Below are 56432 nucleotides of genomic sequence, written 5' to 3'. Positions count from 1 at the left end.
GGGCCGGGCGACCTGTACCTGGAAATCCAGTTCCGCCCCAACGCCCGCTACCGCATCGACGGCCGCGACGTCTACGAAACCGTGCCGGTGGCGCCGTGGGAGCTGGCGCTGGGCGGCGAGATCGACGTCGCCACGCCGTCCGGCAAGGTCACCGTGACGGTGCCGGCCGCCTCGCAGACCGGGCGCAAGCTGCGCCTGCGCGGACGCGGCATCCCCGGCAAGGACACCGGCGACCTGTACCTGCTGCTGGAGGTGGCGCTGCCGCCGGCCACCAGCGACAAGGCCCGCGAACTGTATCAAACCATGGCGCGCGAACTGGCTTTCAACCCGCGCGCGGGAGGATGAGCGATGGGACAGGCAATCTTGAACCCGGTGCTGGTCGATGAGGCCGCGCTGACCGTGGAGGAACTGGCGCAAGCCTGCGCCGTCGAGCCGGACTGGGTGGTGCAGCATGTGCGCACCGGCATCCTGCTCGACTGCGCCGACGGCGACTACGTGGCCTGGCGCTTCACCAGCGCCGACCTGGTGCGCGCGCGCCGGCTGTGCCAGGTCGAGCGCGACTTCGACGCCAACGACGACGTCGCCGCGCTGGTGGTCGATCTGTCGGAAGAAATCCGCCGCCTGCGCGGCAAGCTCAACGCCGCCGGAGTGAAATAGGCGAGGGCGCCGTCAAGCCCGGCGGCAGGTCGCCCAGCGGCGCCGCGGGTTTCGGCTCGCCGTTCGGCCCGCCCTTGGGCGGATCGCCGAGGCGGTGATACAAAGACATGGGGCTGACGCCCGGATCGCCCACCGCCGGCAGCGGCCGCATGTCGTGCTTGGGCAGCGGCGCGCCGGGCTGCGCCTGCTCGAGGAATTGCTGCATCAGCCAGCGCGTGGCCGGCCCCGGCTCCTCGTCGCCGCGCCGTATCACGTACAGCGGGAAGCTGAACGCGCTGCCCTCGCTGATGTGCAGCTGCACCAGCCGTCCCGCATCCAGGTCCCACTGCACGAACTCGACCGGCATATTGCCCCAGCCGATGCCGCTGCGCAGCAGCGCGTGCTTGGAGCTGAGGTCGCCCAGGCGCCAGTCGCGCAGCGCCAGCACGCCGAAATCCTGGCCCTTGGTCAGGGTGCTGCGGTCGGTCAGCACCAGCTGGGTGTGCTCGCGCAGCACCGTGCTGGGGATGATGCCCTCGATCTGCGCCAGCGGATGCTCGGGCGCGGCCACCGGCACCATGGTCACGTAGCCGCAGCTCTGGCGTTCGATGATGTCGGGCGTGCCCGGCATCCAGCCGCTGATGCCGATGTGGCACTGCTGCTCCAGCACCAGCTGGGTGACGGCGCCCAGCGCCTCGGTGCGCAGGCGCATCGCCACGGTCGGGAACTCTTGCTGGAAGGCGTGCAGGATGCGCACCAGCTTGCAGGTCGAGTACATCACGTCGACCACCACCGACACCTCGGCCTCCAGCCCGGCCGACAGCGCCTTGGCGCGGGCCCGCATGCCGTCCACCTTGAGCGACACCGCGCGGGCGTCGGCCAGCAGCGCCTTGCCGGCCTCGGTCAGCACCGGCTTGCGCTTGCTGCGGTCGAGCAGCGCGATGTTGAGCTGCTCCTCCAGGTTGGCGATGGTGTAGCTGATCACCGACTGCGTGCGGTGCAGCGCCCGCGCCGCGTGGGCGAAGCCGCCATGGTCGATGACGGCGATGAACACGCGCAGCTGGTCGAGGGAGGGGAGGCCGGGATCGCGCATGCTGCACCTTGTTGAGAGATTGATATCATACTATCGAATATATCGATAGGTAAGATTTAAATTTACCAGGTTTCATCGATATTAAACTCGTTCTATGATGAATGCAATCCCTCCCCACCCGAAAGGAAACAGCATCATGGCAACCGTACTCCACATCAACAGCAGTGTTCGTCAAACCGGCTCCCTGTCGCGCCAGCTGGGCGGCGAGTTCGTGGCAAAATGGCAAGCGGCCAACCCGTCCGGCACCGTCGTCACGCGCGACCTGGCCTCCAGCCCGGTGCCGCACCTGACCGAACAGATGATGGGCGCCTACTTCACCCCGGCCGAGCAGCGCAACGCCGACCAGGCCCACACCATCAAGACCTCGGACGCGCTGGTCGACGAACTGCTGGCCGCCGACACCATCGTCATCGGCGCGCCGATGTACAACTTCTCGGTGACCTCCGGCCTGAAGGCATGGATCGACCACGTGGCGCGCGCCGGCCGCACCTTCAAATACGGCGCCAACGGCCCTGAAGGCCTGGTGCACGGCAAGAAAGTGATCGTGTTCGTCGCCAGCGGCGGCGTCTACAGCGAAGGCCCCGCCGCCGCCTACGACCACGTCACCACCTACCTGCGCTCGGTGCTGGGCTTCCTCGGCATGACCGACGTCACCTTCGTGGTGGCCGAAGGCGTGGCCATGGGCGAGGAAGCGGTGGCCGCCGCCGTCGCCAAGGGCCGCTCGAAGATCGACGCGATCGCCGCTTAATTCCTGGTCCGGCAATCAAAAACTCCCTGCTGGCGGCTGCCGGCAGGGAGTTTTTTTGCGTCGGCAGTCGCCGCCGGCCGCTTTCTGTGCGGGGGTATTATGAAAATTCGTGTGGCTTGGCAGATAATCATCACCGTCGGCCCGCGCTATCGGGCAAAATCATATACAGTTAAGCAAGCCTCGGAGCCCATATGAAACGGAACCTGCATTTGCTGATCATCGATCCGCAAAACGACTTTTGCGATCTGCCGGCCAGCTACCTGCCGCTCAACCCGGCCACCCGCGCGCCGCGCGCGCCGGCGCTGCCGGTGCCCGGCGCCCACCAGGACATGTTGCGCCTGGCCGGCCTGATCAACCGCGGCCGCGCCGGCCTGACCGCCATCAGCATCACACTCGATTCGCACCACCGCTTCGACATCGCCCACCCCACCTTCTGGATCGCCCGCGACGGCGCGCCGGTGGCGCCGTTCACCCAGATCAGCGCGGCCGACGTGCGCGCCGAGAAATTCCAGCCGCGCCACCCGGCGGCCCTGCCGCTGGCGCTGAACTATCTCGACAAGCTGGAAGCGGCCGGCCGCTACCAGCTGATGGTGTGGCCGGTGCACTGCGAGATCGGCACCTGGGGCAACAACGTCCACGAAGACGTGCGCACCGCCTACGGCGCCTGGGAGGAAGCCGCGCTGGGCATCGTCGCCAAGCTGGCCAAGGGTTCCAACCCGTGGACCGAGCACTATTCCGCCGTCATGGCCGAGGTGCCGGACGCCGACGACCCGGACACTCAGCTCAACAGTAAATTCATCGCCACCCTGGCCGAGGCCGACCAGGTCTACATCGCCGGCGAGGCCGGCAGCCACTGCGTCAAGGCCACCGTCGAGCACATCGCCGAGCACCTGGGCCAGCCGCTGTCCAAGCTGGTGCTGCTGACCGATTGCATCAGCCCGGTCGCCGGCTTCGAGCCGCACTACCAGGCCTTCCTGCAGGCGATGCAGGCGCGCGGCGTGCAGCTGATGCAAACGGCCGACGTGCTGCCCGAACTGTTGGCCAACGCCAGCCGCGCACTGGGAGCGGATCCCGCATGAACCAGCCCATCGTCCGCAGCCTGCTGGAGACCGATTTATACAAGTTCACCATGTGGCAGGCGCTGTTGCACGGTCATCCGAACTCGCACACCGAGTACGAGTTCGTCTGCCGCAACGCCACCGCCTATCCGCTGACCGAGCTGCTGCCCGACATCGAACGCGAGCTCGACCACCTGTGCTCGATGAGCTTCCGCGACGAAGAGTTGCACTTCCTGCGTTCGCTGCGCTACATCAAGAGCGACTTCGTCGACTTCCTCACCGTGTTCCGCTTCCAGCGCAAGTTCATCGAGGTGCGCGCCGACGGCGCCACGCTGGTGATCCACGCCAGCGGCCCGCAGGTGCACGTGATGGGCTTTGAAATCTATGTGCTCTACATCGTCAACGAGCTGTACTTCCGCCGCTTCGACGCCGCCGCCGCGCTGGAGGAGGGGCGCGCGCGCCTGGCCGCCAAGATCGCCGCGCTGAAGGCCTTCGGCGCCGAACCGGCCAGGCGCCACCCCTTCGAATTCTCCGACTTCGGCACCCGCCGCCGCTACTCCAGCGCCTGGCACGACGAGGTGGTGCAGCGGCTGGCGCGCGAAGTGCCGCAATACTTCAAGGGCACCTCCAACGTCTACCAGGCGATGAAGTTCGGCCTGGTGCCGATCGGCACCATGGCGCACGAATACATGCAATCGTTCCAGGCCTTCGGCGTGCGCCTGCGCGATTTCCAGAAAGCCTCGCTGGAGGCGTGGGTGCAGGAATACCGGGGCGACCTCGGCGTCGCCCTGACCGACGTGGTCGGCATGGACGCCTTCCTCGACGACTTCGACCTGTACTTCGCCAAGCTGTTCGACGGCCTGCGCCACGACTCCGGCGACCCGGTGGTGTGGGGCGAAAAAGCGCTGGCCCACTACGCCGCGCTGCGGGTCGACGCCAACACCAAGCGCCTGGTGTTTTCGGACGGCCTGAAGCTCGACACCGCGTTCGCGCTGTACCGCCACTTCGCCGACCGCATCATGACCGGCTTCGGCATCGGCACCCACCTGACCAACGACGTCGGCCTGACGCCGCTGAACATCGTCATGAAGCTGGTGTGCTGCAACGGCCAGTCGGTGGCCAAGCTGTCCGACTCGCCCGGCAAGACGCTGTGCAAGGACGAGACCTTCCTGGCCTATCTGCGGCAAGTGTTCAACCACCCGGCGGCCTGACATGAACAGCATGAGCTACCTGTACCTGATCAACGCCGCCATGTACGCCGTCATCGGCGTGGCGCTGCTGCTGGTATGGCGGCGCCACCGCAGCCAGACCTTCGCCCATCATCTGGGGTGCTCGACGCTGTTCGCCGCGCTGGTCCCGCTGGCCTACCTGATCCACACCACGGCGCCGTCGCCGTTCGACCAGCTGGGCGTGCCGCTGGTGCTGGTCGGCGCCATCCCCAACCTGCTGTTCCTCGGCTCGGGCGTGATGCGGCTGGCCGGGCGCCGCCTGCCGCGCGGCGTCGCCATCGCCATCGGCGTGGCCGCCGCCGCCGCGCTGATGGCGCCGAAGGTCGCCGACAAGCTGTTCTTCTGGCCGCTGTGCAATATGCTGGTGCTGTGCGGCCTGGGCGCGCTGGCCAGCCGCTGGCTGTGGGCCACCCACGCGCTGGAGCGCCTGGTCGGTCCCCTGCTGATCCTGCTGGGGCTGAACCAGCTGCTGCTGATGCTGTACGGCGAGCAGGGCATCGCCGCCAACATCGTGTTCGGCACCGTGCTGCGGGCCGCGATCGGCACCGTCTTCATGCTCAGCGCGCTGGACGGCGCGCTGCGCGACGCCGGCAAGCTGGCGGCCCGCTTCCAGTTGCTGACCGAGCACTCGGTGCAGGGCGTGGTGGTCACCGACGGCCTGCGCATCCTGTACGCCAATCCGGCGGTGCGCGGCATCTACGGCATGCCGCTGGGGCAGGGCAATTACACGGTGTTTGCCGACCTGCCGCCGGAGAGCTTCAGCGACGAGCAATTGCAGCGCCAGCACCGCCTGCTGCAACAAGGCGAGCTCGACATCGCCAGCTGGGAAGGCCGGCGCGAAGTGGCCGGTGGCCGCGAACTGGAGCTGCGCTTCGAGGCCTGGCGGGTCGAATGGGACGGCGTCGGCGCCACCCAGATCCTGATCACCGACGACACCGAACGCAACGCCAGCGCCCGCGCGCTGGTGCACCAGGCCACGCACGACAAGCTCACCGGCCTGCCCAACCGCGCCGTGCTGATGCAGCGCCTGCGCGAATACTGCTACCTGGCCGACGGCTCGCTGCACTGCACGCTGGTGGTGCTCAATATCGACCGCTTCAAGCTGTTCAACCAGAGCCAGGGCCATGTGACGGGCGACCACGTGCTCAAGGCCTTCGCCGCCAAGCTCAAGGACGCGCTCGGCGCGCGCGCCGAACTGATACGGCTGGGCGGCGACGAATTCGCCATCGTCGACCCCGACGAAGGCAATGCGCGCGACATCGCCGAGCGTCTGAAAAACGCCTGCGTGCAGGCGCTCAAGGTGCCGGGCGGCGAATACTTCATCGACGCCTCGATGGGCATGGCGGTGTTCCCCGACAACGCCGGCAACGCCGAAGCGCTGCTGCGCGCCGCCAACGCCGCCATGTACCAGGCCAAGCGCACGCCGGGCACGGCGCTGGCCATGGCCGAGCAGCGCTTCGAGCAGATGTCGAGCCAGACCCTGGACAACGAGCAGGCGCTGCGCAAAGGCATCAAGAACCACGAGATTTACCTGGACTACCAGCCCAAGATCGACGCCGTGACCGGCAAGCTGCTGGGCTTTGAGGCGCTGGCGCGCTGGGTGCGGCCGGGCATCGGCTGGGTCAGTCCGGTGGAATTCATCGCCATCGCCGAGCGCACCGGGCTGATACCGGAACTGGGCGCCATGCTGCTGGAACAGGCTTGCCGCCAGATCGCCGTCTGGTGCGCCGAGCTGGGCGACTGCGTGCCGGTGGCGGTCAACGTCTCGCCGATGCAGCTGCTCAATCGCGGCTTCCTGCAGATCGTCGAGCAGACGCTGATCGACACCGCCATCCCGCCGCGTTGCCTGACCTTGGAGATCACCGAAAGCGCCGCGGTCGACAACCTCGACGACACCCGGCTGCAGCTGCAACACCTGAGCACCTTGGGCATCGACGTCGCGATGGACGATTTCGGCACCGGCTTCTCGTCGCTGAGCATGTTGCGTCAGCTGCCGTTGAGCACGGTGAAGATCGACCGCGGCCTGATCGACCCGCTGCCGGCGCCGGACGCGGTGGCGGTGGTCAAGGCGATCTGCCAGCTGGCCGCCGCGCTCGACCTGCAGGTGGTGGCCGAAGGCATCGAAACGCTGGAGCAAGCGGTGGCCGCGCGCGACGCCGGCTGTCACGCCTTGCAGGGCTTCTTCTACGCGCGGGCGCTGACCGTGGCCGACGCCGGCGAATGGATGCGGCGCCAGCAAGCCGAAGCGGCCGGCCTGCTGGCCACCTGACCAGTGGACCGCTAGGCGGCGCTGGGGCCGAAGCCACCCATGATGGCGTCCGCCTTGGCGCCCTCGTCCTCATCGTAGATATCGATGGTCAGCATGGCGCCGCTGCGCTGGCGCGCGTGCGCGGCGGCGGCTGGCCCGCCCGGCGTCAGCGAGTCGAGCAGGTTGCCGACCATGCTGGTCGAGACGCTGGGCGGCAGCGTCGTATGCTTGGTCAGCTTGACGCAGGACGGCGGGAAGCCGCTCGACAGCAGCGCGCTGCGGGCGCTTTCGGCGTCCGTCACCTGGTCGAAATTGCGATGGATGGTACGTGTCATGATGAGCCTCCGTCTTGAGACTGGACAGCGGTGGGCGGCTTAAAAGCCGGGGACCACGGTTTCGAAATGTTCCACTTTCGGCGGCAGGGCGAAATGGCTGCCCACCAGCCCGCGCCAGACCAGAAAGCCCTGGCTGGCGCGAAAATCGACCAGATGGTTGTCCAGCGTTTCCCAGCCCACCACCAGATGATACGTGTCCGGCACCTCGATGTCGCGGTCCAGGCGCATCGACAGGCAGCCGATGGCGGCGCGGAACACCGGCACCGCCTCGGCCACCGCGGCCTGGAAGGCGGCGTGGGACTCGGGTTTGATGTACAACTCGGCGATTTCATAGATCATGGGGCATTCCTTTTAAGATACGCCTCTATTGTGCCTCAAGCGCGGCCGGCGTGCGCAAGATGAACAGCATTGCCTGCTGGGCCAGTTGCTGGACGTCGACGCCGCTGCCGGGTTTGTACCATTGCACCGTCCAGTTCAGCGCGCCGAAGATCAGCAGGCGGTCGAATTGCGACGGCATGGCCCAGTCGCCGGAGCGGTGCAGCGCGGCGATGGCCTGGTCCCACACCGCCTCGTAGCGGTCCTTGAGGGCGACGATGCGGGCGCGCGAGGACGGGTCCAGCGAGCGCCACTCGTACAGCAGCACGGCGATGAAATGGTGGTCGGGCGCCAGCAACGTCTGCAGATGGGCCTCGACCAGCCGGCGCAGCAGCTCGCAGGGCGGCAGCGGCTGGCGCGCGATGGCTTCGATCTCGGCCAGCGAGCAGGCCAGGCCTTGCTCCATGATGGCGGTCAGGATGTCCTGTTTGCTCTTGAAATGGTAGAACCAGCTGCCGGCTTGGATGCCGGCGGCCGCCGCGATCTCGCGCACGGTGGTGTTGTCGTACCCCTTGGTGCGGAACAGCTGGGCCGATTTCTCCAGCAATTCGGCGCGCAGGCCGCCGCCTTCCCCTTTGTGGGGCCGCCCGCGTTTCTTGGGGCTGGGAGCGGCGAGGACGGCGGCATCGGGCATGGCGAGGGTCAGGCGCGGGAAGTGTGGCTTTCATTTTAATGCAGAGCGTGGCTTGCACCCGAAAAAGCATGCAGAAATCCTATTTTATGCTGCGTCGCAACAACGCTGCGCAAGGATGGGCTTGAGGCAGATCAGAGGAGTGGCGTGGAGCCGGGATTAAGCTGGCTGGATAGGGTAGGGGGCGTTCCATGCATGCGAAAAATAGCGCGTTAGCTCAGCTTGACAACGGCCCCGATGGTGCCGAGGATGGAGATATGAGCCCGGATATGGAAGTGCTAAGGCAGGAGATGGGTGCAGGCTTCAAGGAAGTCAACGCCCGGATCGATGCACTGCGTCAGGAGACCACGGCGCGGATAGATGAGACGCGTCGCGAGGTCACCGCGCGAATAGACGATTTGCGTAAGGAAACCGCAGACAATTTCAAGGCGGTCGATGCCAAGATAGAGCAGGTTCGGCAGGAGACTGCGGACAACTTCAAGGCGGTCGATGCCAAGATTGAGCAGGTGCGGCAGGAGACTTCCGTCAGGATAGAGCAGGTCCGGCAGGAGACTGCGGACAACTTCAAGGCGGTCGATGCCAAGATGGAGCAGGCTCGGCAGGAGACTGCGGACAACTTCAAGGCGGTTGATGCCAAGATAGAGCAGGTTCGGCAGGAGACAGCGGCCAACTTCAGGGTGGTCGATGCCAAGATAGAGCAGGTTCGGCAGGAGACTGCGGACAACTTCAAGGCGGTTGATGCCAAGATAGAGCAGGTGCGGCAGGAGACCGCGGCCAACTTCAGGGTGGTCGATGCCAAGATAGAGCAGGTTCGGCAGGAGACCGCGGCTCATTTCTTGGCGATGAACACGCAAAATTACGAATTGCAACGAGACACGTCAGGTCGCCTGGACGGTATGCACAGGGAAATCAGTAGTCATATTGATAACGCGCACCGTGAAACCACTATCCGCATTGACGCAGTGATACATGAAAGCCAGAAGCGCATGGATCGCAGCGACGTCCAGTTTCGATGGCTGGTCGCGTTGATGGTCTCGGGCTTTCTCGGGATTTTGGGCTTGCTGGCCAAGGCTGGACAGCTGCTGTAACGAGCGGAGAATGTTGGTGCCGGTATATTTCCCGACCGCCGGCGCCGGTAGTAGCCGCCTCTGGGAGGCGCTAAAAGGTCGTTCTGTGTGAGAACTGCACCCATCATAGCGGGCAAATATGACGGGCGTTTGACGTGCTCTGCAGGGGAGGGTGCGAAGGTGGGGAAAGTGCGGTAGAATGGAGTTCTGTGGGGTCGACCTGGTTTCGACGTGGGTTGCAAAGCAGCGCAGGGCATACCGAGGGCGGGCTACCTCGTAAATACAACCTGAAAAAACTTAACTGCAAACGATAACTCGTACGCACTGGCAGCTTAATTGCTGTTAGCTCCACAACACCTCGTCCCTGGGGTGGGCCGTTAAAAGCTGTGGAGTCATTTACAGGGACTCGCGCTGTGAGGGGTCACTTCAATCCGCGCTAAATCTAAGGTGAATCGCTTGTCCAGAACGTGCACATCCGTGCTGTACAGGTTAAATTAAATGATAGTGCTAAGTATGTAGAACTGTCTGTAGAGTGCTTGCGGACGCGGGTTCGATTCCCGCCGACTCCACCACTAATACGTTTCAAGCAGCTTCATGAAGCACAAAAAAACCCGCCTCCGAGCGGGTTTTTTACTATGAGAGGCCGTCCGCCGGCGTGCGTGGATGACCTTCGGCATCCAGCGGCGAAGAGCGGTAACTGCGTAGGGGCGCTGCAATAACGTTTTGATACTACCGCTATGGACGCCACTATCTTGCGCGGGCTCCCTTGCGCCTAAGCGCGGGCCCAGTTTTCAATAGTGCATATAACTTCTGGACTTGCACTTAACGCGACCTGTCGACACTTGCTGCTGCCTTCGAATCGTATTAGGTACACGGGCCATTTGGACAAAGCACAAAACGTAAGATCGCCGTGTGCCCCCCAAAACCAACCCGAGAAGTAACCAAAGGCCGCTATGCCATTTTTTCGCGTTGACAGACCAAGCTGATCTATGGAGCTCACTTTAAGTGTTTGTACCGAGCTAACGGCGTTTCGCTCAAGGACGAGAGTGTAGAGGCTATGTTTGATCACGATAGCCTCATCAGCAATCTCAACAGCGTGCCGGCGGACGACTATGACAAGCAAAGCTAATAAGACTATTGAAACAATGCCCAGCAGACTCCCAGCTATTGCGACGTCAGATGCGGTTTGTCCAGGCTTCGCGGGAACCCATATTACTAATGCAGCTGCCAAGAACAGCGGCATGAATATAGTGAAGGATAAGTAAAAAACCTGCCTGAATGATACTGGAATGTCGTCTGATTTCATCTTAACTCCTTACCGGTTACTGCTCAACTATGCCTGCGGACTCTAGACACAATTTTTGCAATTCGAACATTATGGCTTCGCGGTGTAACTTTTAAGCAGCATCTCGCTCTAGCAAGAGTTGCAGCAGGTAAGAATTTCTATTTGCAAGATAGTTGGCAGATGTGCAGAGGATAGCAGTTACTAAATTAGCAAACTTCACACTTTGTCACATGTTGTATTTTTAACACATTTATGCACTTACACTCTCCGTCGACTGGTGCAGTCGCAAGGTGCTGTCTTGGCGCATCAGCGACAGCATGGACGGGCGTGGGCGTGCGTTGGACGAATATCTTCGTCGAGCGGTTGTTGCTCAACGTGAAGTACGAGGAGGTGAATTTGAAGGGCTACGCCAACACGGCCGAATTGATGGGGGCGGTGCCTTGCGCGCCAGCGGCCATTAAACGCGTTGGAACCATATCGGCTGCCGTATGCCTACCTGCGCGGGCAGCCAATCCGACTAAGGATTCCTGCCATAAAAAAATCACCGCAACCCTTTGCGACCATATGCGAGATGACGCACAGTGCGCTCTTCCTGAGCGGGGGATGATGCATGAAGTCGATCCAGAAAGAATGGAACCTCCATGCCGAGCATTACTACTTTGAGTCCGAAAAAGAAGTCTTACGCGATGAATAGAATGATCATCGCGCTTGGCCGCGCTATTGCCACGCAATCGATACCTCGGAAAGATCGGGCGTCACGGTGGGCCGCCGCCTGGGGGCTTCTGGCCGGCATCGAAACGAAAGGCGTGCGCTTACGCCGCTCAACCTTGCCACCGAACGTGCCTTACGAACGGCGTAAATCGGCGCGTTAGCTGGCCTCAGTAATTGAGCAAGCCACTCGCCAACTCATCGCCGATATGGCGCTTGAAGATCGTCAACAGCGTGCCGTCATTGCGCATCGACTCGATCGCCTTGGCCATGCGCTCAGCGGTAGCTGCCGGAACCCGTTCGCGCGACACGATCAGCCCGTGGACCAGGTTCTCCCTGGGCGCCCAGTCCAGCACGCGGACCGACTCACTCAATCCCTCCCGTTTCAGGATGGGCACCCAACTGACGGGCAAGGCCAGGATCGCCTGCACGCGGCCTATCTTCAGCAAGCGCACCACCGCAGGGAAATCGGCCGCTTCATACACCCGTCCCTGCGCCCGCAATTGATCGAGCCAGAGATCGTACGCGGCGCCGTGCTTGTAACTCTTGACCACCGCGACCTTGTACTCCCGAGCCGCCAGGAAACCCTCCGCCGTGCTGGCCGACGCCGGCAAGCTCTGGTCCAGCAGCGCGTAGTTGCGGGTGGCGAAGTAGGGGATGAAGCGGGCGAATTTTTCCCGCTCCGGGGTCGCAATGCCGGACACCGACATGTCCAGTTTGCCGCCGGCCAGCATGGTCCAGATGCGCACCCGCGATTCTAGCGTGGCGCGAAAACGGCATCCCGTGCGCTTTCCCAGCTCATCGACGACATCCTTGTCGATGCCGGTCCAGCCGCCGTCCGGGGCGCGATAGTACAGGGCCCCGACCTGATGGAACGCCACGTTGATGTCCCGGCAGTCGCCAGGAGCGGCCAACGCTGCTCCACCCAGGCATAACAACAGTCCGCAAGCCAGCATCCGCATGAACATGGAACCTCCCGAAGTTCATGCCACAGTAGCCCAACGGCAAGGCCGGGTCAAGCCACCCGGCAGCTTGCCTCGTTCATGCCGACGTCAATCCGCTTTTTGCACGCGATTGCGGCCGGCGCGCTTGGCGGCATACAGCGCCGCGTCGGCGCGCGACAGCAGATCGGTCATCGATTCGCCGATCCGATGCTCGGCCACGCCGACGCTGATCGACAGCGTCAACCCGGCCAGCTCGCCGTCCAACCGCGTGGCGCCCACCGCCTCGCGGAAGCGCTCGCCAAACGCCATGCATTCCCTGTCGCCGACACCGGACTGGAACACGGCAAACTCGTCGCCGCCAAAACGCACGGCGACATCGGCCCGGCGCGAGTGCTGCTTGAGCAGCAGCGCGATATGGCGCAGCACCGTATCGCCGCCGAGATGCCCGTGCGCATCGTTGATGTCCTTGAAGCGATCAATGTCGAACACCAGCAAGGCCAGGCGCGTGGATGCGTCGCGCTCATGCAGTTCGATCAGCCGCGCTGCGGCGTCTTCCATGTAGTAGCGGGTGAACAAGCCGGTCAGTGGATCGCGCACCGCCAGTTGATAGTAGCGGCGCCGGTCCTCTTCCATCGCGGCGTAGCCGATCTGGGCCAGCCGCAGATCGTCATAGGCGACCTGAAGCTCCTTGTTGGCGGCCAGCAGATGCTGCGCATGCTGGTGCTCGCGCGTGACATCCTGATAGATGGTGACGAAGCCGATTGCCTGCCCGTCGTGGTCATGGATCACCCGGCCGGTGATGTCGAGGACGGTGCCGTCGGCGCGGGTGCGGGTGAACTGATGCGGTTGAAACATCATGCTCAGCCGAATGCGCTCCCTGGCCTGCTCGTCGGGATCGCCGGGACCATAGTCGCCGCGCCTTGCGTTAAACAGGAACAGCTCCTGCAAGGTCACGCCCGGCTGCATAATCTCTTGCGGGAAATCGAGCAAGCGGCAGAACGCGTCGTTCCAGAAGCGCATCTTCAAGCTGCTATCGATGATGGTCACGCCCACCGGCATGCACTGCATCGCTGCAACCAACTCGATAGTGCCGAGTTGCGAGATGTTGTGGTACGTGGGTTGATGTGTCATTTTTTGGGTCGCTACAAGTTGAGGACTGACGTCTGGTTTTGTGGCAGTTTTATGGTATCACTGGGCGCCGCCGCGCTGGTAGAATCATCCTCCCAGTTTCGTCGCCCAGGCCACAACCATGCTCAAATTCGCCCAACCCCAACTCGATGAAGACACTATCCAGGCGGTAGCCGCCGTGCTGCGTTCCAATTGGATAGCCACCGGCCCCAACGTCACGGAACTGGAGCGCGCACTGTCGGAGAGTTTCGACGCCCGTCCCACGCGCGTGCTGACGTCGGCGACGGGCGCGATGGAGATCGCGCTGCAAGTGTGCGGCATCGGTCCCGGCGACGAGGTGATCACCTCGGCCCAAACCTTCTTCTCCGCGATGAACATGATCGTCAAGGTCGGCGCCATGCCGGTGTTCGTCGATTGCGAGCTGCACAGCCGCGCCATCGACCTGGCGCAGGTGGAGGCGGCCATCACGCCGCGCACCAGGGCCATCATGCCGACCCACTTCCCCGGCGCGCTGGGCGACCTCGACGCCTTGTACGCGCTGGCCAAGCGCCACCAGCTGCGCGTGATCGAAGACGCCGCGCTGGTGCAAGGCTCGTACTGGAAAGACCAGCCTGTGGGCGGCATCGGCGACATCGCCGTGTTCAGCTTCCACCCGAATAAAAACATGACCACCATCGAAGGCGGCGCCATCGTCGTCGCCAGCGAGGACGAAGCAAAACTGGTGGACCTGCTGCGCTTCCACGGCATCAAGCGCCTGCCGGACGACACCCGCGATGTCGCCATCGCCGCCGGCAAATTCAATATGTCCGACGTGTCGGCGGTGATCGGTGTCCATCAACTGAAGCAGCTGCCGCGCTTCCTGGCGCGGCGCGCGGCATTGGTCGAGCGCTACTTCGAAAAATTCCCGCCGGTGCCGGGCGTGGTGCTGCCGCCGCAAGGCGTGCCGCGCCAGAGCTGGAATATGTTCAATGTGCTGATCCCGTACGAACAGTTCGGCCACACCCGGCAGAGCTTCCGCGCCGCCTTGCAGGCGCAGGGTGTCGGCACCGGCATGTCGTATGAAGCCTGCCACTTGACCACGGTCGGCCGCGGCTACGGCTACACCGACGGCCGGTTCCCCAACGCCGAACGCATCGCGCGCGAAACCGTCACCCTGCCGCTACACGCGGCGATGACGCTGGACGATGTCGACCACGTCTGCGCCGTGGTCGCACAAGTGCTCAAGCGCTGACCTTACATGCCGGGTGCCGGCACCTCCGGGATCTGGTTGCGCAGGCTGGCGTTGATGGTGTTCCAACCTTTGATGACGGCGATGGTGTAGCTGATCTCGGCGATTTCGCCATCGGTGAAATGCTGCTGGAGCAGGGCGAAATCGTCGTCGCTCGGATGCCGGTGCGGGATCGCGTTGACCGCCTCGGCCCAGTTCAGCGCCGCCCGTTCGCGGTCGCTGAAGAACGGCGCCTCGCGCCAGCCGGCGATGGCGTTCAGGTGGCGCGGATTGGCTTCCTGCTTGATCAGGTCACGCCAGTGCATGTCGATGCACACGCCGCAGCCGTTGATCTGCGACACGCGCAGATTGATCAGCTCCACCAGGCGCGCGCCCAGCGAACTTTTCTTGACGGTGCCGGACAGCGCGATCATCGCGTGCAGCTGGGGTTGGGCCAGTTGGAAGAATGGAATGCGAGCGGAGTGATTCATGATGACGCCTTTCGGTCAGTGAGGGCGCACCATTGCGCCCTTCATACCTGTGAGACGTCCCGGCTTCGCGTTCTGTGACCGCTTTTCAAAAAAAAGCTCAAATAAATTGCGGCACCCCGGTCAGCTTGTCCGGATTGCGCACGATGAAGATCGCCGCGATACGCCCGTCCTCCACCTGGAAGGACTGCGCCGATTCCAGCTTGCCGTCCACATAGCGCACCAGTCCCGGCACGCCGTTGACGCGCGCCTGCCGGTAGGCGACCCGGTTCGGATTCTGATGCTCCAGCGACCAGTACACGCCGGCCACGCGCCCCGCGCCGTGCAGAATGTGCAGGAAGGAGTTGACCTTGCCGCCGCCGTCGGCCACCAGCTGCACGTCGCCGGCCATCATCGCCTTCATGGCCGCGCGGTCGCCGACCTTGGCCGCCTCCATGAACTTGACCAGCAAGTCGCGATGCCGCTCCTTCGGCACGTCGAAGCGCGGCTTCTGCTGCTGCACGCGCTCCTGCGCGCGGTGCACCATCTGCCGGCAGGCCGATTCGCTCTTGCCCAGCATGCCCGCGATATCGGCGTAATCCTGGTCGAACACCTGCCGCATCAGGAACGCCGCGCGCTCCTCCGGCGACAGCCGCTCCAGCACCCACAGGAAGGCCATCGACACCTCGCTCGCCAGCTCCGCGCTGCTCTCCGGGGTGTGCTCGTCCAGTTCGACGATGGGTTCCGGCAGCCACCAGCCGACATAGGATGCGCGCTCCGCCATGCGCGCGCGCAGGCGGTCGATGGCGAGGCGGGTGGTGATGGTCACCAGCCAGGCCTCGGCCGATTGCACCGCCTGTTGTTCGCTGCCGTGCCAGCGCAGCCAGGCATCCTGCACCACGTCCTCGGCGTCGGCGCGGGTGCCGAGCATGCGGTAGGCGATGGCGAACAGCCGCGGGCGCAGCGCGGCGAAGGTGGCCGGTTCGGCGGGGGAGGTGGTCTCGGTCATCGCAAGTAAAAGTAGTGGTCGTCGAGCTTAGACGCGCCGGCCTCCGGTTTTGTGACAGATGTTGGCAAACATCGCCTATGCGCAGGGCGACCGGTCAAAATGGATCTTGACGGTATCGACATTGGTGGACGCATTGAAGTGGAACTTGATGGTGGGGTCGATCGTTCAGCCGACATACGGACCATGGCCCGGCGCTTCGGTGACGTATCAGTTGTCGCTGGCGACGATGCCGTCGGTCAGCTGGCCCAGGCCGCCGCTCAGGCCGGCGTTGTCGCAGGTGACGCAACCCGCGCCCGAATAAGTGTCATCCCAGTAATGATAACTGCCGGTATTGCCGTTGAGCATATCGTAGGAGTTCGCTACCGGAGTGGTCGCAGCGGCCAGGGTGGAGGCACAGCAAGCCGCAAGCGCGGCGCAAAGACGCACGTGTTTCATGTTTTGATCTCCGTCGTAAGGGCGCCGGCATGGCAGGATTTCTGAAGGCTCGACGCAGCAGAATTGTTCTTTTGACTGCATCTTCAGTGTAGAGCCGGCGCAGTCTATGTCAACCGGAAAGCCACTCGAACGCGCCGGAAATCAAGGGGCTGTGGTGTGGCTGAAACGTTTGCGCGCGGCCGCGCTGGCGCTGGCCGCGGCATGGAGGGTTAGGGCTTGACCTTTTCCTGCACGCGCGTGACGAGCACGTCGCCGTCGACGATGGTGCAGTCAATGATGTGGCTGTTCGATACCGGCGCGTGCTTGGAAAACAGGTCGTGGTACTTGCCCGGATCGTCCAGCCGCAGGTCGATGCGGAAGATATCGAGCTTGTTGGTTTCCTTGATCTGGCGCACGCGCTGCTTGCGGATATCGGCCTCCTTGTCGCTGCGGCCGTGCATCTCCGGGCCTTCGAAGTAGCGTATCAGCGCGCATTCGATGACGTCGATGCGGTCCTTCATCAGCATGTCGGCCGCCACCGGGTTATCGTTGGCGGGCAGCTCGGCCGGGTCGCCGTCGTCGGAGATCACTTCCACGTTCATGCGCTGGATCAGCAGCAGCATGTCGTTGTCTTCGTTGTTCTGCTGGTGGATGCGCTGCACCGCCGGCAGGCGCGCGCGCGCCAGGCGGCCGAGCGGGTCCTTGGTCTGGCCGACGTATTGCACCTTGCTCTGGAAGGTCAGCGCATTCTCGTATTTTTGCAGCACGTCGTGGATCGACAGCGCCTCGATCAGGCCGCCCCAGTTCAGGGTGATGAAGCGGTCGGTGAGCACCACGCTCGGCTTCTTCAGCGTGGCGGCGAACGGCACTTCCAGCTCCAGCGTGAGGCTGTCGCGCTTTTCCTCGGTGCCCACCAGGATGGGTACCGTCAGCTTGAGCGAGAAGAAGCCCCAGCTGGTGCTGCGGCTGGTGTCGAAGCGCACGCGCGGACGGTTGATGGCGAAGAAGATCAGCCGTTTCTCCATCGTCGCTTCCAGGTCGAACTGCATGCGGCGCAGGTGGCGGCCGACCGGGTCGCGGATGTCGGGAATCTCGGGGAAGCCGGCCACCAGGTCGTACCAGTGGAATTTGGCGTCGGCCACGGTCACCGCCCAGGTTTGCGGCGCGTTGGTGCGCTGCGGCATCAGCGGCAGCAAGTCGTCGATCTGCTCGACCGGCGCGGCCATCAAGTCATGGAACGGCTCCGGCGCTTCGGCGAACAAGGCCCCCACGCCCAATTCCTCCGGCGACGGATCGGGATAGTCGTCATCAGCGATTATGGCTTTGTAATCGCTCGTCATGGCGTGCGCTCCAGGGTCTCAAGTATTGGTTGCCCACAGTATAGTACGTCCCTGCCGATATTTCCATATTGCAAGTTAGCACAAACTGGATTCTCTCCACAATGTAACACTGCGGAGGCCGGCGCGCACGCGCGCCGGCAAGCGGACCTCAGGACTTGGCTTTTTTCGCCTCGGGCGGCAGCGGCATGGGCGCGGCCATGGCCTGGCCGTTGGCGATATGGCAGCTCAGCAGGTGACGCTTGGCGCTGGCCGCGTGCTCGGAGCACAGGTATTTGTAGCGGCCGGCATCCTCGTATTGCAGGTCGATGGTGAACTGGGCAAGGTTGTGCTCGGCCTGGATTTCGCTCAGGCGGGCGCTGCGCAGCAGGCGCTGCTCCTGGTTGCGGCTGCGGGCGTTGGCGCCCTCGAAGTAGCTCGACAGCGCCGCTTCGATCACGTACGTGCGCTCGGCCAGCAAGGTCTCGGCCGCCAGCGGGTGGGCGTTGTGCGGCGCGCCGGCCGGGTCGCCGTCGGCGCAGCTGACCTGCACCTCCAGCTGCTGCACCAGCAGCAGCATGTCGAAATGCTCGCTGTGCTGCGCATGCAGCTTTTGCAGCGCCGGCAGGCGCCCCTTGCCCAGGCGGGCCTCGTCGTCGCGGGTCTGGCCGACATACACCACCTTGCCCGGGATCTTCAGCGTGTGGGCGTAGGTTTGCAGGATGTCGTGGATCGACAGCGCTTCGATCAGGCCGCCCCAGTTCAGGGTGACGAAGTTCGGCGTCAGCGTCACGGTCGGCTTTTTCATGGTGGCCGCGAACGGCACCTTGAGCTCGATGGTGATGCTTTCCTTGGCTTCGTCCGCGCCCAGCAGCAGCGGCAAGGTCAGCTTGAGCGAGAAGAAGCCCCACTGGATTGTGCCCGTGATGTCGAAGCGCACGCGCGGGCGGACCACGGCGAAGAACAGGTGGGGCTGGGCCGCAGCCGCCTCCAGCTCGAACTGCATGCGGCGCTGGTAGCGGCCGATCGGGTCGCGGATGTCCGGGGCTTGCTGGAAGCCGGCCACCAGGTCATACCAGTGGAATTTGGCGTTGGCCACGCTGACCATCCAGCTTTGCGGCGCGCCCGTTGCGGTCGAGGGAGAGGCTAAGACAGCGAACTGCTCAGAGTGAGGCTGCGAGTTCGTGGCAGCCAGCTCAGGAAAAGTCATAAAACTCCTGATTGGAAAGTTGAGATAGTGGTGACTGTCTCCCTTCCCATTCAGCGAGTTTGTGGCTTGCAGGAAATAAGTAATACTACGCAGTCGGTGCCGATTATTGCGTAGTTAAACTGCTTGAACAACTGATTAGTGTGCCTGTTCAAATGGCAGCGGTTTCATTGACTCGTCTATACAACGGTTAGCGTTATCAAATGCAAAATCGCCAATCTTACGCCGCCAGTTCAGATCTTCCGGACAACGATTCTTGCAGGAGTACCAATAGTTGCGAAGGACTATCAAACAGATAGTCGGCCTGCCAGCCTTGCGGTTCGACCGGACCGCAGTAGCCCCAGCCGCAGGCGATGGTCGGCATGGCGGCGGCCTTGCCGGCCTGGATGTCGCGCAGGTCGTCGCCCACGTACCAGCATTGCTCCGGCGCCAGGCCGAGGCGGGCGGCCGCCTCGAACAGCGGCGCCGGGTGCGGCTTGGCGTGCGCCGTGGTGTCGCCCGAGACCACGCAGGCCGCGTGCGCCAGGCCGATCTGCGGCAGCAGCGGATCGGTGAAGCGGGCCGGCTTGTTGGTGACGATGCCCCATTGCAGCCCGGCCTGCTCGATGCCGGCCAGCAGCTCGACGATGCCGGGGAACAGCGCGCTGTGCACCGCCATCGCCGCCTGGTAGTTGGCGAAGAAGCCGTCGCGCAGCGGGATGAAGCCCTCGTCCTCCGGCTTCAGGCCGAAGGCCGCGCCTATCATGCCGCGCGCGCCGGCCGAGGCGGTCGGGCGCAGCAGTTCGTAGGCGGTCGGTTCCAGGCCGCGTTCGGTGCGCAGCAGATTGACGGCGGCCGCCAGGTCGGGGGCGGTGTCGGCCAGCGTGCCGTCGAGGTCGAACAGGATGGCGCGCGGAGGATTGATCTGGTTCATAAATGGGTCTTTGCAGCGGGTACTTTACAGCGGACGGGTGGTGGCCACCAGGTAGTTGACGCTGGTGTCTTCGTTCAGGGAATAGATCTTGGTCAGTGGATTGTAGCCCATGCCCTTGAAACCCTGCACCTCGAGACCGGCGCTGCGGATGTATTGCGACAGCTCGGACGGCGTGATGAACTTGTCGTAGTCGTGGGTGCCCTTGGGCAGCATGCGCAGCAGGTATTCGGCGCCCAGGATGGCGAACAGATAGGCCTTGGGGTTGCGGTTCAGCGTAGAGAAGAACACCTGGCCGCCCGGCTTGACCAGTGTGGCGGCGGCGCGCACGATGGCGCTCGGGTCCGGCACGTGCTCCAGCATTTCCATGCAGGTGACGACATCGTACTGGCCCGCTTCCTGGGCCGCCATCTCCTCGGCGGCGATCAGCTTGTAGCGCACCGCCACGCCCGATTCCAGGCTGTGCAGGTCGGCCACCTTGAGCGCCTTTTCCGACAGGTCGATGCCGGTCACCTTGGCGCCCTTGCGCGCCATCGATTCGCTCAGGATGCCGCCGCCGCAGCCGATGTCGATCACGTTCTTGCCGGCCAGCGGCGCGCGCGCGTTGATCCACTCCAGGCGCAGCGGGTTGATTTCGTGCAGTGGACGGAACTCGGAGGTCGGATCCCACCAGCGATGGGCGAGGTCGGAGAATTTCTGCAGTTCTAAGGGATCGGCGTTCATCGGTTCAGCTCAAAAGGACTAATGCCGCTATTCTAAAGCAGGAGGCGAAAAAAAACCCCGCCGAGGCGGGGTTTGAACTGCGGTACTGGCAATTACTTGCTGGTACCGACTACTTCGATTTCTACGCGACGGTTCTTGGCGCGGCCTTCGGCAGTTTTGTTGTCTGCAACTGGCTGCTTCTCGCCTTTACCTTCGGTGTACACGCGGTTAGCTTCAACGCCTTTGGAGATGATGTAGGCTTTGACGGCTTCAGCGCGGCGTACCGACAGCTTCTGGTTGTATTCATCGCTACCAACGGAGTCGGTGTGGCCGACGGCGATGATCACTTCCAGGTTGATCGAACCCAGTTTCGAGGTCACGTCGTCCAGTTTCGCCTTGCCTTCTGGTTTCAGAACGGCTTTGTCGAAGTCGAAGAACGCGTCGGCTGCGAAGCTGACTTTCTGTGCGGTAGGCACGGCGACGGCTGGCTTAGGTGCCGGCGCCGCAGCTGGTGCTACTGGTGCTGGAGCGATAGGAGCGGCTGGAGCGACGCATTTGCCGTCGACCAGTTTCTCTGGCTCGACGCACAGTGGCAGGTCGCAACCTGGAACGGCATCAGCCGGGGTCCAGTAGCCGGTGCGCCAGCACAGGCCGAACGGGTCACGGGCGATAACGCCGCGTGCATCCTGAACGTAAGCGCTCTTAGGGGCTGCTGCCTTGATGTCCTGGGTCACAGGAGCATATGGAGGAGCGGTTGGTGCGGTTTGTGCAATAGCAGAACCAGCGAATGCAGCCGATACGGCCAACATCGAAATCAGTTTTTTCATATTTTTCTTCCTTTCGGGGGTGATATCCGCAGAAAAACTGCGCGACGTAGTAATACGTGGGGCGAATTCTACCACGCAGGGGCGTCGCGCCTGTCTCCCGATTGCGAAACGAGCAATTAACTTCTAAACCATTTTGCCACAAGCTATCTTTGGGCGTGAAAAGGGACCAACACGAGTCCTTTTTGATTCCGACCAAAATGTTGTTTTGTTGCAACGCGATTATCGATAATAATTGAGTAATGTGTCACGAATATTACACGACGTTACAAGGTCCGCGCGCCCTGCAGCGGCGGGGGCGACGCCGGAATTGTGCTGGTTGCTGTGCGCGCATGCTAAAATCGCACGCTTGCCTGTCCGTAGTGAGGGGCAAGGCCAGAATGCAGTAAGTGCGGCATACATTGCTTAATAAACCACAGTCAAAGATCAGTCGACCCGCCAATGGATCAATTCGCAAAAGAAACAATCCCTATTTCCCTCGAAGAAGAGATGCGCAAGAGCTACCTCGATTACGCCATGAGCGTGATCGTCGGCCGCGCCTTGCCGGACGTCCGTGACGGCCTCAAGCCGGTGCACCGCCGGGTCCTCTTCGCGATGCACGAAATGAACAACGTGTGGAATCGCCCTTACGTCAAATGCGCCCGTGTGGTGGGCGAGACGATGGGTAAGTATCACCCGCACGGCGACGCGTCGATTTACGACACGCTGGTCCGTATGGCGCAGGACTTCTCGCTGCGCTACATGCTGGTCGACGGCCAGGGCAACTTCGGCTCGGTCGACGGCGACGGCGCCGCGGCGATGCGTTACACCGAGTGCCGCCTGGACAAGATCTCCGCCGAGCTGCTGGCCGATATCGACAAGGAAACCGTCGACTTCCAGCCCAACTACGACGGCAAGGAAAAAGAACCGACGGTGCTGCCGACCCGCATCCCGAACCTGCTGATTAACGGCTCGTCCGGTATCGCGGTCGGCATGGCGACCAACATCCCGCCGCACAACCTGCACGAAGTGATCGCCGGCGCGCTGCACGTGCTGCGCAATCCGGCCTGCACCATCGACGAGCTGATCGAACTGATCCCGGCGCCGGACTTCCCGACCGGCGGCACCATCTACGGCGTCTCCGGCGTGCGCGACGGTTATCGCACCGGCCGCGGCCGCGTGGTGATGCGCGCCAAGACCCACTACGAAGAGTACGGCAAGGACGGCGGCCGCACGGCCATCATCGTTGACGAGCTGCCGTACCAGGTCAACAAGAAATCGCTGCTCGAACGCATCGCCGAAAACGTGCGCGACAAGAAGCTCGAAGGCATTTCCGACATCCGCGACGAGTCCGACAAGTCGGGCATGCGCGTGGTCATCGAGCTGAAGCGCGGCGAAGTGCCGGAAGTGGTGCTCAACAACCTGTACAAGCAAACGCAACTGCAGGACACCTTCGGCATGAACATGGTGGCGCTGGTCGACGGCCAGCCGCGCCTGCTGAACCTGAAGGAAATGCTCAGCTGCTTCCTGTCGCACCGCCGCGAAGTGGTCACGCGCCGCACCGTGTTCGAGCTGCGCAAGGCGCGCGAACGCGGCCACGTGCTGGAAGGCCTGGCCGTGGCGCTGGCCAATATCGACGACTTCATCGCCATCATCAAGGCCGCGCCGACCCCGCCGGTCGCGAAAACCGGCCTGATGGACCGTTCCTGGGATTCGTCGCTGGTGCGCGAGATGCTGGCCCGCACTGCCGACGGCACCACCATCGGCGGCATCGACGCCTTCCGTCCGGAGCACCTGCCCAAGCACTACGGCATGCAGCAGGACGGCATGTACAAGCTGTCGGACGACCAGGCGCAAGAGATTCTGCAGATGCGTCTGCAGCGCCTGACCGGCCTGGAGCAGGACAAGATCGTCAACGAATACAAGGACGTGATGGCCGAAATCGCCGACCTGCTGGACATCCTGTCCAAGCCGGAACGCGTGACCACCATCATCACCGACGAGATGACCCACGTGGTCAACGAATTCGGCGACCCGCAGAAGGACCCGCGCCGCTCCAACATCGAGCACAACGCGACCGACCTCGGCACCGAAGACCTGATCACGCCGCAGGACATGGTGGTGACCCTGTCGCACACCGGCTATATGAAGGCGCAGCCGATCACCGAGTACCGCGCGCAAAAGCGCGGCGGACGCGGCAAGCAGGCCATGGCGACCAAAGAGGAAGACTGGATCGACCAGCTGTTCATCGCCAACACGCACGACTACATCCTGTGCTTCTCCAACCGCGGCCGCATGTACTGGCTCAAGGTGTGGGAAGTGCCGCAAGGTTCGCGCAACTCGCGCGGCAAGCCTATCGTCAACATGTTCCCGCTGGCGGACAATGAGAAGATCACCGTTATCCTGCCGCTGTCCGGCGATAACCGCGTCTTCCCTGAAGACCACTACGTGTTCATGTCGACCAGCCTGGGCACCGTGAAGAAGACGCCGCTGAAGGACTTCAGCAATCCACGCAAGGCCGGCATCATCGCGGTCGACCTGGACGAGGGCGATTTCCTGATCGGCGCCGCGCTGACCGACGGCCAGCACGACGTGATGCTGTTCTCCGACGCCGGCAAGGCGGTGCGCTTCGACGAGAACGACGTGCGTCCGATGGGCCGCAACGCCCGCGGCGTGCGCGGCATGAACCTGGACGAAAGCCAGCGCGTGATCGCGCTGCTGGTGGCGGAAAACGAGCAGCAATCGGTGCTGACGGCGACCGAGAACGGCTTCGGCAAGCGTACCCCGATCACCGAGTACACCCGCCACGGCCGCGGCACCAAGGGCATGATCGCGATCCAGACCTCGGAGCGTAACGGCCGGGTAGTGGCGGCGACGCTGGTCGATTCGACCGACGAAATCATGCTGATCACCACCGGCGGTGTGCTGATCCGCACCCGCGTGTCCGAGATCCGCGAAATGGGCCGCGCCACGCAAGGCGTGACCCTGATCGCGGTCGAAGACGGCACCAAGCTGTCCGGCCTGCAGCGCGTGGTGGAAACCGACATCGACGAAGTCGAGCTGGAGCCGGGTCCTGACGCCAAGCCGGACGAAGCTCAGCCAGACGAAGCTCAACCTGAGTAAGTCCTAGCACACACCGCCCCGGACCCAGGTCCGGGGAGAGCGGGGTCAGGTTTATTGCGCGGATAAATGCGACAATAAGACTGATCCCGCTTTTTCTTTTTGAACGACCTTTGAGACGACCATGAAAAAAATAGTAGCAAGCATCGTTACCGCATTCGCCCTGATCAGCGCCCCAGCCTTCGCGCAAGCAGACGCCGCCTCCACCGCCGCCGCCCAAGAGCTGTTCGACGCGATGAACCTGCGCTCGCTGATGACCGGCGTGATGCAGCAGATGGCGCAAACCATCGGCACTTCGATGCGCGCCGGCGCCGAGGCGTCGATCAAGAACAACCCGGCGACCACGCCGGAACAGAAGAAACAGGCGCTGGCCAAGATGGAAGCCGAACTGCCGCCCGCCATCAGCACCCTGCAGGGCGCCATCAACGATCCGGCCATGATCGACGAGATCCTCGCCGAATCGATTCCGCTGTACGCGCGCACCTATAGCGCCGATGAACTGAAGCAGATCGCCGCCTTCTACCGCACCCCGGTCGGCGCCAAGATGCTGGCCACCATGCCCAAGCTGACCGCCGAGAGCATGCAGATCGGCCAGGCGATCGCGATGCGACGCCTTGGCCCGCTGATGCAGAAGCAGCAGGAGCAGCGGCAAGCGGTGCTGGAGCAGGAGCAAAAGCAGAAGCCGAAACAACCCGCCAAAAAATAAGGATCGCAACGTGACTCATATCTATAACTTTTCGGCCGGCCCCGCCGTATTGCCGAAGGAAGTGCTGGCGCAAGCCGCTGCCGAAATGCTGGACTGGCATGGCAGCGGCATGTCCGTCATGGAGATGAGCCACCGCGGACCGGAGTTTATTTCGATTTACAAGGCAGCCGAGCGCGATCTGCGCGAGCTGCTGGCAGTACCGGACAACTACAAGATCTTGTTCATGCAGGGCGGCGGACTATCGCAGAACGCCCTGGTGCCGCTGAACCTCGTCGGCCACAAGCCGCAGCCAGCGACCATCGATTTCATCCACACCGGTTCGTGGTCGGGCAAATCCATCAAGGAAGCCGCCAAGTACGCCAACGTCAACGTCGCCGCCTCGTCGACGATGTCGGTGCCGCCGCAGTCGGAGTGGCGGCTCACTCCCGGCGCGGCCTATCTGCACCTGTGCACCAACGAGACCATCGACGGCATCGAATTCGACTTCGACGCCGGCGTGCCCGCGCCCCACGATGACGTGCTGCTGGTGGCCGACATGTCCTCGCACATCCTGTCGCGCCGCATCGACGTCTCGAAGTACGGCCTGATTTTCGCCGGCGCCCAGAAGAACATCGGCCCGGCTGGCGTCACCATCGTCATCGTGCGTGAAGACCTGCTGGGCAAGGCGCTGCCGGCCTGCCCGTCGGCGTTCGACTTCAAGCTGGTGGCCGACAACGAGTCGATGTACAACACGCCGCCCACCTACGGCATCTACATCGCCGGCCTGGTGTTCCAGTGGTTGAAACGGCAGGGCGGCGTGGCCGAGATGGAGCAGCGCGCCATCGCCAAGGCCAAGCTGCTGTACGACGCACTCGACGCCAGCGATTTTTACCAGACCCGCGTAGCGAAAACCAGCCGCTCGCGCATGAACGTTCCTTTCTACCTGAAGGACGAAAATCAGAATGAAGCATTCCTGGCCGGCGCCAAAGCGCGCGGCCTGCTGCAACTGAAGGGCCACAAGTCCGTCGGCGGTATGCGTGCATCGATCTACAACGCGATGCCTATCGAGGGCGTGCAAGCGCTCGTAGACTACTTGAACGAATTCGCCGCCAGCAACGGAAAGTAAAGCCATGAACGACAAACTGACACCCTTGCGCGAGCAGATCGACGCCATCGATGCCCAGATCCTCGACCTGTTGAACCAGCGCGCCAAGGTGGCGCAGCAGGTCGGCCACGTCAAGGCCGAGACCAACGCGCCGGTATTCCGTCCCGAACGCGAGGCGCAGGTGCTGCGCGGCGTGGCCGAGCGCAATCCCGGCCCGATGGGCGACACCGAGCTGCAAACCATCTGGCGCGAGATCATGTCCGCCTGCCGCTCGCTGGAGAAGCGCGTCACCATCGCCTTCCTTGGCCCCGCCGGCACCTACACCGAGCAGGCCGCGTACCAGCAGTTCGGCACCGCCGTCGACGTGCTGCCTTGCTCGTCGATCGACGAAGTGTTTCGCGCCACCGAGGCCGGCACCGCCGAATTCGGCGTGGTGCCGGTCGAGAACTCGACCGAAGGCGCCATCGGCCGCACGCTGGACCTGCTGCTGCATACCTCGCTGTCGATCAGCGGCGAAGTGTCGCTGGCGGTGCGTCACAGCCTGTTGACCGGCACCGGCAATATGGACGGCGTCACCGCCATCTGCGCCCACGCGCAGGCGCTGGCGCAGTGCCAGATCTGGTTGAACAACAACTACCCGGACATCGAGCGCCGCGCCGTCTCGTCCAACGCCGAGGCGGCCCGCATGGCGCGCGACGACCACAGCATCGCCGCCATCGCCGGCGAGCGCGCGGGCGTGCGCTACGGCCTGGGCACGGTCAAGGCCAACATCCAGGACGATCCGCACAACCGCACCCGCTTCGCCGTGATCGGCCAGTTGAAGGCCGGCCCGTCGGGCCAGGACCGCACCTCGCTGGCGCTGGCCGCGCCGCACAAGGCCGGCTCGATCTACCGCCTGCTTGGTTCGCTGGCCCGCCACAACGTGTCGATGACGCGCTTCGAATCCCGCCCGGCCCGCACCGGCACGTGGGAGTACTACTTCTACGTCGACGTCGAAGGTCATGTGCAGGACGAGGGCGTGGCCAAGGCGCTGGAGGAATTGCAAGGCAATGCAGCCTTCTTCAAGGTGCTGGGTTCCTACCCGGTCAGCCTGACTTAACCGTTATTTTTATAGAGAGAGACCATGCCCAAGAACTACGGCCCCGAATACGTCCGCGCTATCGCTCCTTACCAGGCCGGCAAACCGATTGCGGAAGTCGCGCGCGAATTTGGCCTCGATGAAGCGGCCATCGTCAAACTGGCGTCGAACGAGAACCCGTTCGGCGTGCCGCCGTCGGCAGTGCAGGCGATGACCGCCGCCGCCGCGGACCTGGGCCGCTACCCGGACGCCAACGGTTTCGATTTGAAGGGCGCGCTGTCCAAGCGCTACGACGTGCCGGCCGAGTGGATCACGCTGGGCAACGGCAGCAACGACATCCTGGAAATCGCCGCCCACGCCTTCGTCGAGCGCGGCCAGTCGGTGGTGTATTCGCAGTACTCGTTCGCCGTGTACGCGCTGGCGACCCAGGGCGTGGGCGCGCGCCACATCGTGGTGCCGGCCAAGGACTACGGCCACGACCTGCCGGCCATGCTGGCCGCGATCCAGGACGACACCCGCCTGGTCTTCATCGCCAACCCGAACAACCCGACCGGCACCTTCATCCCGGCCGCCGAGATCCAGGCCTTCCTGGACAAGGTGCCGGCCAATGTGGTGGTGGTGCTGGACGAGGCCTACAACGAATTCCTGGCGGAGGAAAACCAGTTCGAATCGGCTTCCTGGGTCAAGAAGTATCCCAACCTGCTGGTCTCGCGCACCTTCTCCAAGGCTTACGGCCTGGCCGGTTTGCGCGTCGGTTTCGGCATCGCCCAGCCGGCGCTGACGGACCTGATGAACCGCATCCGCCAGCCGTTCAACGTCAACTCGATGGCGCAGGCGGCGGCGATCGCCGCGCTGAACGACAAGGACTTCCTGGCGCAGAGCGCGACCAACAACGCCGCCGGCTACCAGCAGTTCACCGAGGCGTTCGACCAGCTGGGCCTGCAATACGTGCCGTCCTACGGCAACTTCGTGCTGGTCAAGGTCGGCAGCGATGTGGGCGCCGGCGCGCGCGTCAACCTGGCGTTGCTGAAGCAGGGCGTGATCGTGCGTCCGGTCGGTAACTACGGCTTGCCGGAGTGGCTGCGCATTTCCATCGGCCTGCCGCAGGAAAACGCGGTGCTGATCGCGGCGCTGACCAAGGCACTGGCGGAGTAAGAATGCTGAACAAGGTCGTCATCTTTGGCGTGGGCCTGATCGGCGGATCGTTTGCGCGGTCGCTGAAAAAGGCCGGCGCCGTCGGCAGCGTGGTCGGCATGGGCCGTTCGGCCGCCTCGCTCAAGCGCGCGCAGGAACTGGGCATCATCGACGTCATCGGCGGTGACATGCGCGAGGCGCTCGACGGCGCCGACCTGGTGCTGCTGGCCACGCCGGTGGCGCAGACCGAGGCGATCCTGGCGGCGCTGGCGCCGCATTTGCAGCCCGGTACCGTGGTCACCGACGCCGGCAGCACCAAGTGCGACGTGGTGGCCTCGGCGCGGCGCGCATTGGGCGGCAAGGTCGCCCAGTTCGTGCCGGGCCATCCGATCGCCGGCCGCGAGACCAATGGTCCCGAGGCGGCGATCGACGACCTGTACGTCGGCAAGAAGGTGGTGCTGACGGCATTGGATGAAAACGCGGCGGTCGATGTCGAGCGTGTGGCCGCCGCGTGGCGCGCCTGCGATGCGATCATCCATCGTTTGACGCCGCAAGAACATGACAAGGTGTTTGCCGCCGTAAGCCATTTGCCGCATTTGCTGGCGTATGCGCTGGTGGACGACATCGCGAACAAACCGCATGCAGATTTACTGTTCCAGTATGCGGCCAGCGGCTTCCGCGATTTCACGAGGATCGCGGGATCGTCGCCCGAAATGTGGCGCGACATCAGCCTGGCCAACCAGTCGGCATTGTTGACGGAGCTGGATGCTTATCTGGCACAATTGACGGGCCTGCGTGCCCGTCTGGCCGCCGGTGACGGGGCAGGGCTGGAGTGTGTGTTCAGCAACGCCCAGCGCGCCCGCCACCAGTGGATTACAGCGATCGAGGCGGCCGAGGCGCCGCCGTCGCAAGCGAACGAAGCTTAACTGCGCAGACTAATAGATCAGGAAATCAGCATGACCCACGAATATATCGACCTGCAAACGGTCGCGCATGTGCAGGGCGCGGTGCGCCTGCCCGGCTCCAAATCCATTTCCAACCGCATCCTGCTGTTGTCGGCGCTGTCGCGGGGCGACGTCGCCATCGTCGACCTGCTGGCCTCGGACGACACCGCCGTCATGCTGGCCGCGCTGCGCTCCCTCGGCGTGCAGTGGGCCGAAGAGCAAACCGCCACCGGCACCATCCACCACGTCAAGGGCGTGGCCGGCGTGCTGCCGAACAAATCGGCCGATCTCTTCATGGGCAACGCCGGCACCGCGATCCGTCCGCTGACCGCCGCGCTGGCCGTGATCGGCGGCGACTACACGCTGCACGGCGTGCCGCGCATGCACGAGCGTCCGATCGGCGACCTGGTCGACGCGCTCAACGCCGCCGGCACCAACGTCGAATACACCGGCAACCCCGGCTTCCCGCCGCTGCATATCAAGCAGGGCAAGATCCACGCGCAGCGCCTGTCGGTGCGCGGCGATGTGTCGAGCCAGTTCTTGACCGCGCTGCTGATGGTGGCGCCGCTGATGGCGCGCGAGCATGCGATCGCTATCGACGTGGTCGGCGAGCTGATTTCCAAGCCCTACATCGAAATCACGCTCAACCTGATCCGCCGCTTCGGCGTGACGGTCGAGCAGAACGGCTGGGAGTCGTTCACCATCCAGCCCGGCCAGGTCTACCAGTCGCCGGGCACCATCCACGTCGAAGGCGACGCCTCGTCGGCCTCCTACTTCCTGGCGGCCGGCGCGATCGCCGGCGGCCCGGTGCGGGTCGAGGGCGTGGGCAAGGACAGCATCCAGGGCGACGTGCGCTTCGCCGCCGCGCTGGAGCAGATGGGCGTGCAGATCACCATGGGCGACAACTGGATCGAAGCCAAATCGAACGGCGTGCTGAAAGCCATCGACGCCGACTTCAACCACATCCCCGACGCCGCGATGACCATCGCCATCGCCGCGCTGTACGCCGATGGCACCAGCACGCTGCGCAACATCGCCAGCTGGCGCGTCAAGGAAACCGACCGCATCGCCGCCATGGCCACCGAGCTGCGCAAGGTCGGCGCGATTGTGGAGGAGGGCGCCGACTACATCAAGGTCACGCCGCCGGCCGTCATCACGCCTGCTACCATCGATACCTACGACGATCACCGCATGGCGATGTGCTTCTCGCTGGTGTCGCTGGACGGCGCCGCGCGCAAGGGCAATGTCATGCGCATCAACGATCCCAAATGCGTGGGCAAGACCTTCCCCGAGTATTTCGCCGCCTTCGCAGCGATAGCAAAATAAATAAAGTGAACTAAATGGTAACTTCCGCAATTCCAGTCATCGCCATCGACGGCCCTACCGCATCCGGCAAGGGCACTGTCGCGCACCGCGTCGCCGATAAGCTCGGCTTCCACTACCTGGATTCGGGCGCCCTGTACCGACTGACGGCGCTGTCGGCCCTGCGCCGCGGCACCGATCTGAGCGACGAGCACGCGCTGGCCAAGCTGGCCGAGCACCTGCAATGCAGCTTCCAAGGCGGCGACATCATCCTGTCGCACGAAAACGTCACCGAGGCCATCCGTGCCGAAGAGGTCGGCAACACCGCTTCAAAAATAGCAACTTTCCACGCCGTGCGCCACGCGCTGCTGGGACTGCAGCTGGGCTTCCGCAAGGCGCCCGGCGTGGTGGCCGACGGCCGCGACATGGGTTCGGTGATCTTCCCGAACGCCGTGCTGAAGGTATTTTTGACCGCCAGTGTGGCGGCGCGTGCGGAACGTCGCTATAAGCAATTGATTGACAAAGGAATTTCTGCTAGTATGGAAGACCTACTGATGGATTTGCAGGCGCGTGACGACCGGGATACAAACCGGACCATCGCGCCGCTGGTCCCCGCAGAGGGGGCGCATGTGCTCGATACCTCGAATTTGACCGCTGACGAAGCGGTCGCCCAGGTGTTGCAGTGGTATGCGGCCATCGGTAAATAGCTGGTGTTGCGGTCGCTCTGATGTCCGCAACGTTTATTAACCCTAACCCAACTGAAGTCGCATTCGCGAGCCTTGTTGGTAACCTGGAAGTTACAATGTCTAATATGGAAAGTTTTGCAGCCCTCTTCGAAGAATCCCTGTCGCGTCAAGACATGCGTTCGGGCGAAGTGATCTCGGCTGAAGTCGTTCGTCTGGATCACAACTTCGTGATCGTCAACGCCGGCCTGAAATCGGAAGCATTCATCCCAGTTGAAGAATTCAAGAACGACCACGGCGAACTGGAAGTCAAAGTAGGCGACTTCGTTTCCGTGGCGATCGAATCGCTCGAAAACGGTTTCGGCGATACCATCCTGTCGCGCGACAAGGCCAAGCGTCTGGCTTCGTGGCTGGCACTGGAAAAAGCAATGGAATCGGGCGAAATCGTCGTCGGTACCGTCAATGGTAAAGTCAAGGGCGGCCTGACCGTTCTGACCAACGGCATCCGCGCGTTCCTGCCGGGCTCCCTGGTTGACACCCGTCCAGTAAAAGACACCACCCCATTCGAAGGCAAGACCCTCGAATTCAAAGTGATCAAGCTGGATCGCAAGCGTAACAACGTGGTTCTGTCCCGCCGCGCCGTCATCGAAGCTTCGATGGGCGAAGAGCGTCAGAAACTGATGGAAACCCTGAAAGAAGGCACCGTGGTTACCGGCGTCGTCAAAAATATCACCGACTACGGCGCGTTCGTGGATCTGGGCGGTATCGACGGCCTGCTGCACATCACCGACCTGGCATGGCGTCGTGTGCGTCACCCATCGGAAGTGCTGACCGTTGGCCAGGAAATCACCGCGAAAGTACTGAAGTACGATCAAGAGAAGAACCGTGTGTCCCTGGGCGTCAAGCAACTGGGCGACGATCCTTGGACCGGTCTGTCCCGTCGTTACCCACAAAGCACCCGTCTGTTCGGTAAAGTAACGAACCTGACCGACTACGGCGCGTTCGTTGAAGTCGAGCAGGGTATCGAAGGTCTGGTACACGTTTCCGAAATGGATTGGACCAACAAAAACGTCGCTCCAAACAAAGTTGTCCAGCTGGGCGACGAAGTTGAAGTGATGGTTCTGGAAATCGACGAAGAGCGTCGCCGTATTTCGCTGGGCATGAAGCAGTGCAAGGCGAATCCATGGGATGACTTCGGCGTGACCCACAAGAAGGGCGATAAAGTCCGTGGCGCGATCAAATCGATCACCGACTTCGGCGTGTTCATCGGCCTGGCCGGCAACATCGACGGCCTGGTACACCTGTCCGACCTGTCCTGGACCGAAACCGGCGAAGAAGCCGTACGTCGCTTCAAGAAAGGTGACGAACTGGAAGCCATCGTTCTGGCCATCGACGTTGAGCGCGAGCGCGTTTCCCTGGGCGTCAAGCAACTGGAAGGCGATCCATTCAACAACTTCGCAGCCATGAACGACAAGGGCGCACTGGTCACCGGCACCGTTAAATCGGTTGAGCCTAAAGGCGCCGTGATCCAACTGTCCGAAGAAGTTGAAGGCTACCTGCGTGCCTCCGAAATCTCCCGCGACCGCGTGGAAGATGCCGGTACCCACCTGAAGGTTGGCGATTCCGTTGAAGCCCTGGTCATCAACATCGATCGCAAAGCTCGCAGCATCCAGCTGTCGATCAAAGCGAAAGACAACGTCGAGACCCAGGAAGCCATGCAGAAGATGGCAGCGACCGACAACAACGCAGCTTCGGGCACCACCAGCCTGGGCGCGCTGTTGAAAGCCAAGTTCGATAACAAGAACTAAGAACTAGTCGATGACTAAGTCCGAATTGATCAACCGCCTGGCTGAGCGTTATTCTCAGCTGGTGGCCAAAGATGCGGAGTATGCCGTCAAGACCATTCTGGATGCGATGACCAACGCCCTGGCGACCGGTCAACGCATCGAGATCCGCGGTTTTGGCAGTTTTGCTCTGAATAGCCGGCCACCGCGTATCGGACGTAATCCGAAGTCGGGCGACAAAGTGATGGTGCCTGAAAAACGGGTGCCTCACTTCAAGCCGGGCAAGCAATTGCGCGAGCGGGTTGACGCGATGGTCGGGCAACCGATCATTGAGGACTGAAGCGTCTGATGAGTTAAAATAAAAGCGGCGTCTACGGATGCCGCTTTTTTTTAGAAATACTGAACAGGAAACCCGGCTAATGAAATTTATATCCACGATTATTGGATTCGTTCTTTTCGTCCTGTTTTTTGGCTTTGCCTTGAAGAATACGCAGGAAGTCGATCTGCATTTCTTCCTTCACTATGATCTGCACGGACCGCTGGTCCTGATGCTGCTGGGCTTCTTTGTGGCCGGCGCCTTCCTGGGCGTGCTGGCGCTGACGCCCACCGTGTTCCGCCACCGCCGCGAAACGAACAAGCACAAGACCACGATCACCACGCTGCAATCGACCGCGCTGCAAGCCAATGCCCAGCCGCAGCCGGACAGCATCAACACACAATAAACGCACAATAAAAAATACAAAGCATGGAATTCGAACTTTGGTGGTTATTGGGTATCCCGGTCTTCTTCGGACTGGGCTGGGTCGCCGCGCGCGTCGACATACGTCAACTGGTGTCGGAATCGCGCACGCTGCCGCGCGGTTATTTCAAGGGTCTGAACTTCCTGCTCAACGAGCAGCCGGACAAGGCGATCGACGCCTTCATCGAGATCGTCCGCATGGACCCGGAAACGGCCGACATGCACTTCGCGCTGGGGAATTTGTTCCGCCGCCGCGGCGAGACCGAACGCGCCATCCGCGTGCACCAGAACCTGCTGTCGCGTCCCGACCTGCCGCAGGAGCAGAAGGAGCACGCGCAGTATGAACTGGGCATGGACTACCTGAAGGCCGGCCTGCTGGACCGCGCCGAGGAAACCTTCAACGCCATGGTCAGCGGCCAGTACGCCGTGCAGGCGCGCCGCGCGCTGCTGGAGATCTTCCAGCGCGAGAAGGAGTGGCCGCGCGCCATCGAGGCGGCGCTGGGCCTGCAGGAGTCCGGCGCCGGATCGCGCCAGAAGGAAATCGCGCAGTTCTACTGCGAGCTGGCGCAGGACGCGCTGGTGCACATGCATCCGGAAGAAGCCTTGCCGTTGCTGGAGAAATCGCTGCAGGCGGACCGCGTCAACGTGCGCGCCACCATGCTGAGCGGCGACGCCCAGCTGGCGCAGGGCGAGGTCGAAGCCGCGCTGCTGATCTGGCGCCGCGTCGAGCAGATCAGCGTGCCGCATACGGCGCTGGTGGCGCAGCGCATCATGGACGCCTACCGCAAGGTGGGACGTCCGCAGGAAGGCGTCAACCTGCTCAAATCCTATCTGGAACAGGCCTCGTCGATCGACCTGATCGAAGTGGTGTACAAGGCGGTGCTGGAGCTGGACGGCGTGGAAGCGGCCAAGCAGCTGGTCAGCAATGAGCTGCGCCGCACGCCGACCCTGCTGGGCCTGGACAAATTGCTGGAGGCGCGCCTGATGGATGCGCCGGCCAACCTGGTGCCGGAACTGTCGATGGTGAAGAACCTGGTACACGGTTATACGCAGAAGCTGGCGCGCTACCAGTGCAGCCACTGTGGTTTCAAGGCGCGCCAGTTCTACTGGCAGTGCCCTGGATGCAGCCGTTGGGAGACCTACCCGCCGCGCCGCACCGAAGAACTCAACGTCATGAATTAAGAAGAGCACCAACATGAAAATCACCATCATCGGCACCGGCTATGTAGGCCTCGTCACCGGCGCTTGCCTCGCCGAACTGGGCAACGACGTTTTCTGCCTCGACGTCGACCAGAAAAAAATCGACCTGCTCAATAACGGCGGCATCCCTATCCATGAGCCGGGCCTGGAGGAAGTGGTGGCGCGCAACCGCGCCGCCGGCCGTCTGCAATTCTCCACCGACGTCGCCGCCTCGGTCGCCCACGGCTGCCTGCAATTCATCGCCGTCGGCACGCCGCCGGACGAAGACGGCTCGGCCGACCTGCAATACGTGCTGGCCGCCGCCAGGAACATCGGCAAGTACATGACCGAGTTCAAGGTCATCGTCGACAAGTCGACCGTGCCGGTCGGCACCGCCGACCGCGTCAAGGCTGCGGTGCAGGACGAACTGGCCACGCGCGGCGACGCTTCCAAGTTCTCGGTGGTGTCGAATCCCGAGTTCCTGAAAGAGGGCGCGGCAGTGGAAGACTTCATGCGCCCGGACCGCATCGTCATCGGCTGCGACAGTACGCCGGAAGGCGAGAAGGCCCACGGCCTGATGAAAAAACTGTACACGCCGTTCAACCGCAACCACGAACGCACCTTCTGGATGGACGTGCGCTCGGCCGAGTTCACCAAGTACGCGGCCAACGCCATGCTGGCCACCCGCATCTCGTTCATGAACGAACTGGCCAACCTGGCCGACCAGGTGGGCGTCGACATCGAAGCGGTCCGCCACGGCATCGGCTCCGATCCGCGCATCGGCCACAGCTTCCTGTACGCCGGCGCCGGCTACGGTGGTTCCTGCTTCCCGAAAGACGTGCAGGCGCTGGAACGCACCGCGCGCCAGTACGACCAGGACCTGCTGATCCTGCGCGCCGTGGAAGCGGTCAACGACAAGCAAAAGCTGGTACTGGGCCAGAAAGTGGTCAAGCGCTTCGGCGAGGATTTGAGCGGCAAGCACTTCGCGGTCTGGGGCCTGGCCTTCAAGCCGAACACCGACGACATGCGCGAAGCCCCGGCCCGCGTGCTGATCAAGCAGCTGCTGGACGGCGGCGCGACGGTGGCGGTCTACGACCCGGTCGCGATGACCGAAGCGAAGCGCGTGCTGGAGCTGGACCTGACTGCGGCCGAAATGGCGCGCATCCGCTTCGCCACCACGCCGATGGACGCGCTGACCGCCGCCGAGGCATTGGTGATCGTCACCGAATGGAAGGCCTTCCGCAGCCCGGACTTCGACCGCATCAAGTCGTCGCTGAAGCAGGCCATCATCTTCGACGGCCGCAACCTGTTCGAGCCGGAAGTGATGGCCGAAGCGGGCTTTGAATACCACGGCATCGGCCGTTCCATCCTGACCCGCGTTTAAACGAGGCCACTGTGAGCACCAACGTCACGACATATCAAGCACCGGCACTGGATAAAGTGCGCATCCTGGTTGTAGGCGACATCATGCTGGACCGCTACTGGTTCGGTGATGTCAGCCGCATTTCGCCGGAAGCGCCGGTGCCCATCGTCCGCATCGAGAAGCGCGAAGCGCGCCTGGGCGGCGCCGCCAACGTGGCGCGCAACGCCGCAGCGCTGGGCGCGTACGCCGGCCTGCTGGGCGTGGTCGGCGCCGACGAGGCCGGCAATGAAGTGGAGCAGATGCTGCACAGCGGCGGCATCCAAAGCTATTTGAAGCGCGACGACGCCATCTCCACCATCATCAAGCTGCGCGTGATCGGCCGCCAGCAGCAGATGGTGCGCATCGACTTCGAGGAAGCGCCGACCGACACCGTGCTGCGCGACAAGCTGCTGCAATTCAAGGCGCTGCTGGCCGACTATGACGTGATCGTGTTGTCGGACTACGCCAAGGGTTCGCTGGTCAACGTGGCCGACATGATCGCCTCGGCGCGCGCCGCCGGCAAGGTGGTGATGGTCGACCCGAAAGGCGACGACTTCACCCGCTACGCCGGCGCCACCGTGCTGACCCCGAACAAATCGGAAATGAAGCACATCGTCGGCAACTGGAACAGCGAAGAGCAACTGACCGCCAAGGCGCAGCAACTGCGCACCGAGCTGAAGCTGGATGCGCTGTTGCTGACCCGCTCGGAGGAGGGCATGACCCTGTACACCGACGGCGACCGATTCCACATGCCGGCCCAGGCGCGCGAGGTGTTCGACGTCTCCGGCGCCGGCGACACGGTGATCGCCACCATGGCCGCCATGCTGGGCGCCGGTGTCGGCTGGAACGAAGCGGTGCAGACGGCCAATCGCGCCGGCGGCATCGTGGTCGGCAAGCTGGGCACGGCGACGGTCACGCGCGAGGAGCTGTTCAACGCCTGATGGCCGGGCTTTGATACTTGTCACAAAAGCTTCATGGATTATCTGTCAACCGTCGTCGAGGCTGGCCGTTAAGGGTGTTCAAGGCGCGGTTGTCGCCCTTGCTTTTCACCCACCTTCATGGAGATTGAGACATGTTCAAGAAAATTTTGCTGGCAGTTGCGACCCTGATCGTAACGATGGGCTTCGCTTTCGCGCAGGTCGACGTCAACAAGGCTGACGCCGCCGCGCTGGATGCGGTCAAGGGCATCGGTCCGGTCAAGTCGAAGGCCATCCTGGAAGAGCGCAAAAAAGGCGATTTCAAGGATTGGGCGGACTTCGAGAAGCGTGTGAAGGGCATCGGCGAGAAAAACGCCGTCAAGCTGTCGCAAGCCGGCCTGGTCGTGAACGGCAAGCCACTGGACGGCGCGCCAGCCGCAGCAGCACCAGCCGCCAAGGCCGATAAAGGCGCCGACAAAGCCGCCGCCAAAGCCGACAAGGCCGCAGCGAAAGCCGCCGCCAAGGCCGACAAGGCCGCCGCCGCCTCCACGCCGGCCGCTCCGCCTGCCAAGTAATTAACCCCCGTCAAGAAACGCCGGTACTGAATTTGTTCAGGCCGGCGTTTTTTTTGTTGATGATTTGTTTCCGGGTGAAAATCACTCATGGTTACGTGGGAAGATATTCCGACCATTCCACCGGAGACAGCAGATGCCTAAAAATTCGCTCATCTTGTCCGCCCTGACCGTGCTGGCCGCCGCGCCCGCCGTCGCGGCCACGCCCGACACCACCCGCCACCAGGCCCAGATCGACCAGATCGTCCAGGAGATTTCCCCGGCCCGCATCGAAGGCTATATCAACAAGCTGGTTGGCTTCCGCACGCGCCACACGATGTCGGACACGCTCTCCGAGACCGAAGGCATCGGTGCGGCGCGGCGCTGGATCAAGAGCGAACTGGAGCGCTGTGGCGCGGCCCAGGGCGGCCGCCTGCAAGTGGCATTCGACAGCCACATCGCGCCGGTCTCCGCGCGCATCAGCCGCCCGACCGAGATCGTCAACGTGGTGGCGACCCTGCCGGGCACGCAGTCCGCCTCCGTGGACCGCATGTACGTGGTCAGCGGCCACTACGACTCGCGCAACACCGACATCATGGACGCCAAGGGCGACGCGCCCGGCGCCAACGACGACGCCTCCGGCACCGCCGCCGTGATGGAGATGGCCTGCGTGATGGCCAAGTACAAATTCGACGCCACCCTGGTCTTCATGACGGTGGCGGCGGAAGAACAGGGCTTGCTGGGCGCGGCGCACTGGGCCGAGCAGGCCAAACAGAAAAACCTGAACATCGCCGGCATGTTCACCAACGACATCATCGGCAGCTCGCGTGACGAGCACGGCAAGGTCGACAACACGCAAGTGCGCCTGTTCGCCGAAGGCCTGCCGGTGCAGAAGGAAAACAGCGACACCGTGCGCACCTTGATCCAGACCGGCGGCGAGAACGATTCGCTGTCGCGCCAGCTGGCGCGGGCGGTGAAGGAAGCGGGCGAGCGTTATGTGCCGAAGTTCAAGGTCAACGTCATCCAGCGCCGCGACCGTTACCTGCGCGGCGGCGACCACATGCCGTTCCTGGAGCGCGGCTACGCGGCGCTGCGCTTCACCGAGCCGGCCGAGGACTTCAACCACCAGCATCAGAACATCCGCACCGAGAAGGGCGTGCTGGTCGGCGACCTGCCGCAGTACGACGACTTCAACTACATCGCCCAGGTGGCGCGGGTGAACGCGGCGGCCTTGTCCTCGCTGTCGCTGGCGCCGGCGGCGCCGGCCAAGGTGCAGGTGCGCACCGCCAAGCTGCAGAACGATACCGAGCTGGTGTGGCAAGCCAACGCCGAGCCGGACCTGGCGGGCTATCGCATCGTCTGGCGCGACACCGCGTCGGCCGAATGGCAGGGCGGCCAGTTCGTCGGCAAGGCCACCGAGTTCACCGTGCCGCTGTCGAAGGACAACTACTACTTCGGTGTGCAAGCCATCGACAACGACGGCAACGCCAGCCCGGCCAGCTATCCGACGCCGTTGCGGTGATACCATGGCGGGATGACGCTAAAAATTTCCCGCATCCTGCACGCAGGCTATGTCTTCGAATGCGATGGCACGCTGATCGCATTCGATCCCATATTTGAAAACCCGTTCAGCAGGAATTGCCACGCCTTCCCCGACGTGCGCTTCGACCTTGCGCAGATACACGGGATGAAACCGGATGCGGTGTTCATCTCGCATTTCCATGACGACCATTGTTCGATGGAGAGCCTGGACCTGCTCGACCGCGCTACGCCGATCTACCTGTACTGCCTGTTCGACGAACTGTTCGCGATGATACGCGAGCTGGGCTTCGTCAACGTGCTGCCGCTGAAGGTGGATGCGCCGGTGCGGGTCGGCGCCATCGAAGTCATCCCGCGCAAGGCCTTGGACTCCGATGTCGATTCGATGTTCCACATCCGCGCCGCCGGCCTGAATGTGCTCAACGTGGTCGATTCGTGGATGGACCCGGAAACGCTGGAGCAGCTCAAGCCCTACGCGCCGTGGGACATGGTGCTGTGGCCGTTCCAGACCATGCGCGAGATCGACGTCATCGCGCCGTCGCGCGCGCAGGGCGGCGCACCCGTGCTGCCGGAGGAATGGCCGGAGCAGTTGCGGGCGCTGGCGCCGCGCTACGTGGTGCCAAGCTCCTGCCAGTTCGTGCAGGAGCCGTGGTCCTGGTACAACCACGCGCTGTTTCCGATCACCTACCGCCAGTTCGCCGACGAGGTCGGCGCGTGGCTGCCCCGCGCCGCCGTCGTGCGCTTGAATCCTTCGGTGTCGGTGGAGTTGACGCCGCATGGATTGACGCCATCCGCGCCGCTGCCATGGGTGCTGCCGGTCGGCGAGCAGGATGTCGACTACGAATACGACGCCGATATCATGCCGCCGCCTACGTCCGACATCGCCCGCCACTTCGCGCCGCTAAGCGCCGAACACACGGCGCTGGCGCTGGACTACTGCCGCACCGGCCTGCTCGAAAAATACCGCGACATGGAACTGACGCCGGACAGCTATTTCGAAACGCCCTGCATCTGGCAGCTGTCGGTCTACGACCATGACGGCGTGGCACAGCGGTTCCGCTATCGCGTCCACGGCGACGACATCGCGCTGGCCGGCGACGAGGAAGCGCCGACGTGGATGACCGAAATCCCCATCGCCAAACTGTACGCGGGCCTGGCCTTGGGTGAGTCGCTGACATCGATGTACATGCGCATCAACGGCGCGCCGCCCGACGCCGACATCGTCGATGATCCGCTGATACGCTGCCTGTTCAACGACGCCTTCGGCGCCTACCAGTCGGCGCAACTGAAACGCCTCAAGGAGAGAACCGCGGAATGACGTCATTGATACCGGCTCTGGGCCGTGCCCTGCTTATCGCCGCCGCGCTGTGCGCCGCCACCGCGCAGGCGCAATCGGTGGCCTTCACTTTCGACGATGGACCCAGGCTGGAAACGACGCCGCTGCTGTCGCCGCAGCAGCGCAACCAGGCGCTGCTTGATGCGCTGGCCGCGCACCATGCGCAGGCGGCCTTGTTCGTCACCTGCGGCTTCGGCGCCGACAAGCCGGAAGGCTATGCATTGGCCAAGGCCTGGGGCCAGGCAGGGCACGCGCTCGGCAATCACACGATGACCCATCCGGACCTGAATGCCGCGAACGTCAGCCTGGCGCAGTATCAGCAGGAAGTGCAGGACTGCGACCGCATCACCTCGACCCTGCCGGGCTATCAGAAGTGGTTCCGCTACACCTATCTGCGTGAAGGCAATACGCCGGCGAAGCGCGATGGCATGCGGCCTTCCTGAAGCAGAGCGGTTATCGCAACGGCTACGTCAGCCTCGACACCAGTGACTGGCGGCTGGATGAGAAACTGAACGAGGTGCTGGGCGCCGACCCCAAGGCCGACATCGCGCCGATCAGGCAAGCCTACCTGTCGCACGTGCGCCAGCGCGCCATCGCCTACCGCGACCTGTCGCGCAAGCTGGAAGGCCGCGATATCCCGCAGGTCATGCTGATGCACCACAACCTGATCAACGCGCTGTGGCTCAAGGACGTGATCCAGCAGTTCGTCGACATGGGCTGGACCATCACCACGCCGGCGCAGGCGTTTGCCGATCCGGTCTACCAGCTGCAGCCTGAACGGCCGGTGCCGGGCCAAAGCCTGTTGCTGTCCATCGCCCGCACGCGCGGCATGGGCAAATTCGAGGGCTGGGAGCGGGTGGTCGATGACGGCGACTTCGAGATCAACGCGCTGGCTGCCGCGACGCCGTTGCCAAAGTAAGTCTCGTTAGCCAAATATTATCGCTTGGATGCAACAGTATTGCCTATCGTTTCGTGTAACGCGCCAGATTGGTGCGCTTGGGTCTACAATTATCGGGGAACCGATCATTGGGGGTCTTCATGAAAAGCAAATTCTCTATCAAGAATATTTTCATCGTGTTCTTTCTGGTCAGCCTCGCGCTGTCCAGTCTGACCTTGTGGGCGCTGGTGCGCATCTCGACCAAGGAGGGCGAGCTGAACCGCGCCAACGAGGCGCGCTACCACTCCTATCTGCTGGCCGATGAATTGCGGCAGAGCTCGGACGACCTGACCCGGCTGGCCCGGACCTACGTCGTCACCGGCGATCCCAAATACGAAAAAGAATACCTGGACATCCTCGATATCCGCAACGGCAAGAAGGCGCGGCCGCAGCATTACGAGCGCATCTACTGGGACTTCGTCGCGGCCGGCATCGACAAGCCGACGCCCGACGGCCCCACCATCGCGCTGGCCGAGCTGATGCATCAGGCCGGTTTCACCGATGAGGAGTTCGGCAAGCTGAAAGAGGCGCAGGCCAATTCGGACGGACTGGTCAAGACCGAGGTCATCGCCATGAACGCCGTCAAAGGGCTGTTCGACGACGGCAGCGGCAAGTTCGCCAAGACCGGCCCGCCCGATCCGGAAATGGCGCGCAAGATCATGCACGACGAGCAGTATCACAAGAACAAAGCCAAGATCATGCAGCCGGTGAACGAATTCCTGGTGCTGCTGGACGAGCGCACCGGCGCCGCGGTGGCGGGCTCGACCCGCAGCACCGGCATGGCGTTCTGGACCGCGATCGCCTTGCTGGCGCTGCTGGTCGGCGTGTCGCTGGTGTGCCTGTTCATGATATACCGGCATATCAAGCTCAGCTTCGATCACGCGATCGACACCGCGCGCAATATCGCGGCGGGCGACCTGGACCATGACATCCGCATCGAGCGCGATGACGAGGTCGGCCACCTGATGGATGCGATGAACACCATCAACACCAACCTGACCAGCATGATAGGACGGATCCGCTCCAGCACCGACGAGATGCTGGTGGCCACCGATGAGATCGCGCGCGGCAATGCCGACCTGTCGTCGCGCACCGAAGCCCAGGCCAGTTCGCTGGAGCAGACTGCCAGCTCGATGGAGCAGCTGACCGACACCGTCAAGCAAAACGCCGACAGCGCGCGCTCGGCCAATCAGTTCGCGGCCGACGCCTCCACCGTGGCGGTGCAGGGCGGCGCGATGGTGGCGCAGGTGGTCGATACGATGGGCTCGATCAAAGCCAGTTCCAGCCGCATCGTCGACATCATCGGCGTGATCGACGGCATCGCTTTCCAGACCAATATCCTGGCCCTCAACGCCGCCGTGGAAGCGGCGCGCGCGGGCGAGCAGGGGCGCGGCTTCGCGGTGGTGGCGTCGGAGGTGCGCAACCTGGCGCAGCGCAGCGCGGCGGCGGCCAAGGAGATCAAGCAATTGATCGGCGCCTCGGTGGAGACGGTCGATGCCGGCAGCAAGCTGGTCAACGACGCCGGCAGCACCATGACCTTGCTGGTGGCCTCGGTGCAGAAAGTGGCCGACATCATGGCGCAGATCACCGCCGCCAGCCAGGAGCAAAGCACCGGCATCGGCGAGGTCAACCGGGCGGTGACGCAGATGGACGACATCACGCAGCAAAACGCCGCGCTGGTGGAGCAGGCGGCCGCGGCGGCGGAAAGTTTGCAGGAGCATGCGCAGGCATTGGCGCAGTCCGTCAAAGTATTCCATTTGAAGGGGGAGGCGGCGGCCCATACGCAACGGCCGCAGCCAGCCGTGCGGGCGGCGGCGCCGGCCCGGCTGGCGTTGCCGGGCCGGGCGTAGCGCCGGCGTGGGCTAGAGACTTTAGCTGAACACCTTGTCGGCCGGCAGGTTGGCCAGGAAGGCGTGGATCTGCGAGACCACGGCCGCGCCTTCACCCACTGCCGCGGCGACCCGCTTGGTCGAGCCGGCGCGTACGTCGCCGATGGCGAACACGCCGGGCACGCTGGTCTCGAGCGCGGCGCGCGACGGCAGCTCGCGCGGGTAGACGCCGTTGGCGAAGTTGGCCCGGCACTGCGCCTTGGTGACGTCGAAGCCGGTGCGGATGAAGCCGTGGGCGTCGACGTCCACGCCGCAGTCGCCCAGCCAGTCGGTATTCGGATCGGCGCCGATGAACAGGAACACGCGGCACACGTCGTAGTCGCATTCCTCGCCGCTTTTGGTGCCACGGATGCGCACTTGCTTCAAACCGTCGTCATCGCCTTCCAGCGCGACGATTTCCGTTTGCGTATGCAGCTCGATGTTGGGCGTGGCCTGGATGCGCTCGATCAGGTAGCTCGACATGGTCGACGCCAGGCTGTCCTTGCGGATCAGCATGTGCACCTTGGCCGCATGGCTGGCCAGGAACACCGCCGCCTGGCCGGCCGAATTGCCGCCGCCGACCAGCACGATCTCTTCGGTCTTGCACAGCTTGGCCTCGATCGGCGAGGCCCAGTAGTACACGCCCTTGCCTTCGAACTGGCGCAGGTTGGCCAGCGACGGCCGGCGGTAGCGCGCGCCGCACGACAGCACCACGGTGCGCGCCTTCAGCCGTTGCAGGCTGCCGCACATTTCCACCTGCAGCGGATAGGTGTCGCAGACCAGGCGGCCGGCCGGGGCGGGGATCGCCACCTCGACGCCGAACTTCTGCGCCTGCACGTAGGCGCGGCCGGCCAGCGCGCGGCCGGAGACGCCGGTCGGGAAGCCCAGGTAGTTCTCGATGCGCGCGCTGGCGGCGGCCTGGCCGCCGTAGGCGCGCGTTTCCAGCGCCAGCACCGACAGGCCTTCGGAGGCGGCGTACACCGCCGTCGCCAGGCCGGCGGGGCCGGCGCCGACCACGATCACGTCCCAGATTTTTTCGCTGTCGATTTCGGGCAGCATGCCGAGGCAGCGGCCGATGTCGACCACGCTCGGATTCTTCTTGACCACGCCGTCCGGGCACACCACCAGCGGCAGTTCTTCCGGCTTGGGCTGGTAGTGCGCCATCAGGTCGGCGGCTTGCTGGTCCAGTTCCGGATCGAGCACGCTGTGCGGGTGGCCGTTGGCCGACAGGAAGCTTTGCAGCGTGTGGATGCGGCCGTGGCCGCGCGGGCCGACGATCACCGGGCCGCCGGAGTTCTGCTCGATCAGGCCGACGCGGCGCAGGATCAGCGCGCGCACGATGCGCTCACCCAGGTCGGCGTGCGCCACCAGCAGCGCGCGCAGCGATTCGGACGGCAACTCCAGCACCTCGACCGCGCCGACCGCCAGGCCGTTGCCCAGCGATGGCCGGCCCGACAGCTGCGCCACCTCGCCGCTGAACTGCCCCGGCGTATGCGTGGTGATGTAGGATGTATTGCCCAGGCCGTCGTAGCGGCTGACTTCGATGCCGCCTTTGAGCACCAGCATCAGGCCGAAGCTGGTCTTGCCGGCTTCGAAGATCAGCTCGCCGTCGTTGAAATGGCGCACGCGGCCGAAGCGGTGCATATGCTTGATGTCGACCGCGCTCAGCGTGGGGAAGATCTGGTGGCGGCGCTTTTCCAGGTCGAGGCTGGTGAGCGGTGTCGGCTCGTCCGGCGTGTCTTCGGGGAGCAGTTCCATAGGGGTTGTAGCCATGACGATTCCGGAAAATGAAAGTGGTGACAGTAGTGTTGCAAGTCTAGCGCATGGCGGGCGCCCGGTGCAAAAACTTCAAGCCCTGGCAGCTTGCCATACGCGCAAGCCGAACTCGGATTAAAATGCCTCTTTTGGCGAAATAACTGAAGATAGAACACGATGGCTTACAAGACTCTGGAAGATACGATAGGCAACACGCCGCTGGTGCAGCTGACGCGCCTGCCAGGCGCCGACGCGCTGGCCCGTAACAACGTCATACTCGGCAAGCTCGAAGGCAATAATCCGGCCGGTTCGGTCAAGGACCGCGCCGCCATGTCCATGCTCAAGCGCGCCGAGGAACGGGGCGACATCAAGCCCGGCGATACGTTGATCGAAGCGACCAGCGGCAACACCGGCATCGCGCTGGCGATGGCGGCGGCGCTGCGCGGCTACAAGATGCTGCTGCTGATGCCGGAGAACCTGAGCGTGGAACGGCGCCAGAGCATGGCCGCCTACGGCGCCCAGATCATGCTCACGCCCAAGACCGGCGGCATGGAATACGCGCGCGACATGGCCGAGCAATTGCAGAAGGACGGCAAGGGCATCATCCTCGACCAGTTCGGCAACTTCGACAATTCGCGCGCCCACTACGAAGGCACGGGTCCGGAAATCTGGCGCGACACCGAGGGCCGCGTGACGCACTTCGTCAGCGCCATGGGCACCACCGGCACCATCATGGGCGTGTCGCGGTATTTGAAGGAACAGAATCCGGCCGTGCAGATCATCGGCGCCGAGCCGGAGGAGGGTTCGTCGATACCGGGCATCCGCAAGTGGCCGGAAGCGTATCTGCCGAAGATCTACGAGCGCGCGCGGGTCGACCAGGTGGAGCCGGTGTCGCAGGCGGCGGCCGAACGCATGGCGCGCCGCATGGCTGCCGAGGAAGGCATCTTCTGTGGAATTTCGGCGGCGGGCGCCTGCGAAATCGCGCTGCGCATATCGCAAACGGTGGAGAACGCAACCATCGTGTTCATCGTTTGCGATCGCGGCGACCGCTACTTATCGACCGGGGTATTCCCGGCGTAAGGTGTTGCTTCCCTCTCCCCTGGGTAAGGGGGAGGGTTCGCTGCAGGACGACGGCTAGTATCAGCCCTGGCCGCCTGGTTCGCCTTCTTTAGGCTTGAACTGCTTGTCGCTGATGCGGAACTTGTTGCGGCGATCGCCCATCAAGTAACGCAGGTCGCGAATGCTCAAGTCGCTCACTTCGTGCATGCGGATCAGCAGCGAAGCGCCAACCGGCAGGCGGTGGTGGCGGATTTTGCTGATGACCGGCGGCGCTACTTCCAGTGCGCGCGACAGGGCTGCATCGTTTTTCAGACGCAGGTTCTCGATCAGGGTATCGAGCAGGCGGTTGGGATTGTATTGCAGCAGATCATCGCCATCCGCATCGTTGTTCATATCTATGCCGACTTGGTTTGTCATGATTTCGTCTTTTCCTTCTGTAAAGTTGTCCTGCAAAGTAAAACACTCGGAGCTCGCTTTGCTGCGTTAATGTTCATCCTTACCAAGGAACGAATTCACACACGGACGGATTCCGGGATAACAAGTTTCATAATATATACACAATTGTACAACAACACGCCTTCTAATACTCATAAGCAATAAAAAAACCTGATTGCCGTGAGTTATTGTTGTCCGGTTGCAACATTGTGTGAGAATTATACACCCACTGATATGCTAAGCTGCCTGTGCACACTTTTAATGAACACACAAAGTTAATTATAAATCAATTTTGTTGTAGAACGGCTTACGTTTGCCCCGCAGCTATGCCAGTTTGTACAATTAATTGCCAAGTGTCAACTAAACAATACAGTCAGCAAGTCTGCGCGGCAACCTTCTTTACGCTTCCTTACAAACCGCCGCGCGCCAGCCGCACGGCGCGCCCCAGCTCCACCACCGACATCGCATAGAAATAACTGCGGTTGTATTGAGTGATCGCAAAGAAATTATTGTTCGCCAGCCAGTACTCGGTCGGCTCGGCGCCGTTCTGCAAGTCCACCAGACCATAGGTCTGCTGTTCCGGCACCGGCACCGTGGTGGTCACGCCCGCCGCCGCCAGTTCCTGCGGGCGGTACTTGGCGCTCAGGCCCTGGTTGATCATGCTTTCCCAGGCGCGGTTGGGCGACACGGCGGCGGAGTATACCAGCGGGCCGCCGACGTCGCGCTGCCAACCGTGCGCCACCAGGAAGGCCGCCACGCTGCCGATGGCGTCGGTGCCGGAGTTGAGCAGGTCGACCTTGCCGCTGCCGTCGAAATCGACCGCGTATTTCATCACGCTGCTGGGCATGAATTGCGGCATGCCGATGGCGCCGGCAAATGAGCCGCGCAGCGACAGCGGATCGAGCTCGTTCTGGCGCGCGAACAGCAGCGTCGCTTCCAGTTCGCCGCGGAAGAAGGCCATGCGCTCGCTGCGCTGCGGCGCCTCCGGATAGGAGAAGGCCAGCGTGGTCAGCGCGTCGACCACACGGAAGCGGCCGGTGTTGCGGCCGTACACGGTTTCCACGCCGAGGATGCCGACCAGGATTTCCGCCGGCACGCCGTACAGGGCTTCGGCCCGTTCCAGCGCGTCGCGGTTCTCGTTCCAGAATTTGACGCCGTTGTCGATGCGCACCGGGTCGACGATCAGCCGGCTGTAGGCTTGCCAGTTCTTGGGCTTGCCCGGCGGCGCGGGCTTGACCAGCTGCACCGCCGAATCGACGTAGCGCACCTGGCCCATCAGCGTGTTCAGGGCGGCGCGGTCGAAGCCGTCGCGGGCGGCGACGTCGTCGAGGAAGGCGCGCACGTCCTTCCATTCGCCGAAGTTGACGAACTCGCCGACGTAGTCGATAGGCGGAGGGCCCTTCTTGGCGGGCGGCGCTTTTTTCTTCGGCTGCATGCTGGGCGGCAGCTTGTAGCCGTAGGGGTCGACGGCGGCGGCCTGGCCGGTTTGGCTGAGGGTGGCGGCGCCCAGCAGCAGGGCGGTAATCAGAGTCTTCATCGGCATAAGGGTAGCAGTGTTTTCAACGTCGTCAGCGACGCTGAACGTGGTTCGGAACCGGCGGCGCCATACTTCAGCGCACCGTACAGTGTTAAAAATTTCTCCATCGCGGCGTGCTTGGCCGGGCTGGCCTGCATGGTGCGCAGGCGGGCGGCGTAGCTGAGCGGGCCCTCGTCCGGGCGGCGCGCGTAACCGTGGCGCGCCTGCTGCCGGCAAAATCGGTGGTACAGCCCGTCCAGCGGCGCCAGCGGCCGCTGTTGCCGCCGCCAATACAGCCCATACAGCAGGCCGCACACCAGCGCCGCACCGAGTGCGCTGCGCCAGTTGGCGAAGGCCGAGCTTAGTTCTTCAAGGAAACCTCGCTGCCTCTCTGGATTGTAATCCAGGACCCATTGATTCCAAGCATTATTCAACGCGGCGTAGTTGAATCTCAGCTTGCCCAGCCACGAATCGGGGTCGTTTTGCAGGTTCAGCAGGGGGCCCAGGCCGAAGCCGGACGGCTGCGGCAGCGCCTGCGCCAGGTTGTGGGCGATGCGTTCGGGGGCGACGGCGGCGGTCGGGTCGACGCGGCGCCAGCCGGCGCCGGGCGTCCAGAACTCGGCCCAGGCGTGGGCGTCGGACTGGCGCACGGTCAGGTAGCCGTCCACCGGGTTCAGTTCGCCGCCCTGGTAGCCGGTCACCACCCGCGCCGGCACGTTCATGGCGCGCATCAGCACCACGAAGGCGCCGGCGTAGTGTTCGCAGAAGCCGGCCTTGCTGCCGAACAGGAAATCGTCGACCGCGTCGCGGCCCAGCAGCGGCGGTTGCAGGGTGTAGACGTAGCCGCCGTCGTGGAAGCGCTGCATCACCTGCAGCGCCGCGCCGGCGGCCTCGCGCGCGGACAGCGGGGCGTTGGCGGCGGCGTTGGGGGCGGCGCCCTGGCGCAGCGTGCGCGCCAAGGCCAGCGTGCGCGGGTTGAAGCCGGACGGCAGCTCGGTCCAGCGCAGCATGCGCTGCGGCTGCTCGTCGGCTTGCACGTGGAAATCGGTCCAGGCGTTCGCTTCGTAGCGCACGCGCTGCGTGACCGGCTCGCTGGTGAAGAATTCCAGTTCGTCGGAATCGCGCACGCGGTAGCCGGGCAGCGACAGCATCGGGCCGCTCAGTTCCAGCGCCGCCAGCCAGCGGGTGTTGGTCGCTTCCATCGTGATCTCGTGGCGGATGGGCCGGCCGCGCGTGGCGATGCCGACCTCCAGGCGTTGCAGGCCGCGCCGGCGCGGCACCCGGGTCCAGGTGCGGCCGTCGTAGTCGCCCAGTACGATGCTGCGCCAGTACAGCTGGTCCTGCGTGGGCATTGTGTCGAGGAAGCGCACGCGGAAGGCCACCGCGTCCGACTGCGCCAGCGAGGACAGCGTGCCCGGCGCCATGCTGTCGGAGATGCCGGTGTGGCCGCTGTGGGCGTCGCCCGGCAGGCCCCACAGCGGCCCCTGGATGCGCGGGAAGCCGACGAACATCAACAGCGCCAGCGGCGCCGCCAGCAGCGCGGTGGCGGCGGCGGTGCGCAGGCGCTGGCGCAGCGGCGGCACGGCGCCGGTGTACTGGAACGATTGCTGCGCCGTCAGCAGCACGATCAGGGTGGCGCCCATGCACAGCGCGGTCAACATGGTTTGCGAGTAGAAGAAATTGGTCAGCAGTACGAAGAAGCTGAGGAAGATCACCACGAACAGGTCGCGTTTGGCGCGCATCTCCAGCAGCTTGAAGGCCAGCAGCAGCGCCAGCATGGCGACGCCGGCGTCGCGCCCCAGCAGCGTGTGGTAGCTGCGGTAGACGCCGGCCATCGCCGCCAGCGAGACCGGCAGCAGGATCCACAGCGGCGGCATGCGCTTGCCGCGCCAGGTGATGGCGGCGCGCCACAGCAAGGTGCCGCACACCACGGCGCTGATCCACGGCGGCAGGTGCTCGAAGTGCGGCGCCAGCACCATCAGCGCGGCGGCCAGCAGCAGCAGGGTGTCGGACTTGTCGCGGGTCAGGCGCAGCGCCAGGCGGGCGCGCGTGCCGGCGGCGGGCGGTGGCGCGGCGCTCATGCCTGCCCCTCGCGGCCGAACAGCGCCAGCGCGCGCAGGCAGGCGGCCTGATGGGCGTCGCCCAGCGCCGGGCCGTAGTCGTGCTGCGCCAGGCGGAAGGTGTAGGGCAGGGCGCGCCGCTCGGCCTCCAGCACCCAGCGCGCCATGCGCGACAGCTTCAGCTCCAGGTCCATCTGCAGCGGCAGCTCGGCGAAATCGAGGCACAGCTCGGCCACGGCGCCGCCGTCGAAATGCTTGGTGACCAGCTGCCCGCCCAGCGCCGGATCGTGGCGGGCGATCTGGCGCCAGGCCAGGTGGCGCATCGGGTCGCCCGGCTGGTAGCTGCGGATGCCGGCGAAATTATCTAGCCCAACGGTGCCGTGGCCGTCCGCGCTGGCGGCGCCGCTGGACGGCAGCGGCTGCGCCGGGTACTCGGGCGCCGGATACACCAGCGCCTTGAGCTCCGGCCGCCAGTAGCTCCAGGCGCGGAACAGGCCCAGCGGGAAGCGCGTGACGAGGCGGATGCGCGGCGCCGCCAGCCAGCCGCGTTCGGCGGTGGCGGCCGACAGCCGCAGCGCGCTGGCGCCGCCGGCCAGGATGTCGGTGACCTGGCGCGGTTCGCCGTCGGCCTGGAAGCCCAGCCAGACGGCGTAGCGATCGCGCTTGCCGCGGTTGTGCAGCTGCAGTTCGAACTGCGCCTCCTGGCCGGCAAACACCGGCTGCGCGCGGCCGGGCGACAGCTGCAAACGCGCCAGGTTGTTGGCGGTCTGGACCATGTCGGCCACGGCGCAGGCGCCGGCAAAGAAGGTCAGCGCGAAGCCCAGGCCGAGGTTGTAGTTGAGGGAGCCGATCAGCATCAGCAGCAGCAGGCCGGCGAAGGCCAGGCCCGGCCGCGTCGGCACGATGAACACGCGGCGCATCGTCAGCGTGACTTCGCCCGGCTCGCTGGGGCCGAGCTGGAACAGCCACTTGTCGCGCGCCTTCCGATACAGCGTGTGCAGCGATGGCAGCGGGCCGTTCATGGCGGCCTAGACCGGCACCGAGTTTTGCAGTTGCAGCACCAGGTCGCGGCTGGCCAGCGCCACGCCGTGCGCCGATTTCAAGGGCCGCAGGCGGTGCGCGCACACCGGCACCAGCACCGCCTGCACGTCTTCCGGCAGCACGTGGTCGCGGCCCTCGAGCGCGGCCCAGGCGCGCGCGGCCTGCAGCAGCGCGATGGCGGCGCGCGGGCTCATGCCCTCGGCGAACAGGCCGTTCTGGCGCGAGGCGGCGGCAAGCGCCTGCACGTAGTCGATCAGCGCCGGCGCCGCGTGGATGCGCTTGAGCGCCAGCTGGGCCTCGGCCAGCTCGGCCGGCGCCATCGCCGGCTGCAGCGCCTTGAGCAGCACGCGGCGGTCTTCGCCCATCAGCAGCGCGCGTTCGGCGGCGGCGTCCGGGTAGCCCAGCGACAGGCACATCAGGAAGCGGTCCAGCTGCGATTCCGGCAGCGGGAAGGTGCCGATCTGGTGGGTGGGGTTTTGCGTGGCGATCACGAAGAACGGTTCCGGCAGCGGCCGGGTGACGCCGTCGGCGCTGACCTGGCGCTCCTCCATCGCCTCCAGCAGGCCGGACTGGGTCTTGGGCGTGGCGCGGTTGATCTCGTCGGCCAGCAGCACCTGCGTGAAGACGGGGCCGGGGTGGAACACGAAGCCGTTCTGCTCGCGCTCGTAGATCGAGATGCCGTTGACGTCGGCCGGCAGCAGGTCGCTGGTGAACTGGATGCGGTTGAAGCGCAGCCCCAGCGAGATCGCCAGCGCGTGCGCCAGCGTGGTCTTGCCCACGCCGGGCACGTCCTCGACCAGCAGGTGGCCGCCGGCCAGCAGGCAGGTCAGGGCCTGGCGGATGTGCAGCTCCTTGCCGACGATGATGCTGCCGACCTGCCGGGCCACGGCGTGCAATTTTGTGTACATGGTATCGATGGGAGTTGAGCGCTGTACAGATTCTATGCGAGAAACTGCCCAGGCGATACCATGTGCTTCTGCGGCCTACTCGGCGTGTTTCAGGTGTTGGTCGAGGAAGGTCTCGACCTGCTTCCAGAAGGCGATGCGGTTTTCCGGGTGGCGCCAGCCGTGGCCTTCGTCGTTGTAGATGATGGAGGTCACGTTCGGGTTGTGGGCCTTGACGGCGGCGGCGAAGCTGTTGGCGTGCTCGATCGGCACGCGCAGGTCCTTCAAGCCGTGCGCCATCAGCAGCGGTTGCTTGAGCTCGGCGGCGCGCAGCAGCGGCGAGTTCTGGCGCATCATCGCGGCGTCGGCCGCGTTGTCGGGGTCGCCGACCAGCAGGCGCAGGCTGTAGCCCAGGGTTTCCTTCGACGCGTCCGAGTCGGTGGAGGTGAAACGCAGCTTGATGTCGGTCGCGCCGGCCCATTCGACGCCGCAGCGGAACACGGCCGGGTCCTTGATCAGGCCCATCAGCGTGGCGTAGCCGCCGTAGCTGGCGCCCATGATGGCCACGCGCCGGGGATCGGCCCAGCCCTGCTTGGCGGCCCAGCGCGCGGCGTCGGCCAGGTCGTCCTGCATGCTGCCGCCCCATTGCTTCCAGCCGGCGCGGAAGTGGGCGGCGCCGAAGCCGGTGCCGCCGCGGAATTCCGGCTGGATCACGACATAGCCGCGCGAGGCCAGGAAGGCCGCCTCGGCATCCCATTCCCACGAGCCGCCGCGCACCATCGGGCCGCCGTGCACCAGCACCACGGCCGGCTGCGGTCCGCTGGCCTTGGCGGCCGGCAGCGTCACGTAGACGGGTATCGAACGGCCGTCGCGCGCCGTGTAGCGATGGAAGCTGCGCCGGCCCATCTCGGCCGGCTTGATGTCGGGATGGACGCCGCCCAGGCCGATCATGGCGCCGCTGGCGCGGGTGTACAGGATGAATTGCAGCGGCTGACGGTCGGAGTTCGAGGCGATCAGCAGCACCGGACTGGCGGCGCAGTCCTGCGCGCAATGCACGGTGTTGATGGTGCCGGGCAGGGCGGCGTCGATCTTGGCCTGCTCGGCCTTCATCACCGGGTCCAGCCAGGCGGTGGTGCCGGCGTCGGTGTGCAGGTGGATGCCGAGCAGCTTCCTGGTGACGCGGTCCACTTCGGGGCCGCCGTTGAAGTCGTAGCCCGGCGTTTCGACGAAGGGTTCGGCCTCCATCTTCATGGTCTTCAGCTGGTAGCGGAACAGCGCGGCATAGCCCTTGTAGCTGGCGCTCACGTACAGCGTGTCGGCGCCGTCGAAGAACAGCGGCTCGAAGCGCTGGTCGCGGTAGCAGACGCCGTTGTCGATCTCGCGCCAGCTGGTGTCGTCGACGTTGCGGTAGGAGGTGATGCAATGGCCTTTGACTTCCGAGCTCACCACGCGCGGCACGTCGTTGCCGTCGGTGAGCCAGGCGTTGACCGCCGGCGGCTGGACGCCGTCGAAGGCGCTGCGCAGGGACTGGGTGCGGGTGTTCAGGCGCATCAGACGCGAATGGTCGGGCGCCAGATCGGTATTGTTCCACATGTAGCGCTCGACCAGGATGTCGTCCGAGCCGTCGTGGGTGACGCCGTGGTAGGCGTATTCGGCGGTCAGGGTGCGGTTGACCATATTGCTGCCGATCTGCTTCTGCTGGTGGCCCCAGCTGCCGGCGATCAGGTGCACGCGGTTGTCGCCGTTGCGGTCGATGGCGAACTCGTCGAGGTTGCCATCGAATTCGTTGTCCAGGTTCTTGACCGTGAAGCCGACCCGGTTTTCGTTGATCCAGTGGATGCTGGTGATGGTGGCGCGGTCGATGGCGCTCTTGGCCAGCACGGTCACCTTGCTCAGGTCGCTGGTGTCGCGCACCGCCAGCGCCTGCACGCCGCCGGGCAGCAAGGTGGTGATGGCCACGTAGCCGCCCTTGGGCGACAGCTCGACCTGGCTGACCTGTGGCGTATCGAAGAAGCTGGCGACGGCCGGGACGGCGTCGGCGGCATGGCCGTCAAGGCTGAACAGCGCGGCCGAGGCCAGCGCCAGGGAGCGGAAAAAAGGAAAAGCGGCCATGCCAGGCTTTCATTGTTAAATAATCAGCAATGATATGCGGCAATTGTTTTTTTGTCCACCTCGTGCTGGAGGCCGGCGCGCCATCTATGGTAGATTAGCGCCTACAAGCAGCAGATACCCGCCCCATGACCACAGCCATTTACAGCCATCCCGATTGCGCCCGCCACGACATGGGCGACTGGCACCCCGAATCCCCGGCCCGCCTGCAAGCGATTGCCGACCAGCTGATCGGCTCGCACATCCACGACCTGTTGGAGCACCGCGAGGCGCCGCTGGTGGACATCGCGGACCTGGAGCGCAACCATAGCCGCAACGCCATCGCCATCGTGCGCGACAACGTGCCGGCGCCGGGCGACACGTATCCGATCGACGGCGACACCTCGCTCAACCATTACAGCTGGCGCGCCGCCCAGCGCGCCGCCGGCGCCGCCGTGGCCGCGACCGACGCCGTGATCGACGGCGAGATCGCCAACGCCTTCTGTTCGGTGCGTCCGCCCGGCCACCATGCGCGGCCGGTGGAGTCGATGGGCTTCTGCCTGTTCAACAACGTCGCCGTGGCGGCCAAGCATGCGCTCGAGGCGCGCGGCCTGGCGCGGGTGGCGGTGGTCGATTTCGACGTCCACCACGGCAACGGCACCGAGGAGGCGCTGCTCGACGAGCCGCGCGCCCTGATGGTCAGCTTCTACCAGCATCCGTTTTATCCCTACACCGAGCCCGAGCCGATCAGCGCCCACATGGTCAACGTGCCGGTGCCGGCCCACACCAGGGGCGACGCCGTGCGCAAGATCGTGCTGGAGCAATGGCTGCCGGCGCTGCACGCGTTCCAGCCGGAGATGATCTTCATCTCGGCCGGCTTCGACGCCCACCGCGAGGACGACATCGGCGGCATGGGCCTGGTCGAGGCGGACTACGCCTGGATGACGCAGCAGGTGATGGAGGTGGCCCGACTGTATGCCAAGGGCCGCATCGTCAGCTGCCTCGAAGGCGGCTACAACCTGTCGGCGCTGGGCCGCAGCGTGGTGGCGCATGTGAAGGCGCTGGCCGAGCTGTGAGCGCGATGTCGGCGCGGGGTCAGTGATCGTCGCTGAGTTGATCGTATTGGCGACGATAGCGGGGCAGGCGGCGCTCCAGGGTGTTTTGCGATTGATGGTTGGCATGCTCGACCAGCGCCAGGGCGGTGGTCAGGGCGTCGCTCATCGATTTCGCGGCGACGGTCATGGCGTCGGCGGCGGACAGGGGCTGCTTGGCGGCGCGCCGTTGCAGCCGGTCGCGCAGGCGGGCGGCATTGGCCCAGTTTTTTTCGCCGGGTAGCAGTATCCAGAGATCGCGCCACGCATTGCGGCCATCACTGGCAATCTGCATGGTCATCTGGCGCGGCGATACGGCGTTGTCGCGGAATATGATTTCTTCGCCGACGACTTCGGCGTAGTACGCCATGCCGGCGTAGCTCATACGCAAGCGGCTTTTTTCTGGGATGAAGAGCTGCTTCCATTGATAGCCGCGCAGCGGCGCCGCAGCGGCGCGGCTCTTTTCTATCCATTCGCGTAGGGCGATGATGGTCGCCTCGACCGGCGACAGCGTGCTGCCGCTGTTGCGCAGAAAGTTTTCCAGCTCGGCGTATGCGGCGGGTGGCAGTTCGCAGGTCCTTGCGGCGTTCATGCTCGTTCTCCGTAAGCGTGCAGCCGCCCCATCTGGCATCGATGACTGAAAGCGTGGACACTTCGAATTTTTAACGTCGGAGGGTCTG

Annotated in this window: 53 protein-coding genes, 1 other RNA gene and 1 pseudogene (1 of these 55 running past the window's edge); 32 read left to right on the top strand and 23 right to left on the bottom strand. The window is 64.1% G+C overall.

From position 1 onward, the window contains the following. Positions 1–345: the final stretch of a DnaJ C-terminal domain-containing protein gene (locus AC07OK_RS24420; protein WP_494692769.1), read on the top strand. The gene continues 594 nt to the left of window position 1, outside the view; 345 of the gene's 939 nt are visible here — the last part of the coding sequence; its start codon lies off the left edge, out of view; its stop codon occupies positions 343–345. A gap of 3 nt (positions 346–348) precedes the next feature. Next, complete coding sequence (locus AC07OK_RS24415; RefSeq protein WP_217940803.1) at positions 349–657, top strand: chaperone modulator CbpM; 309 nt, start codon at positions 349–351, stop codon at positions 655–657. Here AC07OK_RS24415 and AC07OK_RS24410 read toward each other — a convergent pair. Further along, positions 635–1729, bottom strand: a complete 1095-nt coding sequence (locus tag AC07OK_RS24410) for a LysR family transcriptional regulator (RefSeq protein ID WP_494692718.1) — start codon at positions 1727–1729, stop codon at positions 635–637. The genes AC07OK_RS24415 and AC07OK_RS24410 overlap by 23 nt on opposite strands. Before the next feature lie 136 nt (positions 1730–1865). On the opposite strand from AC07OK_RS24410, the gene AC07OK_RS24405 reads away from it, so the two are divergent. The 4 genes from AC07OK_RS24405 to AC07OK_RS24390 all read left to right on the top strand — a co-directional run bounded on the left by AC07OK_RS24405 (position 1866) and on the right by AC07OK_RS24390 (position 7033). Beyond that, entirely contained in the window at positions 1866–2477 is a 612-nt protein-coding gene (locus AC07OK_RS24405; protein ID WP_494692717.1) for an FMN-dependent NADH-azoreductase, read from the top strand. Positions 2478–2668: 191 nt separating this feature from the next. Further along, the gene (locus tag AC07OK_RS24400; RefSeq protein ID WP_494692716.1) at positions 2669–3556 is read left to right on the top strand and encodes a cysteine hydrolase family protein; all 888 of its coding nucleotides are present in this window, start codon (positions 2669–2671) and stop codon (positions 3554–3556) included. Next, entirely contained in the window at positions 3553–4746 is a 1194-nt protein-coding gene (pncB, locus tag AC07OK_RS24395) for a nicotinate phosphoribosyltransferase (RefSeq protein WP_494692715.1), read from the top strand. The genes AC07OK_RS24400 and pncB overlap by 4 nt, the downstream gene beginning before the upstream one ends. Position 4747: 1 nt before the next feature. Next, entirely contained in the window at positions 4748–7033 is a 2286-nt protein-coding gene (locus AC07OK_RS24390) for a putative bifunctional diguanylate cyclase/phosphodiesterase (RefSeq protein ID WP_494692714.1), read from the top strand. 11 nt (positions 7034–7044) lie between these two features. On the opposite strand, the gene AC07OK_RS24385 is transcribed toward AC07OK_RS24390, so the two are convergent. The 3 genes from AC07OK_RS24385 to AC07OK_RS24375 are packed head-to-tail and all read right to left on the bottom strand — an operon-like array spanning position 7045 to position 8356. Further along, on the bottom strand, positions 7045–7347 hold the full coding sequence (locus AC07OK_RS24385) for a hypothetical protein (RefSeq protein ID WP_494692713.1): 303 nt from the start codon (positions 7345–7347) through the stop codon (positions 7045–7047). Positions 7348–7386: 39 nt separating this feature from the next. Next, positions 7387–7686, bottom strand: a complete 300-nt coding sequence (locus AC07OK_RS24380) for an antibiotic biosynthesis monooxygenase family protein (protein ID WP_217940797.1) — start codon at positions 7684–7686, stop codon at positions 7387–7389. 25 nt (positions 7687–7711) lie between these two features. After that, complete coding sequence (locus AC07OK_RS24375) at positions 7712–8356, bottom strand: TetR/AcrR family transcriptional regulator (RefSeq protein WP_494692712.1); 645 nt, start codon at positions 8354–8356, stop codon at positions 7712–7714. A gap of 188 nt (positions 8357–8544) precedes the next feature. On the opposite strand from AC07OK_RS24375, the gene AC07OK_RS24370 reads away from it, so the two are divergent. Then, positions 8545–9441, top strand: coding sequence for a hypothetical protein (locus AC07OK_RS24370; RefSeq protein WP_494692711.1), 897 nt, complete (start codon positions 8545–8547; stop codon positions 9439–9441). Between the two features lie 190 nt (positions 9442–9631). Further along, positions 9632–9992: a transfer-messenger RNA gene (gene ssrA / locus AC07OK_RS24365) on the top strand. A gap of 200 nt (positions 9993–10192) precedes the next feature. Here the strand turns inward: ssrA and AC07OK_RS24360 are convergent. Next, positions 10193–10726 (bottom strand): hypothetical protein, encoded by a 534-nt coding sequence (locus AC07OK_RS24360; RefSeq protein WP_494692710.1) that lies wholly within the window; start codon positions 10724–10726, stop codon positions 10193–10195. 236 nt (positions 10727–10962) lie between these two features. Between AC07OK_RS24360 and AC07OK_RS24355 the strand changes: the two are divergent. Next, positions 10963–11131, top strand: a pseudogene (locus tag AC07OK_RS24355) (IS3 family transposase); the annotation flags it as partial. Between the two features lie 452 nt (positions 11132–11583). On the opposite strand, the gene AC07OK_RS24350 reads toward AC07OK_RS24355, so the two are convergent. Both AC07OK_RS24350 and AC07OK_RS24345 read right to left on the bottom strand, forming a co-directional pair. Continuing rightward, a complete protein-coding gene (locus AC07OK_RS24350; protein ID WP_494692709.1) occupies positions 11584–12294 on the bottom strand; it encodes a substrate-binding periplasmic protein in 711 nt (236 codons plus the stop codon). A gap of 171 nt (positions 12295–12465) precedes the next feature. Beyond that, on the bottom strand, positions 12466–13488 hold the full coding sequence (locus tag AC07OK_RS24345) for a sensor domain-containing diguanylate cyclase (RefSeq protein ID WP_494692708.1): 1023 nt from the start codon (positions 13486–13488) through the stop codon (positions 12466–12468). Between the two features lie 118 nt (positions 13489–13606). Here AC07OK_RS24345 and AC07OK_RS24340 point away from each other — a divergent pair, with 118 nt between their 5' ends. Beyond that, positions 13607–14716 carry a DegT/DnrJ/EryC1/StrS family aminotransferase gene (locus tag AC07OK_RS24340; protein ID WP_494692707.1) on the top strand — a complete coding sequence of 370 codons (1110 nt, stop codon included), beginning with the start codon at positions 13607–13609 and terminating at the stop codon, positions 14714–14716. A 2-nt stretch (positions 14717–14718) separates the two neighbouring features. On the opposite strand, the gene AC07OK_RS24335 is transcribed toward AC07OK_RS24340, so the two are convergent. The 8 genes from AC07OK_RS24335 to ompA all read right to left on the bottom strand — a co-directional run bounded on the left by AC07OK_RS24335 (position 14719) and on the right by ompA (position 21544). After that, positions 14719–15183, bottom strand: a complete 465-nt coding sequence (locus tag AC07OK_RS24335; RefSeq protein WP_494692706.1) for a carboxymuconolactone decarboxylase family protein — start codon at positions 15181–15183, stop codon at positions 14719–14721. Between the two features lie 97 nt (positions 15184–15280). After that, positions 15281–16168, bottom strand: coding sequence for an RNA polymerase sigma-70 factor (locus tag AC07OK_RS24330; protein ID WP_494692705.1), 888 nt, complete (start codon positions 16166–16168; stop codon positions 15281–15283). A gap of 207 nt (positions 16169–16375) precedes the next feature. Further along, complete coding sequence (locus AC07OK_RS24325; protein ID WP_494692704.1) at positions 16376–16603, bottom strand: hypothetical protein; 228 nt, start codon at positions 16601–16603, stop codon at positions 16376–16378. A 209-nt stretch (positions 16604–16812) separates the two neighbouring features. Then, positions 16813–17922, bottom strand: coding sequence for a hypothetical protein (locus AC07OK_RS24320; protein WP_494692703.1), 1110 nt, complete (start codon positions 17920–17922; stop codon positions 16813–16815). Between the two features lie 148 nt (positions 17923–18070). Further along, positions 18071–19006 (bottom strand): hypothetical protein, encoded by a 936-nt coding sequence (locus AC07OK_RS24315; protein WP_494692702.1) that lies wholly within the window; start codon positions 19004–19006, stop codon positions 18071–18073. A 319-nt stretch (positions 19007–19325) separates the two neighbouring features. Continuing rightward, positions 19326–20018 (bottom strand): HAD-IA family hydrolase, encoded by a 693-nt coding sequence (locus tag AC07OK_RS24310; RefSeq protein ID WP_494692701.1) that lies wholly within the window; start codon positions 20016–20018, stop codon positions 19326–19328. Between the two features lie 24 nt (positions 20019–20042). Then, a complete protein-coding gene (gene ubiG / locus AC07OK_RS24305; RefSeq protein WP_494692700.1) occupies positions 20043–20738 on the bottom strand; it encodes a bifunctional 2-polyprenyl-6-hydroxyphenol methylase/3-demethylubiquinol 3-O-methyltransferase UbiG in 696 nt (231 codons plus the stop codon). Between the two features lie 92 nt (positions 20739–20830). Next, the gene (gene ompA / locus AC07OK_RS24300) at positions 20831–21544 is read right to left on the bottom strand and encodes an outer membrane protein OmpA (protein WP_494692699.1); all 714 of its coding nucleotides are present in this window, start codon (positions 21542–21544) and stop codon (positions 20831–20833) included. Positions 21545–21982: 438 nt separating this feature from the next. On the opposite strand from ompA, the gene gyrA reads away from it, so the two are divergent. The 20 genes from gyrA (at position 21983) to AC07OK_RS24200 (ending at position 43805) form a co-directional block, all read left to right on the top strand. Then, positions 21983–24643: a DNA gyrase subunit A gene (gene gyrA, locus AC07OK_RS24295; RefSeq protein WP_494692698.1), complete on the top strand. Its 2661-nt coding sequence runs from the start codon at positions 21983–21985 to the stop codon at positions 24641–24643. Between the two features lie 121 nt (positions 24644–24764). Then, positions 24765–25346 (top strand): DUF2059 domain-containing protein, encoded by a 582-nt coding sequence (locus tag AC07OK_RS24290; protein ID WP_494692697.1) that lies wholly within the window; start codon positions 24765–24767, stop codon positions 25344–25346. A gap of 10 nt (positions 25347–25356) precedes the next feature. Then, positions 25357–26451 (top strand): 3-phosphoserine/phosphohydroxythreonine transaminase, encoded by a 1095-nt coding sequence (gene serC / locus AC07OK_RS24285; RefSeq protein WP_494692696.1) that lies wholly within the window; start codon positions 25357–25359, stop codon positions 26449–26451. Positions 26452–26455: 4 nt separating this feature from the next. Beyond that, a complete protein-coding gene (gene pheA, locus AC07OK_RS24280) occupies positions 26456–27529 on the top strand; it encodes a prephenate dehydratase (protein WP_217940774.1) in 1074 nt (357 codons plus the stop codon). Positions 27530–27553: 24 nt separating this feature from the next. Beyond that, positions 27554–28663: a histidinol-phosphate transaminase gene (hisC, locus tag AC07OK_RS24275; protein WP_494692695.1), complete on the top strand. Its 1110-nt coding sequence runs from the start codon at positions 27554–27556 to the stop codon at positions 28661–28663. Positions 28664–28665: 2 nt separating this feature from the next. Beyond that, complete coding sequence (locus AC07OK_RS24270) at positions 28666–29568, top strand: prephenate dehydrogenase (RefSeq protein ID WP_494692694.1); 903 nt, start codon at positions 28666–28668, stop codon at positions 29566–29568. A gap of 30 nt (positions 29569–29598) precedes the next feature. Then, a complete protein-coding gene (gene aroA, locus AC07OK_RS24265) occupies positions 29599–30912 on the top strand; it encodes a 3-phosphoshikimate 1-carboxyvinyltransferase (protein WP_494692693.1) in 1314 nt (437 codons plus the stop codon). A 14-nt stretch (positions 30913–30926) separates the two neighbouring features. Continuing rightward, positions 30927–31595: a (d)CMP kinase gene (gene cmk, locus AC07OK_RS24260; RefSeq protein ID WP_494692692.1), complete on the top strand. Its 669-nt coding sequence runs from the start codon at positions 30927–30929 to the stop codon at positions 31593–31595. Positions 31596–31699: 104 nt separating this feature from the next. After that, complete coding sequence (gene rpsA, locus AC07OK_RS24255; RefSeq protein WP_020705490.1) at positions 31700–33379, top strand: 30S ribosomal protein S1; 1680 nt, start codon at positions 31700–31702, stop codon at positions 33377–33379. 10 nt (positions 33380–33389) lie between these two features. Then, the gene (locus AC07OK_RS24250) at positions 33390–33695 is read left to right on the top strand and encodes an integration host factor subunit beta (RefSeq protein ID WP_008446215.1); all 306 of its coding nucleotides are present in this window, start codon (positions 33390–33392) and stop codon (positions 33693–33695) included. Between the two features lie 79 nt (positions 33696–33774). Next, positions 33775–34077: a LapA family protein gene (locus AC07OK_RS24245; protein ID WP_494692691.1), complete on the top strand. Its 303-nt coding sequence runs from the start codon at positions 33775–33777 to the stop codon at positions 34075–34077. A gap of 23 nt (positions 34078–34100) precedes the next feature. Further along, positions 34101–35276 (top strand): lipopolysaccharide assembly protein LapB, encoded by a 1176-nt coding sequence (lapB, locus tag AC07OK_RS24240; protein WP_494692690.1) that lies wholly within the window; start codon positions 34101–34103, stop codon positions 35274–35276. A 13-nt stretch (positions 35277–35289) separates the two neighbouring features. Beyond that, positions 35290–36657: a UDP-glucose dehydrogenase family protein gene (locus AC07OK_RS24235; protein ID WP_494692689.1), complete on the top strand. Its 1368-nt coding sequence runs from the start codon at positions 35290–35292 to the stop codon at positions 36655–36657. Positions 36658–36668: 11 nt separating this feature from the next. Further along, complete coding sequence (rfaE1, locus tag AC07OK_RS24230; protein ID WP_494692688.1) at positions 36669–37616, top strand: D-glycero-beta-D-manno-heptose-7-phosphate kinase; 948 nt, start codon at positions 36669–36671, stop codon at positions 37614–37616. A 131-nt stretch (positions 37617–37747) separates the two neighbouring features. Further along, on the top strand, positions 37748–38167 hold the full coding sequence (locus AC07OK_RS24225) for a ComEA family DNA-binding protein (protein ID WP_494692687.1): 420 nt from the start codon (positions 37748–37750) through the stop codon (positions 38165–38167). Positions 38168–38300: 133 nt separating this feature from the next. Next, positions 38301–39665, top strand: a complete 1365-nt coding sequence (locus AC07OK_RS24220; RefSeq protein ID WP_494692686.1) for a M20/M25/M40 family metallo-hydrolase — start codon at positions 38301–38303, stop codon at positions 39663–39665. A gap of 12 nt (positions 39666–39677) precedes the next feature. Then, a complete protein-coding gene (locus AC07OK_RS24215; RefSeq protein WP_494692685.1) occupies positions 39678–41000 on the top strand; it encodes an MBL fold metallo-hydrolase in 1323 nt (440 codons plus the stop codon). Beyond that, positions 40997–41461 carry a polysaccharide deacetylase family protein gene (locus AC07OK_RS24210; RefSeq protein WP_494692684.1) on the top strand — a complete coding sequence of 155 codons (465 nt, stop codon included), beginning with the start codon at positions 40997–40999 and terminating at the stop codon, positions 41459–41461. Before AC07OK_RS24215 ends, AC07OK_RS24210 begins: the two co-directional genes overlap by 4 nt. A 74-nt stretch (positions 41462–41535) precedes the next feature. After that, positions 41536–41937 (top strand): hypothetical protein, encoded by a 402-nt coding sequence (locus AC07OK_RS24205; RefSeq protein ID WP_494692683.1) that lies wholly within the window; start codon positions 41536–41538, stop codon positions 41935–41937. 119 nt (positions 41938–42056) lie between these two features. Further along, positions 42057–43805: a methyl-accepting chemotaxis protein gene (locus AC07OK_RS24200; protein ID WP_494692682.1), complete on the top strand. Its 1749-nt coding sequence runs from the start codon at positions 42057–42059 to the stop codon at positions 43803–43805. A 21-nt stretch (positions 43806–43826) separates the two neighbouring features. Here the strand turns inward: AC07OK_RS24200 and AC07OK_RS24195 are convergent, their stop codons facing one another. Then, positions 43827–45596 (bottom strand): FAD-dependent oxidoreductase, encoded by a 1770-nt coding sequence (locus AC07OK_RS24195; RefSeq protein ID WP_494692681.1) that lies wholly within the window; start codon positions 45594–45596, stop codon positions 43827–43829. Positions 45597–45755: 159 nt separating this feature from the next. On the opposite strand from AC07OK_RS24195, the gene cysM reads away from it, so the two are divergent. Continuing rightward, entirely contained in the window at positions 45756–46658 is a 903-nt protein-coding gene (gene cysM, locus AC07OK_RS24190; protein ID WP_494692680.1) for a cysteine synthase CysM, read from the top strand. 60 nt (positions 46659–46718) lie between these two features. Here cysM and AC07OK_RS24185 read toward each other — a convergent pair whose 3' ends face one another. The 6 genes from AC07OK_RS24185 to AC07OK_RS24160 all read right to left on the bottom strand — a co-directional run bounded on the left by AC07OK_RS24185 (position 46719) and on the right by AC07OK_RS24160 (position 54685). Then, on the bottom strand, positions 46719–47054 hold the full coding sequence (locus tag AC07OK_RS24185) for a hypothetical protein (RefSeq protein ID WP_008446241.1): 336 nt from the start codon (positions 47052–47054) through the stop codon (positions 46719–46721). A 427-nt stretch (positions 47055–47481) separates the two neighbouring features. Then, positions 47482–48615, bottom strand: coding sequence for a lytic murein transglycosylase B (mltB, locus tag AC07OK_RS24180; RefSeq protein WP_494692679.1), 1134 nt, complete (start codon positions 48613–48615; stop codon positions 47482–47484). Further along, positions 48606–50669 (bottom strand): transglutaminase TgpA family protein, encoded by a 2064-nt coding sequence (locus tag AC07OK_RS24175; RefSeq protein ID WP_494692678.1) that lies wholly within the window; start codon positions 50667–50669, stop codon positions 48606–48608. Before AC07OK_RS24175 ends, mltB begins: the two co-directional genes overlap by 10 nt. Beyond that, positions 50666–51670, bottom strand: a complete 1005-nt coding sequence (locus AC07OK_RS24170; protein WP_494692677.1) for a DUF58 domain-containing protein — start codon at positions 51668–51670, stop codon at positions 50666–50668. The genes AC07OK_RS24175 and AC07OK_RS24170 overlap by 4 nt, the downstream gene beginning before the upstream one ends. 6 nt (positions 51671–51676) lie before the next feature. Then, positions 51677–52597 (bottom strand): AAA family ATPase, encoded by a 921-nt coding sequence (locus AC07OK_RS24165; protein ID WP_494692676.1) that lies wholly within the window; start codon positions 52595–52597, stop codon positions 51677–51679. A 75-nt stretch (positions 52598–52672) separates the two neighbouring features. Continuing rightward, the gene (locus AC07OK_RS24160; protein WP_494692675.1) at positions 52673–54685 is read right to left on the bottom strand and encodes an alpha/beta hydrolase family protein; all 2013 of its coding nucleotides are present in this window, start codon (positions 54683–54685) and stop codon (positions 52673–52675) included. Positions 54686–54810: 125 nt separating this feature from the next. Here AC07OK_RS24160 and AC07OK_RS24155 point away from each other — a divergent pair, with 125 nt between their 5' ends. Next, entirely contained in the window at positions 54811–55737 is a 927-nt protein-coding gene (locus AC07OK_RS24155; RefSeq protein WP_494692674.1) for a histone deacetylase family protein, read from the top strand. 19 nt (positions 55738–55756) lie between these two features. On the opposite strand, the gene AC07OK_RS24150 is transcribed toward AC07OK_RS24155, so the two are convergent. Further along, positions 55757–56344: a hypothetical protein gene (locus AC07OK_RS24150; RefSeq protein WP_494692673.1), complete on the bottom strand. Its 588-nt coding sequence runs from the start codon at positions 56342–56344 to the stop codon at positions 55757–55759. Positions 56345–56432: the final 88 nt, after the last annotated feature.

This window comes from Duganella sp. GW821-FHT07G03 (genome assembly GCF_059418605.1).
Note: the sequence above shows the minus strand (reverse complement) of the source record. Positions and strands in the feature narration are given on the sequence as shown.

What these genes read in the sequence shown, in the direction of transcription:
- ubiG (WP_494692700.1), bottom strand. Translation starts at nt 20,738, where the DNA reads ATGAACGCCGATCCCTTAGAACTGCAGAAATTCTCCGACCTCGCCCAT.
- AC07OK_RS24175 (WP_494692678.1), bottom strand. Translation starts at nt 50,669, where the DNA reads ATGAGCGCCGCGCCACCGCCCGCCGCCGGCACGCGCGCCCGCCTGGCG.
- cysM (WP_494692680.1), top strand. Translation starts at nt 45,756, where the DNA reads ATGGCTTACAAGACTCTGGAAGATACGATAGGCAACACGCCGCTGGTG.
- ompA (WP_494692699.1), bottom strand. Translation starts at nt 21,544, where the DNA reads ATGAAAAAACTGATTTCGATGTTGGCCGTATCGGCTGCATTCGCTGGT.
- AC07OK_RS24320 (WP_494692703.1), bottom strand. Translation starts at nt 17,922, where the DNA reads ATGACGAGCGATTACAAAGCCATAATCGCTGATGACGACTATCCCGAT.
- AC07OK_RS24335 (WP_494692706.1), bottom strand. Translation starts at nt 15,183, where the DNA reads ATGAATCACTCCGCTCGCATTCCATTCTTCCAACTGGCCCAACCCCAG.
- AC07OK_RS24225 (WP_494692687.1), top strand. Translation starts at nt 37,748, where the DNA reads ATGTTCAAGAAAATTTTGCTGGCAGTTGCGACCCTGATCGTAACGATG.
- AC07OK_RS24330 (WP_494692705.1), bottom strand. Translation starts at nt 16,168, where the DNA reads ATGACCGAGACCACCTCCCCCGCCGAACCGGCCACCTTCGCCGCGCTG.
- AC07OK_RS24200 (WP_494692682.1), top strand. Translation starts at nt 42,057, where the DNA reads ATGAAAAGCAAATTCTCTATCAAGAATATTTTCATCGTGTTCTTTCTG.
- AC07OK_RS24235 (WP_494692689.1), top strand. Translation starts at nt 35,290, where the DNA reads ATGAAAATCACCATCATCGGCACCGGCTATGTAGGCCTCGTCACCGGC.
- AC07OK_RS24210 (WP_494692684.1), top strand. Translation starts at nt 40,997, where the DNA reads ATGACGTCATTGATACCGGCTCTGGGCCGTGCCCTGCTTATCGCCGCC.
- AC07OK_RS24315 (WP_494692702.1), bottom strand. Translation starts at nt 19,006, where the DNA reads ATGGTCAGCGTGGCCAACGCCAAATTCCACTGGTATGACCTGGTGGCC.
- lapB (WP_494692690.1), top strand. Translation starts at nt 34,101, where the DNA reads ATGGAATTCGAACTTTGGTGGTTATTGGGTATCCCGGTCTTCTTCGGA.
- aroA (WP_494692693.1), top strand. Translation starts at nt 29,599, where the DNA reads ATGACCCACGAATATATCGACCTGCAAACGGTCGCGCATGTGCAGGGC.
- AC07OK_RS24245 (WP_494692691.1), top strand. Translation starts at nt 33,775, where the DNA reads ATGAAATTTATATCCACGATTATTGGATTCGTTCTTTTCGTCCTGTTT.
- AC07OK_RS24155 (WP_494692674.1), top strand. Translation starts at nt 54,811, where the DNA reads ATGACCACAGCCATTTACAGCCATCCCGATTGCGCCCGCCACGACATG.
- AC07OK_RS24360 (WP_494692710.1), bottom strand. Translation starts at nt 10,726, where the DNA reads ATGAAATCAGACGACATTCCAGTATCATTCAGGCAGGTTTTTTACTTA.
- AC07OK_RS24370 (WP_494692711.1), top strand. Translation starts at nt 8,545, where the DNA reads ATGCATGCGAAAAATAGCGCGTTAGCTCAGCTTGACAACGGCCCCGAT.
- AC07OK_RS24375 (WP_494692712.1), bottom strand. Translation starts at nt 8,356, where the DNA reads ATGCCCGATGCCGCCGTCCTCGCCGCTCCCAGCCCCAAGAAACGCGGG.
- AC07OK_RS24340 (WP_494692707.1), top strand. Translation starts at nt 13,607, where the DNA reads ATGCTCAAATTCGCCCAACCCCAACTCGATGAAGACACTATCCAGGCG.
- AC07OK_RS24150 (WP_494692673.1), bottom strand. Translation starts at nt 56,344, where the DNA reads ATGAACGCCGCAAGGACCTGCGAACTGCCACCCGCCGCATACGCCGAG.
- AC07OK_RS24215 (WP_494692685.1), top strand. Translation starts at nt 39,678, where the DNA reads ATGACGCTAAAAATTTCCCGCATCCTGCACGCAGGCTATGTCTTCGAA.
- AC07OK_RS24310 (WP_494692701.1), bottom strand. Translation starts at nt 20,018, where the DNA reads ATGAACCAGATCAATCCTCCGCGCGCCATCCTGTTCGACCTCGACGGC.
- AC07OK_RS24270 (WP_494692694.1), top strand. Translation starts at nt 28,666, where the DNA reads ATGCTGAACAAGGTCGTCATCTTTGGCGTGGGCCTGATCGGCGGATCG.
- AC07OK_RS24410 (WP_494692718.1), bottom strand. Translation starts at nt 1,729, where the DNA reads ATGCGCGATCCCGGCCTCCCCTCCCTCGACCAGCTGCGCGTGTTCATC.
- AC07OK_RS24290 (WP_494692697.1), top strand. Translation starts at nt 24,765, where the DNA reads ATGAAAAAAATAGTAGCAAGCATCGTTACCGCATTCGCCCTGATCAGC.
- cmk (WP_494692692.1), top strand. Translation starts at nt 30,927, where the DNA reads ATGGTAACTTCCGCAATTCCAGTCATCGCCATCGACGGCCCTACCGCA.
- pheA (WP_217940774.1), top strand. Translation starts at nt 26,456, where the DNA reads ATGAACGACAAACTGACACCCTTGCGCGAGCAGATCGACGCCATCGAT.
- AC07OK_RS24325 (WP_494692704.1), bottom strand. Translation starts at nt 16,603, where the DNA reads ATGAAACACGTGCGTCTTTGCGCCGCGCTTGCGGCTTGCTGTGCCTCC.
- AC07OK_RS24380 (WP_217940797.1), bottom strand. Translation starts at nt 7,686, where the DNA reads ATGATCTATGAAATCGCCGAGTTGTACATCAAACCCGAGTCCCACGCC.
- AC07OK_RS24185 (WP_008446241.1), bottom strand. Translation starts at nt 47,054, where the DNA reads ATGACAAACCAAGTCGGCATAGATATGAACAACGATGCGGATGGCGAT.
- mltB (WP_494692679.1), bottom strand. Translation starts at nt 48,615, where the DNA reads ATGCCGATGAAGACTCTGATTACCGCCCTGCTGCTGGGCGCCGCCACC.
- AC07OK_RS24385 (WP_494692713.1), bottom strand. Translation starts at nt 7,347, where the DNA reads ATGACACGTACCATCCATCGCAATTTCGACCAGGTGACGGACGCCGAA.
- AC07OK_RS24250 (WP_008446215.1), top strand. Translation starts at nt 33,390, where the DNA reads ATGACTAAGTCCGAATTGATCAACCGCCTGGCTGAGCGTTATTCTCAG.
- AC07OK_RS24165 (WP_494692676.1), bottom strand. Translation starts at nt 52,597, where the DNA reads ATGTACACAAAATTGCACGCCGTGGCCCGGCAGGTCGGCAGCATCATC.
- AC07OK_RS24160 (WP_494692675.1), bottom strand. Translation starts at nt 54,685, where the DNA reads ATGGCCGCTTTTCCTTTTTTCCGCTCCCTGGCGCTGGCCTCGGCCGCG.
- AC07OK_RS24415 (WP_217940803.1), top strand. Translation starts at nt 349, where the DNA reads ATGGGACAGGCAATCTTGAACCCGGTGCTGGTCGATGAGGCCGCGCTG.
- AC07OK_RS24345 (WP_494692708.1), bottom strand. Translation starts at nt 13,488, where the DNA reads ATGACACATCAACCCACGTACCACAACATCTCGCAACTCGGCACTATC.
- AC07OK_RS24390 (WP_494692714.1), top strand. Translation starts at nt 4,748, where the DNA reads ATGAACAGCATGAGCTACCTGTACCTGATCAACGCCGCCATGTACGCC.
- pncB (WP_494692715.1), top strand. Translation starts at nt 3,553, where the DNA reads ATGAACCAGCCCATCGTCCGCAGCCTGCTGGAGACCGATTTATACAAG.
- AC07OK_RS24170 (WP_494692677.1), bottom strand. Translation starts at nt 51,670, where the DNA reads ATGAACGGCCCGCTGCCATCGCTGCACACGCTGTATCGGAAGGCGCGC.
- AC07OK_RS24220 (WP_494692686.1), top strand. Translation starts at nt 38,301, where the DNA reads ATGCCTAAAAATTCGCTCATCTTGTCCGCCCTGACCGTGCTGGCCGCC.
- AC07OK_RS24405 (WP_494692717.1), top strand. Translation starts at nt 1,866, where the DNA reads ATGGCAACCGTACTCCACATCAACAGCAGTGTTCGTCAAACCGGCTCC.
- rpsA (WP_020705490.1), top strand. Translation starts at nt 31,700, where the DNA reads ATGGAAAGTTTTGCAGCCCTCTTCGAAGAATCCCTGTCGCGTCAAGAC.
- hisC (WP_494692695.1), top strand. Translation starts at nt 27,554, where the DNA reads ATGCCCAAGAACTACGGCCCCGAATACGTCCGCGCTATCGCTCCTTAC.
- AC07OK_RS24400 (WP_494692716.1), top strand. Translation starts at nt 2,669, where the DNA reads ATGAAACGGAACCTGCATTTGCTGATCATCGATCCGCAAAACGACTTT.
- gyrA (WP_494692698.1), top strand. Translation starts at nt 21,983, where the DNA reads ATGGATCAATTCGCAAAAGAAACAATCCCTATTTCCCTCGAAGAAGAG.
- AC07OK_RS24195 (WP_494692681.1), bottom strand. Translation starts at nt 45,596, where the DNA reads ATGGCTACAACCCCTATGGAACTGCTCCCCGAAGACACGCCGGACGAG.